The following is a 56,062-nucleotide window of genomic DNA, read 5'->3' as shown; positions in this document are numbered from 1 at the left end:
CGTCGACGGCGCGATCAGAAACAGCGTGTCGAAGCCGCAGGCCAACACCATCTTCGACCTTCTGGCGAAATTCGCCAATTACGGCTTCAACAAGAGCCACGCCGCCGCTTACGCCATCGTGTCCTATCAGACCGCCTATATGAAGGCGCATTATCCGGTGGAGTTCCTTGCGGCCTCCATGACGCTGGATATGGCCAACACGGAAAAACTCAATGATTTCCGCCAGGATGCCAGCCGTCTCGGTATAGAGGTCGTGGCACCTTCGGTGCAGACGTCCTTCCGGCAGTTCGAGACGGGTGAGAACCGCATCTATTATTCGCTGGCCGCCATCAAGGGCGTGGGCGAGGGCGCGGTGGAACACATCGTTACCGTGCGCGACGGCAAGCCATTTGCGAGCCTGGAGGATTTCTGCCTGCGCATCGATCCGAAGCAGATCAACCGGCGTGTGCTCGAAAGCCTCATCAACGCTGGCGGTTTCGATTGTTTTGGCCGCGACCGCGCCGAGATGATCGGCGGGCTGGACCGCATTATCGGTTATTCGCAACGCGCGCAGGAAAGCCGCGTTACCGGCCAGTCGGACATGTTCGGCTCCGGCGGCGCAAGCGGTCCGGAAAAGCTCATCCTGCCTGCCTTCCAGCCGTGGCTCGCCTCGGAAAAACTGCTGCGCGAATATCAGGTGCTCGGTTTTTACCTGACCGCACATCCGCTCGATACCTACCGCCCTGTATTGGAAAAGTTGCGGGTGCAGAATTTCGCCGATTTTTCCGCCGCAGTGAAACAGGGGGCGACCGCCGGGCGTCTGGCCGGCACCGTCACCGGCAAGCAGGAACGCAAGACCCGCACTGGCAACAAGATGGGTATCGTCACCTTCTCCGATGCCTCCGGCCAATATGAGGCGGTGTTGTTTTCCGAAGGGCTTGCCCAGTTTCGCGATCTGCTCGAGGTGGGCAAATCGCTTGTTATCACCGTGCAGGCGGAAGAGCGCCCGGAAGGCATCGGTCTTCGCATCCAGACGGCGCAATCGCTCGAGGAGAAATCCGTCCAAATGCAAAAGGCGTTGCGGGTTTATGTGCGCGATTCAGGCCCGCTGAAAACCGTCGCCCGCCACCTCAATACCAAAGGCGACGGATCGGTTTATTTCATCGTCATCAAGGACGAGGGGAGCCGTGAGATCGAGGTGGAGCTGACGGAGAAATACCGTATTTCCCCTGAGATCGCCGCCGCACTTCGCTCTGCCCCCGGCGTTGTTGATGTGGAGCTGGTGTGAGGCCTCAAGCCCTCAAACCGGCCCTTCCTTTGTCACGGTAATGAAGTCCGTTCCCATCCCTGTCTCCATCTGGTGACTGAGGTCGGAAACGGTAATCGAACTGCCGGTTGAAAGCTCTTTCTCGATTCGGGAGCGAATTTCAGCCGGTATTTCGAGGCGATCGAGCACGGCGCTTAGCTGGTCAAAGCCACCGGGCGCTTCGGTAACGGTGATGCCGAGCCGCTTGCGGGCTGCGGCCGGCAGATGGTTTTCCAGTGTTACGCCATTCCATTCGGCGGTTCCGGCTGCGCGGCTGACGGCAATGGCTTCGAAGAAATGCGTTCCGAGTGCCACCTCGGGATCCTTGATGTCGATCGCAGCCTCGAATAGCGGCTTGAAATCCTGTCGCACCATGATCTGGCCATTCGGTGGATGATCTTCGCCGGCGGATGCGTAAAGCGCAGCGACGAAATCGTCGGTCAGTAGCGGCCCGGCGGTTTTCAGCCCCTTCCAGCGCTTGAAACCGTTGACGGCGCTGATCGTCATTTCTCCGGTATAGCCGTCCGGTGCGCCGGCATCGAAGCCAAGGCGGGTCAGCACGGCCTGAATATCCATCACCTTTTCGCGCTCGCCGCGCCGGGTGATGAGGATGCGCAAGGGCGAGGGCTCCTTGCCTTCGGCCATCGGTTTGATGGCTTGCGTTTTTTCATTCACGGCCACCTCAACGGTGCCCAATGCGGCGTCGAAGGTCGCGGGGCGCAGCTCGACGTCGGATAAAAGCAGCTTGCCGTCATCGGCATCGTCCCGCGGCTCAAACAGGGCTGAATGTTGTACGGAGCGCAGAGAAACCGGCCGGTCGGTGATGATGACATGCACGCCGTAGCGGGTCTCGCCGAACAGCGACTGCGCGAATTTCGAAGGCAGGCGCACGCAGCCATGCGAGGCCGGGTAATTTGGCACCTTGCCTTCGTGCAACGCGATGCCCGACCATGTCAGTCGCTGCATGAAAGGCATGGGCGCGGCCGAGTAGATGTTCGATTCGTGGTATTTGCGTTTTTCCAGAATCGAAAAAATGCCGCTCGGCGTCTCATGCCCGGCCTTGCCGGTTGAGACCTTGGATGTAGCAACGATCTCGCCGTTCTCGTAAAGCGCCAGCGATTGATCGCTTTTCGAAACGACGATCTGCAGGGACTTGTTGTCGGCGGCAAGCGCCGGAAAGGCAAGAATGCTGGCCGACAGCATGCCGGTCAGAAGACGGAAGCGAAGGGACATGACGCAATACACCACATGCACAAAACTTCGTTTACTCAACCACGCGAAGTTTAATGAAGTTTAAGGATACAGCGTCTGCCACATCACTAATTTGTGTAATATCTAAAATATGGGCGGGGTGTTGCAGGCCGCAGGGTTTCACGGCGTTTGCAAGCGGCATGACCGCTATTTGCGTGTGCCGAAAGTGTAGCCGGTCTCGACGCTGCCCTTGCCGAACTTGTCGCGCAGCTTGTCCATTGCCGCTTCCGCCGCCGCCCGCCGTTCCGCCTGCCTGTCGACGAGATCGGGAGGATCGGCAAGGTCCGCATCGCGCAGATCACTGACGCCTATGCCGATCAGGCGAAACTTGGTGCCGTCGGTTTCTTTCGCAAGCAGCGAAAGGCCGGTGCGGAATATGCGGTCGGCAAGCTGGGTAGGGTCATCAAGCTTGCGGTTGCGGGTGCGGAGTTTGAAATCGGCCGTCTTCATTTTCAGTACAACCGTCTGGCCGGAAATGCCGCTCTTCTTCAGGCGCCAGGCAACTTTTTCGGAAAGCGACCGCAGGATCGGTACGAGGTCCTCGTGGCGGGAAATATCGTTGAAGAAGGTGGTCTCGGAAGACACGCTTTTCACGGGGTCGTTATTGTGCACGTGCCGTTCATCGATACCGCGCGAAAGCCGGAACAGCCGTTGTCCCATCACGCCATAGCGGCGCATCAGGTCGCCTTCCTCCATCTCCTGCAACTGCGCGATCATGCGGATGCCGTCCGCCTCCAGCGTCGCCGCAAACGCCTTTCCAACGCCCCATATCGTCGTGACGGGCCGTGCTGCCAGAAAGGAAAGCGCTTCCGCTTCGCCGATCACCGAAAAGCCGCGCGGTTTTTTAAGGTCGGACGCGACCTTGGCCAGAAATTTGCAGTAGGACAGCCCGGCCGAGACGGTCACGCCCACTTCTTTTTCCACCCGTTTCACAAATTTCGCCAGAACCCGGGCAGGTGGATCGTGATGCAGCCTCTCCGTTCCGGAAAGATCGAGAAACGCCTCGTCTATGGATAGCGGCTGCACGAGCGGCGTCAAATCCTGCATCATGGTTCGGATCTGACGGCCGACGCGGCTATATTTTTCCATGTCGGGCTTGATGACCACGGCGTCCGGACAAGCTTCCAGCGCCTTGAACATCGGCATGGCGGAGCGCACGCCCTGGATGCGGGCAATGTAGCAGGCAGTGGAAACCACGCCGCGTTTTCCGCCGCCGATGATCAACGGCTTGTCGGCAAGCTCGGGATTGTCCCGTTTTTCAACGGAGGCGTAAAAGGCGTCGCAATCGATATGGGCGATGCTGAGGTCGTAGAGTTCGTCATGGTAGACGAGGCGGGGACTGCCACAGGCGCGACAACGCCTCAGGTCCGCTGGCTGGCCGGCCAGACAGTCGCGGCAAAAACCGGGATCATAAAGATGCGACGTGGACATGGGCCGAAAACAAAACCAGAACGTCGCCAACCATACTCCGGCCGTGACGGTGGCTCAAGGGGTGGTCTGTCAATACTCACCCGAATCCAGTCCCGGGCCGGAAAAATGGTGCCAGGCAGCGGCAACCGTTTCGGGGGATGTGTCGGTCGCCGCGCAGAAGGCCATGAGGTCTGGTTCGTGGCTCATCAGAAAATCGGTGAGCCCCGCCAGAAAGCCGGGATCGTGGGCGGCATGGCGCAGCATATTGGCCTGCAATCCGCTCAGCGCCAGAAAACGCCCGAGCATTTCCGGCTCGTTTGCCAGCCAGCCAAGTATGGCGGCTGCCGTTTCTTGCGGATCTTTTCCGCCATTGTCTTTGTTTTTTGTATCTCTCAGCATTTCTCTACCGAAGTTACCTATTTTGAAACCAAATCGTTCTAGCCTTGCGCAACAAATGGACGATGGAATCGGTTCTCTGGCACCCTATATGTCTGGGAGAAGGTTTCAAAGCGAAACGGGGACTGCCCACCATGCCCAAGCAGGTCATGATAGTCGAAGACAACGAGCTGAACATGAAGCTCTTTCGTGACCTGATCGAGGCGTCTGGCTATACGACGATCCAGACGCGCAATGGCATGGAAGCGCTGGATCTTGCCCGCAAGCATCGCCCCGACCTCATTCTCATGGATATTCAGCTGCCGGAGGTTTCCGGGCTGGAGGTGACGAAATGGCTGAAGGAGGATGATGAGCTGCACGTCATTCCGGTCATCGCGGTAACCGCCTTCGCCATGAAGGGGGATGAGGAGCGCATTCGTCAGGGCGGATGCGAGGCCTATGTGTCCAAGCCGATTTCCGTTCCGAAATTCATCGAAATCATCAAGACCTATCTAGGCGATGCGTAAGGCGGTTGGGGAACTGTTATGACGGCGAGAGTTCTGGTTGTTGACGACATACCCGCAAACGTAAAGCTTCTCGAAGCCCGGCTTGTCGCGGAATATTTTGACGTCGTAACCGCCGAGGATGGTTTCAAGGCGCTTGATATCTGCGACCAAGAACAGGTCGATATCATCCTGCTGGACATCATGATGCCTGGCATGGACGGTTTCGAGGTCTGCGAACGGCTGAAGGCCAATCCGAAAACGGCGCATATTCCTGTTGTCATGGTCACCGCACTCGATCAGCCCTCGGACCGCGTGCGCGGTCTGAAAGCCGGCGCCGATGATTTTCTGACCAAGCCCGTTAACGACCTTCAATTGATCGCCCGTGTCAAAAGCCTCGTGCGCCTCAAGGCCGTCAGTGACGAATTGCGGCTGCGGGCCGAGACCGCGCGCGAGATCGGCATCGAGGAGATGCTGCGCAGCGATGGCCTCATGCAGACGCCTGGCCGCGTTCTGGTGGCGGATGGCCGCGCCAGCTCGCAGGAACGCATCGTCAGGGCGCTGAAGCCGGTTGCCGAGGTCGATGCCGTCACGGAGCCTCAGGCGGCCCTGTTGAAGGCCGCGAGCAACCCCTTCGAGCTTGTCATCGTCAATTCCAATTTTGAGGATTACGATCCGCTGAGACTGTGTTCGCAGCTTCGTTCGCTGGAGCGTACCCGGTTCCTGCCGTTGCTTCTGGTAGCGGAACAGGGGGCGGACGACATGGTGGCGCGGGCGCTCGATCTTGGCGTGAACGATTATATTCTCCGCCCGATCGATCCCAACGAACTTGTCGCCCGGTCTCTGACGCAGATCCGGCGCAAGCGCTATAACGAGCATCTGCGGCTCAATCTCCAGCACACGATGGAGCTTGCTATCGTCGATGGGCTGACTGGTCTTAACAATCGCCGTTATCTCGACAATCATCTGAAGATACTTTTCGACCGCGCCGCCGTGCGTGGCCGCCCGATTTCCATTTGCATGACCGATATCGACCGCTTCAAGCTGGTCAACGATACCTATGGCCACGATGTCGGCGATGAGGTTCTGCGCGAGTTTGCAGCCCGCATCCGCAGCACGGTGCGCGGCGCCGATCTTGCCTGCCGTTATGGCGGGGAGGAATTCGTGGTTGTGATGCCCGACACGTCGATGGAGCTTGCCACAAGCGTTGCCGAGCGCCTGCGGGCAATCATCGAGGACAAGCCGTTTCACGTTCGTTCCATCGACCGCGAGTTGAGTATCACGGCTTCGCTCGGCATCGCCACCAGCAGCGGAGCATTCGGCGCGCCGGACGAGCTTCTGAAGCAGGCCGACAGGGCGCTCTATGAGGCGAAACACACAGGACGCAACCGCGTCGTGGCGGCCGCCGCCTAGAGGCGCAGACCCATGACGCTGAAAATCCGTGCCGCCTTTTGAGACTTTCGACGTTTACCGTTATCGATAGCCGCCCAAAGACCTGGCGGCAAACTGTGGCAAGCGCCAAGTCCCTGACCTTGCCAGTATTTTATCTTCTTGCAATGAGGGGGTGAAGTCTAACAGGATTAATAGAGTTCAAGTTGAAAAATACGTTGAATTCAATCGCTCACGGAACTATAGTGTGCCAGCGTTGTATATTTAACCATGTTTTCCAGGTGATGTATCTCTGGCTTAAGAATTTGTTGATTTTTATTTTACTTCTGCGCACACTCCCAATCGAGAATAACAGTTCTTCCGGCGGTTTTTCCGTCTAGTGATGAAGAAACGATGGCGGTTTACACCGCTGATGTTTCGGTCGTCAGGGGCTGGTATTGCGTAGTTTGAATGCCCCATGATGCTCAGGTCCGCCGCATCTCCTGGATCGTGGGGTCGGTCGGCTGACGATGTCCGAATCGGTTCCTCGTGCCGTGATCACATCGTTGGCCGACCGCCTTATCTCCCAAAATATTCTGTGCTTGTGCTGCCGCTTATAGCGCAGCACATCCGGCTGCGCGCGCAGGCAGCGCGCTGTCGCAGCGGTTGGCGCATTTGGCCGATGAGACGCTGATTGGAGAGGCGCTGGTTAGGCGAGACGGTGATAAAGAGTTTTCCCGCCGTGCCAATAGCGCCGACTGGGTTCCAAACTCAAGAACCGCAACTAGGAAGGTTGCGATTCGTTGGCCCGTGGCGGGCCTTGCGAGGGCGCTGGGGCAAAGAATGCCGTTGGCGGCAATCCTTTCCGTACAAACAAAAAACGCGCCCGTTGGGCGCGCTTTTGCCGGAGAACCCGATCAAGAATTACTTGATCTTGGTTTCCTTGAATTCAACGTGCTTGCGTACAACCGGGTCATACTTCGTCTTCGTCATCTTGTCCGTGAACGTACGGCTGTTCTTGGTGGTGACGTAGAAGGTACCGGTGTCGGCTGTCGACAGCAGCTTGATCTTGATTGTTGTAGCTTTCGCCATGGTCGTCCTGCCTTTAAACAAAAGAGAAGCCGCAGGCGCTTCTCACCTCGGCTAAATCTGGCGCGAAACTACGTATCGCGCCTGAAAAGTCAAGTCTGTTTTGCCCTGAAAACAAAACGGAAGGCATAAAGCACCACGTAAAGCCCGAAAAACACGGCAAGCGCCCAGGCGAAACCATCGGTACCCGCAACATCCATGGAAATGCCGACGGCCTGTGGTCCGGCTATAGTGCCCATGGCATAGCAGAAGATGAAGGCGGCGTTGGCGGCCACCAGATCGGCCCCTTTGAGACGCGATCCCAGATGGGTGAGGCCGACAGTATACATGCCGGATACGAGGCCGCCCCAGAACAGCAGCAGGGCCGCGACGAGAATCCATCTATCCACCAGCAAGGGCAGCGCCAGCGTGCCGCAAACGCCCGCAAAGGCCATCAGCGCCAGCATTGTGCGCCGGTCCTTCATTCGGTCCGAAAGCAGGCCGATCGGTATCTGGAAGACCATGTTGCCGATGCCCATCACGGTCAGCAGAAGTGCCGCCTGCGATTCGTTGAAGCCTTCGCGGGTCGCATAGATGGGAAAGAGCGACAGACCGCCCGCTTGCACGGCGCCGAACACGAAGGCCGCAGCCGAAGCCATCGGCACCAGCCATATATAACGGGCGAAATGGTGGTTCGGCCTTTCGCTCAGCTCCGGGCTTTCGCCGCGCGCAAGGAAGATCGGGATCGCGGCAAGCAGTATGATTGCCGCCCCGACCAGAAATGGCAGGATGCCATCGCTGCCGACCACGGAAAACAATAACGGGCCAACCGCAAAGCCAACCGCAAGTCCGGTGGCGTAGATGCCGAGAACCATGCCGCGTTTTTTCGGCGGCGCGGTCATGTTGATCCAGTATTCGGAGAGGATGAACAGCGTGGTGGTTGCGCCATGGAAGACGATTCGCAGCGGAAACCACATCCAGAAGGCGTCGGCGAAATAGAAACAGAGCGCACTCAGGGCCGACACGACAACGGCAAATAGCATCGTTCGCGCCACGCCGAAATCATGGGCGATCTTGGTGGTCACCGGCGCTGCCATCATCGCCGCAACGCCGGCCATTGCCGAATTTACCCCGATCATGGTGGAGGAGATGCCGCGCTTCTCAAGGATGATCGACAGGAGCGGCAGGCCCAGGCCGATGGCGACACCGACCGCACTGATGGCGGAGATGGCGGCGATCAGTGAGGGCCAGTGAATGGCGTCCGCTTCGCATTTCATTTGTGACATGACGGCCTTTATACAAAGTCTCGAATGAATCGGCCGTGGCGCGTGACATAGAGCCGCGCGGGGCTTTCAAAGGGCAGTGACGGATCACCTATCATGAGTTTTGTGACATCTTCGAGAACCGTGCGTGTGATTTTCGGCATGTTCAGACTGGAAAGCGCTGTCATGTCAAGCCATTGCACATTGTGCAGCTCATCTGAATCCCTGATTAGCCGGGTATCCAGCCGCAACTCGTCGGCGTAACAGCAAAAGAATCGCGTGTCGTAACGCCTGATATTGCCGGGCGGGGTGATTGCGCGCGCCACATATCGAAAACGCGAAAGATCCGGACCATCAGCGTCCATGCCCATATCGACGCCGGTTTCCTCCACGAGCTCGCGCGCGGCGGCAAGCGCCAGCGCTCGTGCCCCGGCAGCGCTCAGGCGGCGCGCGGCAGACGTGGTGAGGCTGCGCAGCACGGCGGGGTGCAGATCGCCGGAGAAGGGCAGGGCGTGGTCGCGTGGATCGCGTTTGCCACCGGGAAACACGTAAGCGCCGGGCATGAATATGTGGGCATTACTGCGCCGGCCCATCAGCACGCGAATAGCAGGGCCGGAACGATCAAACAGGATGATTGAGGCGGCATCGCGCGGCCGCAACGGGCCGCTCGCCGCCTGGGTGCTCGAGGGAAGCTCGGACACGTTCAAATTCCCGTCCGCCGTCAGTGGGAGGAGCCGTCTATCTGCACTTTTGGCTGTTTTCCGTCGAAGCCGTGCATTCTAAGTGCCCATTGCAGGCCGATGACGCCACCCTTGATCGGTTGCAGCGTCAGAAGCGCGGCCAGAATGGTGATAGGCACCCAGATGGCGAAGTGTACCCACATGGGAACGGAAAGCACGAGATCGGTCATCATGAAGCCGCCAACGGCGATATGGCCGATGATGACGATGGAAATATAGGGCGGCAGGTCGTCGGAGCGGTGATGATGCATTTCCTCGCCGCAGGCCGCGCAATTGTCCACCGGCTTCAGGAAGGCCCGAAACAGGCGACCGCTGCCACAGGCCGGGCAGCGATTGGCCATGCCCCGCATGATCGAGCGGCCAAGCGGACGCTCCGCGCTTCCATCTCCGAAGGTAACCGTTTCCGAGCCCTGATTTGCACTCATCCTGAAGTCCTTCTCCCGTTTGTCTTAACCGCTTGACGCGGTCTTGTTACCGACGTCCTCTCGGCGGCCTTGTTCCCGGCTTGGCGGAAGGACGTGATGTCCGCCGGCCTGCCTTGTGGAACGACCGCGAGCCGACCGGCATCTTGCGCCCCGGGCTCAGCATTTCAAACCGCAGCGCACCAGCCAAGGGTACCGCTTCTGCAAGCCGCACCTGAACCGTATCGCCGAGTTGATAACCGAGACCCGTCTTTTCCCCCGTCAGAGCCTGATGGGCTTCGTCGTAGAGGAAATAGTCGGTTCCAAGTGTAGATATAGGAACAAACCCGTCGGCGCCAAACTGCGGCAGCGCGACAAATAGTCCCGCCTTGGTGACACCCGCGACGCGGCCATCGAACTCCTCACCGACGCGCTCGGAAAGATGGTGCGCGATCAGCCGGTTGATGGTGTCGCGCTCTGCGGCCATGGCGCGGCGCTCGAAGGTCGAGATTTCGGCGGCGATATCGTCCAGCGTCGCCTCTTCCTGCGGGGTGATGCCGCCTTCGCCGAGGCCTAGCGATCCGACCAGCGCCCGATGCACGATCAGGTCGGCATAACGGCGGATCGGTGAGGTGAAATGCGCGTACTTCATCAGGTTGAGGCCGAAATGGCCGATATTTTCCGGGCTGTAGATCGCCTGGCTCTGGCTGCGCAGCACCATCTCGTTGACCATGATCTGGTGCGGCGTGTCGAGTGCGCGCGCCAGAATGCCGTTGAAGGAATTGGCGCGCATCGCGACACCCTTGGCCATGGAAATGCCGATGGTGCCGAGGAATTCGCGCAGCACTTCCTGCTTGGTAAGTGTGGGGGCGTCATGCACGCGGTAGACCAGCCGCTGCTTTTTCTTTTCCAGGGTCTCTGCGGCGGCGACGTTCGCCTGGATCATCATTTCCTCGATCAGCTTGTGCGCGTCGAGGCGTTCGGGAATGACTACCTTGTCCACAGTGCCGTCGGGCCTGAGCTGGATCTTGCGCTCCGGCATGTCGAGTTCCAGCGGCTGGCGGCGATCGCGGCCGCGCTTCATCACGGCATAGGCGTGCCACAGCGGCTTCAGGATCGGCTCCAGCAGCGTGCCGGTCTTGTCGTCCGGGCGGCCGTCGATGGCGGCCTGCGCCTGCTGGTAGGAGAGCTTGGCGGCACTCTTCATCATGATGCGATGGAAAGTGTGGCTCGCCTTGCGGCCTTCCTTCGAGAAGGTCATCCGCACAGCAAGGGCAGGACGGTCGACGCCTTCCTTCAGCGAGCAGAGATCGTTGGAGATGCGTTCCGGCAGCATCGGCACGACACGATCAGGGAAATACACGGAGTTACCACGCTTCAGCGCCTCGCGGTCGAGCGGTGCGCCTGATCGCACATACCAGGACACGTCGGCGATAGCGACGGTGACGATCACTCCATCAGGATTGTCGGGCGAGGGGTCGAGTTCGGCATAGACCGCGTCGTCATGGTCCTTGGCATCGGCCGGATCGATCGTGATCAGCGGCAGGTCGCGCCAGTCTTCGCGGTGAGACATGGTCGCGGGTTTTGCGGCATCCGCCTCGGCCAGAACATTCGGCGGGAAGATGTGCGGAATACCGTGGGCATGGATCGCGATCATCGAGATCGCCTTTTCCGAGGCGACTGAGCCGACGACCGAAAGAACCTTTGCGCGCGTCAGGCCGTAACGACCGCTGTTGCGCGAGGTTTCCACCTCGATCAGGTCGCCGTCCTTGGCATCGCCCACACCCTCGGGGTCGATGACCATTTCCTCGCCGCGCCGGTCGATCGGCATCAGGCGTCCGCCGCCGCCTTCCGTTTCCTTGAACACGCCAAGCAGTGCGTTCTGACGACGGTCGATCAGCTTGACGACGCGGGCCGTGTAGGCCGGGCCGACGCTGTCCTTGGACGGGAATATTTTTGCCAGAATGCGATCGCCGAGACCGGCGGCAGGGGCTTTCTTACTGCGATCCTGCGAAGACTGGCGGATGAGCACGGCGGGGGCCGCGCCCTGATCTTCAGGCCATTCGGCAGGCCGGCCGATCAATTCGCCGTCCTTGTCGCGGGTGGTGATGTCGAGAACCGTCACCGGCGGCAGGCCACCCGGTCGCGTCAGCGTCTTGCGGCTCTTCTGCACCATGCCACCGGTTTCAAGCTCCTTTAGCAGTGCCTTGAGCACAACGCGGTCGTCGCCTTTCAGCCCAAAAGCCTTGGCGATTTCGCGCTTGGAGGCCTGCTGCGGATGCTCGGCGATGAATTTCAGCAGCACTTCGCGGGAAGGCACCTCGCCATGGATGATGCCTTCACCTTCATTTGCCCGCTTGCCGCGCCCGGTACGTCCGAAGCCGTCGCTGGCGGAACCCTGTCTCTGACGCGGCGCCTTGCTCACGATTCTGCCTTCTTGGGTTTGGCTGCGGCCTTCGGCTTGGCAGCCGTCTTGCTTTTCGTTGCGGCCTTGGCTTTTGTCGCCTTCGGCTTTGCGGCTGTGTCGCCATCGGCCTTCTTGGCAGCAGTTTTCTTGGCCTTGGCGGGCTTGCCGCCGGTTCCTGTCTTGGCGATACGCTCGGCAATCAGCACCAGCGATTCGTCCAGCGTCACGGAGGTCGGATCCTGCCCCTTTGGAATGGTGGCGTTAACTTTGCCCCAGTTGACGTAAGCGCCGTAACGCCCGTCGCGGACGGTGATCGGGCCGCCATCGGGGTGATCACCCAGTTCCTTCAGCGCCGCAGGCGTGCCGTTGCGGCCGCGCCCCGGTCCCTTGCTCTGCTTCTCGGCAATGACGGTAACGGCACGGTTGAGGCCGATCGAGAACACGTCTTCGATGCTTTCGAGGTTCGCATAGGAACCGTCATGCAACAGAAAGGGTCCGTAGCGGCCAAGCCCGGCGGAAATCATCTTGCCGGTTTCGGGGTGCTTGCCGATATCGCGCGGCAGGTTGATGAGCGCCAGCGCCTTTTCGTAGTCGATGTCCTCAGGCTTCCAGCCCTTGGGCAGCGAGGAGCGCTTGGCTTCCTTGCCATCGCCGCGCTGGATGTACGGGCCGAAACGGCCAGACCGAAGCGTCAACTCCTCGCCGGTCATCGGATCGGCACCCAGCGCTTTCGGCTCGTTGGATACGGAAGCTTCGGCTTCCGAGCCATCGGACGTGAGCTGGCGGGTGAAGTTGCACTCCGGATAATTGGAGCAACCGACGAAAGCGCCATATTTGCCGAGCTTCAGCGAAAGGTTGCCGGTGCCGCAAACCTGACAGATGCGCGGATCGGAACCGTCCTCACGCTTGGGGAAGACCAGCGGGGCCAGAACTTCATTGAGCGCATCCAGCACGTTGGTAACGCGCAATTCCTTGGTATCTTCGATCTGCGCGAAGAAATCCTTCCAGAAATCGCGCAGCACCTGCTTCCAGTCCAGTTCGCCCGCGGAAATGCGGTCGAGCTTTTCTTCCAGATCGGCGGTGAAGTCGTATTCGACATATTTGGCAAAGAAGCTTTCGAGGAAAGCCGTCACCAGCCGTCCGCGCGAATGGGGAATGAGCTTGCGCTTGTCGATGATGATATATTCGCGGTCGCTTAGCGTCTTCAGTGTCGCCGCATAGGTGGAAGGACGGCCGATGCCGAGTTCTTCCATCTTCTTGATGAGCGATGCTTCCGAATAACGCGGCGGCGGCTCGGTGAAGTGCTGGCTGGCGTTGATCTTCTGCTTGGCGAGGTTCTCGCGCGCATTGATCTGCGGCAGGCGGCCTTCATCGTCACCGTCGTCGCTCTGCTCGCCATCTTCTTTCTGGTCGGTATAGGCGGCAATGAAGCCGTCGAAGCGGATGACGGAACCGACGGCACGAAGCCCGGCCTTTTCACCGTCCTTGTCGGCAAGGATTTCCACCGTGGTACGTTCGATTTCGGCAGATGCCATCTGGCTCGCAATGCCGCGCTTCCAGATCAGGTCGTAAAGACGCAACTGGTCGGCATCGAGGTAACGCTTCACCTGATCCGGTGTGCGGTTAAAATCGGTCGGACGGATAGCTTCGTGCGCTTCCTGCGCGTTCTTTGCCTTGGTCGAGTAGAAGCGTGCTTTTTCCGGCACATAGCGGTCGCCGAACTGCTCGCCGATGGCGCGGCGTGCGGCATCGATCGCTTCCGGCGCCATCTGCACGCCGTCGGTACGCATATAGGTGATCAAACCAACGGTTTCGCCGCCGATGTCGATACCTTCATAAAGCTTCTGGGCCACCTGCATGGTGCGCGAGGCCGAAAAGCCCATGCGCGAGGAGGCAGCCTGCTGCAGCGTCGAGGTGGTGAAGGGCGGCCCGGGATTGCGCTTGACGGGTTTCGCCTCGACCGTATCGACAATATAGGTCGCGCCTTCCAGGAGCGCCTTCAGGCGGTTGGCGTCATCTCCTGTCTTGATCGAACGGCCTTGCAGCTTCTTGCCATCGGCGGAAACCAGCTTCGCCTCGAACTCGTCACCGCGCGGTGTCTTCAACAGCGCGCTGATGTTCCAGTATTCCTCGGAGACGAAACGCTCGATCTCGGCTTCGCGGTCGCAGACGAGACGCAGCGAAACGGACTGCACGCGGCCGGCGGAACGGGCGCCCGGCAGCTTGCGCCACAAAACCGGCGACAGGTTGAAACCGACGAGATAATCCAGCGCACGGCGGGCAAGATAGGCATCGACCAGCGGCACGTCGATGTCGCGCGGGTTCGCCATCGCGTCCAGTACCGCCTTTTTGGTGATGGCGTTGAAGACCACGCGCTTCACCGGCTTGTCGCCGAGAACGCGCTTCTTCTTCAAGAGATCAAGCACATGCCAGGAAATCGCTTCACCCTCGCGATCCGGGTCGGTTGCGAGAAACAGGCCGTCGGAGGATTTCACCGCGTCGGCAATGTCCTTCATGCGCTTGGCGGATGCGCTATCGACCTCCCAGGACATTTCGAAGTCCTGGTCGGGCAGCACAGATCCGTCCTTGGCAGGAAGGTCCCGGACGTGGCCAAAGGATGCAAGAACCTTGTAGCCCGGACCAAGATACTTGTTGATCGTCTTGGCTTTGGCAGGAGATTCTACGACGACGACATTCATATTGTTTTTTCTCTGGAACTGGTCCGTTAACATAGCCGGATCACGGCATAATGCCGCAATTCGCCTTCTTTATAATTCGACATGGACAGGTAATGCGCGCGGGTCAAGAGGCAAGCCCGATTTTATCGCTCCAAGGCAATTGCAACCTATGGATAATCTGTCGTTGTATTGCAATCTTTGGTAAATTTGTTATAGTGACCAACATGATTTGAATTGACGTAATGATCTTTGTTTCAGGTTGAAATTCCAGGATAGATATATGGTCCCGAACGCAACAAACAATAATGCCGATAATGAAGGGACCAGAGAGAACTTGGCTTACATTCGCCAGATGCTCGCGGAACTGAGGCTCGTCGCCAATCGCGAGGGCGCCGACATGCTGTGCTATCTGATTGAAATGGCCTATGTGGAAGTCGGCGATATCCAGAGCGGGCGGCGCAAGCTATCAATCCGCGAGGAGCGAAACCCGCCCCCCGGCGTGCCGGTTTAACCGCCCGGCAATATCGAGTTCCAGCAGCACCATGTGAACCGTGGCCGCGGAAAAACCCGTGTGGCGAATGATGTCGTCCGTTTCGACGGGCGAGTGCCCGAGAGCGGCGGCAACGATGCTGCGCTCGTCATCTCCGGGCGGTGACATTTCCTCATCGGGTCGTGGTTCCTCGACCTTGCGGTCATAGGGCAATTGCGGTTCCATCAGCGGTCGTAGCGCATCGAGAATATCGGCCGCCCCCGTGGTCAGCATCGCGCCTTCCTTGATCAGCCGGTTGGTGCCTTCGCAGCGCGCATCGAGTGGGGAGCCTGGCACGGCGAAAACCAGCCGGCCCGCTTCGCCGGCAAGCCGCGCCGTGATCAGCGAACCGGATCGTTCCGCCGCTTCCACTATGACGACGCCGAGTGAGACGCCTGATATCAGCCGGTTGCGGCGGGGGAAATCCCGCGCGCGTGGCTCCCAGCCGAAGGGCATTTCGCTGATCGTCGCGCCGCCCTGTTCGTAGATGTCCTGCAAGAGCCCGAAATTTTCCTGAGGGTAGGGACGGTCGAGACCGCCCGCCAGCATGGCCACCGTGCCGGTTGCAAGGCTGGCCCGGTGCGCTGCCGCATCGATGCCGCGCGCCAGCCCGGATGCGATCGTATAGCCCGCACGACCGCAATCGCGCGCCAGCATCGCGGCGAATTTCGCGCCGTTGATGGAGGCGTTGCGTGATCCGACGATGCCGACGCAAGGTCTTGTTGCGGTGGATGCTGATCCCTTCATGGCGATCAGTGGCGGCGCGCCGTCGAGCTGTCGCAGGGCAGGCGGATAGTCCGGCTCACCGATGCCGACGAAGCGAGCGCCGAATCTTTCAGCCGTTTCGATTTCGCCTTCCGCTTCCGCCTGTGTGGCAATGCGCGGGCTGCGCAATGAACCGCCGCGCCTTGAAAGCTCGGGCAGGGCAGAAAGCGCTTTTTCAGCGCTGCCAAAATGATTGATGAGTTCGCGGAAGGTGACGGGGCCGATATTGTCGCTGCGGATCAGCCGAAGCCATGCGACCCGCTGCCGCGCGGAAAGCTCTATGCCCTGCCGTGTCGTTTCCTCATGCGGCATGACGTATCCCTAAAGCTGGCCTTAGCCCTTTTGCCCGATCCTGCTTTCCGTGCCGGCCAGAAGCCGTGCGATGTTTTCCCGGTGTTTCCACCAGGAAATCACGCTCAGCAACGTTACCAGAAGCGCCGTCTTTTCAGGCCCGACTATCCATAGGGCGACCGGGATCACAAGCATGGCAACCAGCGCCGACAGCGAGGAATACCGGGTGATGAACGCGGTTGCGAGCCAGATCAGCGCAAAAGCCAGCATCATCAGGGGGGCAGCGCCTAAAAGCACGCCGATATAGGTCGCCACGCCCTTGCCGCCCTTGAAACCGAGCCACACCGGAAACAGATGGCCGAGAAAGGCAAAGAAACCGGCAACCAGCGACGCCTCGTAACCCCAGAGCGCATTGGCGACGAGCACTGCGGCGGTGCCCTTCAGCGCATCGAGCAGCAATGTCGCTGCGGCGAGCTTCTTGTTGCCGGTGCGCAGCACATTGGTGGCGCCAATATTGCCGGAACCAATCTTGCGCACATCGCCCAGCCCCGCCATGCGGGTAAGAAGCAGGCCGAAGGGTATCGAGCCGAATAGGTAGCCAATCAGCGCCGCAAGCGCGAGAAGGGCAGGCGCCGTCTGCCAGTCAGTCAAAGCACTCATTCAACGTTCCCTCTCGTCGCGCGCCTGCGTGATCCCATGCCCGTGATCTTATGCCAAGGAATGAACCGCTTTGCCAGCCACATAAGTGGCGACAGCGCGGCCGCTGAAACGGGCATCCTCAAACGGCGTATTCTTGGATTTCGACACCAGTTGATCTCTCGCAACCAGCCAAGGCTCGTCCAGGTCGATCAGCGTGATATCAGCCTTCGCGCCGGCATTAAGCGTTCCCGCATCCAGTCCGAAGATTTTCGCCGGGCGGGTGGAAAGCGCATCGATCAGCCGCATCAGCGGAACCTCGCCGCTATGGTGAAGGCGAAGCGCCGCCGCCAGCATGGTTTCCAGCCCCACCGCACCGCTTGCCGCATCCGAAAAGGGCAGGCGCTTGGTGTCCACGTCCTGCGGGTCGTGCGAGGAAACGATGATGTCGATCGTGCCATCCTTCAGCGCCTCGACCATGGCCTTGCGGTCGTCTTCGGCGCGCAAGGGAGGTGAGAGCTTGAAGAAGGTACGGTATTCGCCGATATCGTTCTCGTTCAGCGTCAGATGGTTGATCGAGATGCCGCAGGTCGCCTTGACGCCCCGCTGCCGGGCAAGACGGATCGCTTCTGCCGACTCCGGCACGGAAATCTTGGCGGCGTGATAGATCGCTTGCGTCAGACCGGCAATGCGCAGGTCGCGCTCCAGCGGAATGATCTCGGCTTCCTTGGGGATTCCGGACAGACCGAGCCAGCTTGCGAAAAGCCCCTCGTTCATGTCGCCGCCGCCGATATATTTGTCGCGGGTCTCAAGTGCAATCACCGCACCCAATTCGCGCGCATAGGTCATGGCGCGGCGCAGCACCAGCGTGTCGGAAAGCGCCCTGCGGCCATTGGTGAAGGCAACCGCACCGGCTTCCTTCAGCATGCCGATCTCGGTCATTTCCTCGCCGTTGAGGCCCTTGGTCAGGGCTGCGGCGGGATGCACATTGACGAGCGCCTTGTCGCGTGCCGCCTTTTTTACATATTCGACCAGCGCAATGTCGTCGATAACGGGGTCGGTGTCCGGCATGACGATGATGCTGGTGACGCCGCCGGCCGCTGCCGCGCGCGAAGCGGATTCGATCGTTTCACGGTGTTCGCCACCCGGCTCACCGACAAAGACGCGGGCATCCACCAGACCGGGAACGGCCAGCAGCCCCTTGCAGTCGCGAACCGTCGCACCCTCGGGCACACCCTGGTTGTGTGCCTGCCCGCCGGAGGCGAGGATCGTGCCATCGGCACCGATGACGATGCTGCCCACCTCGTCCAGATTGCGGGAGGGATCAACGATGCGAAGGTTTTTGAGAACGGTCACGGCACTCATACGCGCTCACCCTGATTTTGCGAGACAAGCAGGGTTTCCATGACAGCCATGCGCACGGCAACCCCCATTTCCACCTGGCTTTCGATGACGCTCTGCGGACCATCAGCCACTTCGGATGAGATTTCCACGCCACGGTTCATCGGGCCGGGATGCATGACCAGCGCATCTTCTTTCGCTGCCTTCAACTTTTCGGCATCGAGACCGTAATAGTGGAAATATTCGCGCACCGAAGGCACGAAGGAGCCGGACATGCGCTCGCGCTGCAGGCGCAGCATCATCACCACATCGGCGTTCTTCAGGCCTTCCTTCATGTCATGGAAGACCTCGACGCTCATGTCGCGGATACCGGAGGGAAGAAGCGTCGCGGGAGCCACGACGCGCACGCGCGCGCCCATCTGGTTGAGCAGGATGATGTTGGAGCGGGCAACGCGCGAATGCAGTACGTCGCCGCAGATCGCCACCGTTATTCCCGAAAGATCACCCTTGGCGCGGCGAATGGTCAGCGCGTCGAGAAGGGCCTGCGTCGGGTGTTCATGCTGGCCGTCGCCGGCATTGACCACGGAGCAGGCAACCTTCTGCGCGAGAAGGGCTGCGGCACCGGCCGAGGAGTGACGCACGATCAGCACATCGGGGCGCATGGCGTTCAGCGTCATCGCCGTGTCGATCAGCGTTTCGCCCTTCTTCACCGAGGAATTGCTGACCGACATGTTCATCACATCGGCGCCAAGACGTTTTCCGGCAAGTTCGAAGGAGGATTGTGTCCGGGTCGAAGCTTCGAAGAACAGGTTGATCTGCGTGAGGCCCCGAAGCGTCGAGGTTTTTTTCTCGCGCTGACGGCTGATTTTCACCGCTTCGTCGGCCTTGTCGAGAAGCAGGGTTATATCCTGATGGGAAAGCCCCTTTATGCCGAGGAGATGGCGGTGGGGAAAATAGACCATGGAAATTGTCCTCCGGGTCGCAATAGTCAACGGGTCTATAAAGACAGGTGGCTTTGCGGGCAAGCATGCGATAAGCCGGGTTTTGGCATATACACGCAATAAAGCACGAATCCCGATAGAAGGATGCGAATGACAGGCATGAACCGGACAGAAGAATCGCTCGCCGAACTAAACCAGCCTAGCCTATGGTCCGGTATCAATGCCTATCGTTCCGATCCGCTGATCGTCGACCTCACATCCGGCCTGTCACGCAATCTGAGGGACGAGTTCGACCAGCTCGGCCGTTACGTCACCTCGCACGAAGCGCAGGAACTGGCGCGCATGGCCAATCAGGGCGTGCCGCAGCTGCACACGCATGGCCCGCGCGGGGAACGTCTCGATCAGGTTGAGTTCCATCCCGCATGGCACGCACTGATGCGCCGTTCCATGTCATCGGGTCTTCATTCCAGCGTCTGGGAAAATGCGGCTGAGACGCGCGGCAATGAACACAAGGCGCGCGCCACCAAATTTTATCTGACCTCGCAGCTCGAGGCCGGGCATCTGTGCCCCTTGACCATGACCAGCGCCTCCGTTGCCGCCATCATGACCTCGTCGCGTGTGCAGAAGGAATGGGTGCCGAAGATACTGTCGCGGAAATATGATTCCTCGCAGAAGCCGGCCTTGCAGAAAACCGCCGTCACCGTCGGCATGGGCATGACGGAAAAACAGGGCGGCACGGATGTGCGCGCCAACCGCAGCACGGCGGAGCGGGTGGGCGAGGGCATCTATCGCCTGTCCGGCCACAAATGGTTCTTGTCCGCGCCGATGAGCGACGGTTTCGTCATGCTGGCGCAGATGGGCGACGGCATGGGCTGTTTCCTGGTGCCGCGTTATCTGGAAGACGGTTCCGCGAACGGCCTGCACTTCCAGCGCCTGAAGGACAAGCTCGGCAACCGCTCCAACGCCTCCGCCGAAGTCGAGTTCACCGATGCTTTCGGTTATCTTTTGGGTGAACCGGGCAGCGGTGTGCGCACCATTCTCGACATGGTGACGCTGACGCGGCTCGACTGCGCGCTGGCATCATCAGGCATGATGCGCGCTTCGCTCGCCGAAGCCGTGCATTTCGCACGCGGCCGTTCCGTCTTCGGCAAGACGCTGGTCAGCCAGCCGATCATGACGCGCGTTCTCGCCGATATGGCGCTGGATGTCGCAGCCGCGACGGCACTTTCCTTCCGGCTGGCATCGGCATTCGATGCCGCCCGCAACAATGCCGCCGAGGCGGCCTATGCGCGGGTGATGACGCCGATTGTGAAATACTGGTGCTGCAAGATCGCGCCGGCGTTGATTTACGAGGCGATGGAGTGCCTTGGCGGCAACGGATATGTGGAAGAACGGCCGATTGCCCGCCACTACCGCGAAGCGCCGGTCAATGCCATCTGGGAAGGCTCCGGCAACGTCATGGCGCTGGATGTGCTGCGTGTTCTTCAGCGTGGCAAGGATCTGTTCGATCTCGTTTTCCAGACGCTGGAGCGCGATCTCGGACCCGCCGGCAAAAAGACCACTGATGTACTGCGCGCCGCAATCGCGCTTGCCGAACGCGATGAGGGTGCTGCCCGCCTGCTGGTGGAGCAATTCGCACTTGCTGCCGCTGCCGCCGAGCTTTGCCGGCTCGGTGCCGGCAAGATCGCAGACGCCTTCCTCGAAACCCGTCTGGCGGGTGGTTGGCGACATACTTACGGCATGCTCGATTCTCGCTTTGATCCGAATTATATAATCGATTTATTGTATCCGCCCGCGTCCTGACCGATAAAGGGTGGAAGGCTGTTGTTGCAGTCCCTGTGGGAGGGGTATCGGATTTGAGAAAAGGCGTTGGCGTGGGGCGTATTTCTGTCTTTCAGTCGTCGGGCGCGTGCGCGCGCATGGAGATGGAGGGCGATAGAAGATGCTGACCTTCCGCTCCGCCCGTCCTGAAGATGAAGAGGCGCTCTACGCCATCAGTCTTGCCACCGGCGATGCCGGGCGGGATGCCACCCCGCTTTATCGCGATGGCCGCATGGTGGGGCATATCTATTCCGTGCCTTATCTGCATCTGTGGCCCGATGCCGTTTTTGTGGCGGAAGACGAAGAGGGTGTCTGCGGTTACATCGCCGGCGCGCTCGATACCGCCTTGCATGATGAGCGGCTGGAGCGCGAGTGGTGGCCGCATCTGCGCGCCCTTTATCCCGACCCCGTTGGCGACCAGCAAACATGGGACGCCGATCAGCGCCGTGCACATTTCATCCACCACCCGCGCCACACGCCAACCTGGCTGACCGATCCGTTTCCGGCCCATATCCACCTGAACCTTCTGCCACGCACACAGGGCAAGGGCGGCGGCACGCGGCTTTTGTCGCGCTGGCTCGATATGGCGAGACAAAACAACGTCTATGGCATCCACCTCGGCGCCAGCGAGCGCAACCAGGCGGGTATTCGCTTTTGGGAAACCCGCGGCTTCAAACGTCTCGAAACCCACGACACACCAGGCACCGTGTGGTTTGGAATGGCGCTGGAGTGATTATTTGCGGGGTACGGGTCCTCGATCTTCATTCATCCACAGGAACCTTCTCCCCAGCCGCTGCGCTGCATTGTCCTCGTCTTCATGCTTTGTTAACCCGTTGGGTCAGGCCTTTTAAAAGACGGGTAGGGAAGTATGCTGGCGACCGCAGAGGTGATTTCAGCCGACAAGCCGGAAAAGCGCATCAAGGATCGCGCTGCGACCGAAAAGGCGATTTTTGAGGCGGCCCGGTCGCTTCTGGCCGAAGAGGGCTTTCAGGGTTTTGGCATCAATGCCGTTGCCCGCCGCGCCGGATGCGACAAGCAGCTGATCTACCGTTATTTCGGCGGTCTGGAAGGGTTGATCGAGGCGATCGGTGAGGATCTCGGATCCTGGGTAAAGGACCGTATTCCTGAAGATACCGGTGGCATGTTCCTGTTGACCTATGGCGATCTCATGGAAAAGCTGGCGCTTTATTTCATGGATGCGCTGCGCAGCGATCCTCTCGTCTGCAAGATCATTGCCTGGGAAGTGTCGGATGGCTCGCCGCAGGTCAGGCAGCTTGCCGAAGCCCGTGCCAAATCGCTCGGCAAATGGCTGGAGCGCATGCGCGGATCGCTGGCAGCACCCAAGGGCGTAGATACCGCAGCCGTCAATGCCGTGTTGTTCGCCGCCATCCAGCATCTCGTGATTTCCGCCGCCACCAGCGGCCAGTTCGCCGGCGTGCCGTTGAAGTCGGACAAGGACTGGGACAAGATTGCGACCGCCGTCAAAAGACTGGTGCGCGGCGTTTACGGCTGAGCGCGGCGTAACGAGCCGGGCGAGACGGTCGCCTTAACAAAATCGGCCGTTATTTGACGAAAAATCAACCATGTTTTCAACGGTCCGGCAACCTTGCGGCATCGCATGCCGTTGGCTTCGTGAGGGGTGTTTTCCACAGCCGGACCCGCCATCGTTAACCATACCGACAGCTTTCATTTGCTTAGCCATGGCTACCGGTCCAGTGTGAATTAACACAATGTTAACCATGCGCAATGACTGCGTATAAGGGAGCCGCAAGTGAGCCGCTGGACAGCTTTGGGCGTCATGATGACGTTTTTTGCTATGCTGCCGTTGGATATTGACGCGCCAGCGTTTAACCTTTGCCTGATGGCTCTGGTGCGCTGGGCGGTGCTTGCTGGCATTCCCGATACGATTTTCACGCGGGAGCAGACTGCATGAAGTGGTTTTTGATCCTCTGGGCCGGTCCCGTTGCATTGCTCGGCAGCTGGTACTGGCTATCCTATTACGACTTGAGCCTCGGCTTCTTCATGCTGACGCGCCAGACGCATGATCTGGTATTCCAGATTTACGGCAATATCCTCGGCCTGCCGCCGGAAAGCCTGCCGCCGCTGGTCGCGCGCGCCATAGCGGTCGACAGCCTGATCGTTTTTGCGATCCTTGCTTTCCGCAAGCGAAAACAGATTGCCAATTGGTGGCAGGGACGTCAGCCCGTTGCGCGGGCGAGTGCCGAAAGCCTGTCCAGCGCGCCCTGAAGAATGAAGCTTGCGGCTGCCGAATCGATGCGTTCGGCCCGTTTGGCGCGTGAGACATCCATTTCCAGAAGCACACGTTCGGCGGCGACCGTTGAAAGCCGTTCATCCCAGAAAATGAAGGGCAGGGCGGTTTTCTCCCCCATGGTACGAACGAACGCGCGTGTTGCCTGCGCGCGTGGTCCGGCCGATCCATCCATGTTTATGGGCAGGCCGATGATGAAAGCGGATACTTTTTCCTTTTCGGCAAAGGCCAGCAGCACCTCGGCATCCCGAGTGAATTTGACCCGTTTGATGACGGGGCGCGGCGTGGCGAAGCGCCGCGACAGGTCCGACATGGCAAGTCCGATGGTTTTCGTCCCAAGGTCGAGGCCCGCAATCGCCTGTGCCGGCTGAAGCGTTTCCGCGAGCTCCTCGATGGTAAGTATCGCCATGTCGTACGCTGTCCCTTATCTTTTGCGGACGAATTCGGTGCGCAGCACCAGACCCTTGACCGTCTCGTGCCTGCAATCGATTTCTTCCGGATTTCCGGTCAGGCGGATCGATTTGATGACAGTGCCCTGCTTGATGACCGTATTGGTGCCTTTGACCTTCAGATCCTTGATCAGCGTTACCTGGTCACCATCCGCAAGCACGTTGCCTGCCGCATCGCGCACTTCGTTCGCGCGCGAAGCTTCTGCGGCCAGCTCGGACGCAGGCCGCCATTCGCCGGTCGCCTCGTCATACACGTAATCGTCATTATCCGCGGCCATTGTCGCCTCTCTGAAATATCGGTAGTGCGGTTGTTCAAGCCGTCCTATGTCATAATATACGGGCAATACAAAGGAGAACTTCCCATGAAAATCACCTGGCTCGGCCATTCCGCCTTCCGCCTTGAAAACGGCAGCGCGAAGATCCTTATCGATCCGTTTTTCACCGGCAATCCCGGTTTTGCCGGACAGGATGCGAAAAGCGCGGCTGAAGGCATCACCCATATTCTCCTGACCCACGGCCACGGCGATCATGTGGGGGATACCGTCCAGCTTGCTCGCGAAACGGGCGCGACAGTGCTTGCCAATGCCGATCTCGCCGCCTGGCTTTCCACCAAGGGCGTGGCGAAGGTCGATATGGGTAATACCGGCGGCACGGTACATTTCGACGGTTTTTCCGTAACCTTCACCAATGCGCTGCATTCGTCCGCTCAGATCACCGAGGATGGCGTTTCCCATTCACTCGGCAACGCCAATGGACTGATGCTGCATTTCGAAGACGGTCCGGCCGTCTATCATATGGGCGATACGGATATTTTCTCCGACATGAAGCTCATCAACGAATTGCACCAGCCGGATATCGGTCTCGTGCCAATCGGCGACCGCTTCACCATGGGTGGTGCGGTGGCTGCACTCGCCTGCCAGCGCTTTTTCAAATTCGCCAACGTCATTCCCTGCCACTACGGTTCCTTCCCGATCGTTGACCAGACGCCGGAGAAGTTCGTGGCCGGCATGGAAGGCTCGGATGCGCGCGTCCACACGCCGAAGCCGGGTGAAATACTGTCCTTCTGACATTTTGCTGACGCATGTCGCTACAGCAAAACCGCTACACAGTTTTACGCGACATGCTTTCTACCGTTGCGAATGGCGGACATGGTGATTATAGCGGTTAGGAAAATTCTGACCGGAGTAGAACCATGTCCGTCGATCTAGCCACCGTAAAGCGCGTTGCGCGCCTTGCCCGTATCGCTGTTACTGAAGACGAAGCACAAAATATGCTTGGCCAGTTGAACGGCATACTCGGTTTCGTGGAGCAGCTTTCGGAAGTGAATGTTGACGGCGTCGAGCCGATGACCTCCGTTACCCCCGTGGATATGAAAAAGCGTGCCGACGTCGTCACCGACGGCAACAAGGCGGAAGACATCGTCGCCAATGCGCCTGCTACAGACCGGGACTTCTTCATGGTTCCGAAAGTGGTCGAGTAATCCGACCGCCGTTTGCCGCCCGATTTTTTCAAGATTTCGAAAGCCGTTGCCGACCATGACCGACCTGACGAGCCTGACCATTGCCGAAGCCCGCGAAAAGCTCAAGGCGAAAGAGTTTTCCGCCCTCGAGCTGACCGACGCCTATATTGCCGCCATCGACGCCGCCAACGGCGCGCTGAACGCCTATGTTGCCTTGACGCCTGAAAAAGCGCGCGACATGGCGAAAGCCTCCGATGGCCGCATCGCCGCAGGCGCGGCGGGCGAGCTGGAAGGCGTTCCGCTTGGCGTGAAAGACCTTTTCGCCACCCGTGACGTGCACACGCAGGCGTGTTCGCATGTTCTCGATGGCTTCAAGCCGAAATACGAATCGACCGTCACCCAGAACCTTTGGGACCAGGGCGCCGTCATGCTCGGCAAGCTCAACATGGACGAGTTCGCCATGGGCTCGTCCAACGAAAGCTCCTGGTACGGTCCGGCCATCAACCCCTGGCGCGCCAATGGCTCAGAGCAGAAGCTCGTGCCCGGTGGCTCCTCCGGCGGTTCGGCCGCAGCCGTTGCCGCGCATCTGTGCGCCGGCGCCACGGCAACCGACACCGGCGGCTCCATCCGCCAGCCAGCGGCCTTTACCGGCACCGTCGGCATCAAGCCTACTTATGGCCGTTGCTCGCGTTACGGCATCGTTGCTTATGCTTCCTCGCTCGATCAGGCCGGCCCGATCGCACGTGACGTGCGCGACGCCGCTATCCTGTTGAAGACGATGGCGAGCGTTGACGCAAAGGATACGACCTCCGTCGACCTGCCGGTGCCGGATTACGAAAAGGCCATCGGCCAGTCGCTCAAGGGCCTGAAGATCGGTATCCCCAGGGAATATCGCGTCGATGGCATGCCGGAAGAAATCGAAAAGCTCTGGGCAAAGGGCGTCGAATGGCTGCGCGATGCCGGTGCCGAAGTGGTCGATATCTCGCTGCCGCACACCAAATACGCGCTTCCTGCCTATTACATCGTCGCGCCCGCGGAAGCTTCGTCCAACCTCGCTCGTTATGACGGCGTACGTTACGGCCTGCGCGTCGACGGCAAGGACATTGCCGACATGTACGAGAAGAGCCGTGCAGCCGGTTTCGGCAAGGAAGTGCAGCGCCGTATCATGGTCGGCACCTACGTGCTTTCAGCCGGTTATTACGACGCCTATTACCTGAAGGCGCAAAAGGTCCGCACGCTGATCAAGCGCGATTTCGAAAACGTCTTCCATGAGGGCGTCGACGCCATTCTGGCGCCGATTACACCGTCTTCCGCCTTCGCTGTCGGCGATGAGGAACTCGCTTCCGATCCCGTCAAGATGTACCTCCAGGACGTCTTCACCATCACGGTCAACATGGCCGGTCTTCCCGGCCTCTCGGTGCCTGCCGGCCTGGACGGCAAGGGCCTGCCGCTCGGCTTGCAGCTCATCGGCAAGCCTTTCGAAGAAGAGACGCTCTTCAAGACGGCGCATGCCATCGAGCAGGCTGCCGGCAAGTTCACCCCCGCCAAGTGGTGGTAAGCGGCTGAACAAAAGCTCTATAATTGTCACGGGCGGCATCAAGTGCCGCCCGTTTGTTTTTATCGATTGTCCAGCTCACCCCGTACGAGTTCCAAGCCACGCGTCGTGATGCGGTAAGGCTTGCCGCCTGACGAGGCGATGGCTCTCTTCCGTTTCAGTTTGCGGAAGGTGAGGAGATCGAGGCCGCTGAAAATCCAGCCGTCGCGCGTATAGAGCGCGAGTTTTTCGATTTTGTGATGATCGTCTCGAACGAGTTCGATGCTGCCGCCCTGGGCGAGCAGGTGAAGAATGCGCTGTTCGGCGCGGGAAATGTCCATTGTCGGAAATCCGGTCGGCGTCTTCTAGACGCATGAAAACAAGTCCGGGTGCCGTTAAGGCATCCAGGTCGGTTTCATAATGGCCCGGCGCGCAAGAAACTTGCGGGCAGGGCCGTTAGCGGGACTCCGATTGAGCGAACATAAAAGCTCCTTGTTTGCTCTTTTTGGTTAGCGGGGGAGACCTGCGCGGTCAAGTCCCACGGGCATCACCCGACCGGGCGGGCAGGGCGGTGTGGAAACCGCACTGGCCGAATCGCACCGCCGGTGCTTTACTTCGTTGGGCCATGGAGGGCGCGGCTTGATCGTCATTCGCAATGCGCAGGAGCAGGAAGCGGAGGTTCTGGCAGCCATCGGCCTCAGGGCATGGCGGCAGGCCACAACCGCGCTCGGCATTACCGCGACGCTTTACGATAACGCAGCCAGTGCCTTTTCCAATTTCACCCGCTCGTCCTGGCTTGCCATCCGCGTGGCCGAGTTCGGCGGCGCGGTTGCCGGATGGGCGGCACGGGAACATTTCAACGAGGCGATTTCCGATTTCTGGATCGATCCGGATTTTCAGCGCAGGGGTATAGGCAGCCTCCTGCTTGCGGATATCGAACGGCAGATATTGCAACGTGATTTCGAAACCATCCGGCTTGAAACCCATGCGCAGAACGAACCGGCGGTCGCCTTTTTCCGTCATCACGGTTACAGCGTCCACTGGCTCTCCGTCTCCTATGCGCCGAAGCTTGATCGCGACGTGCAATCCGTCGGCCTGCAAAAGCAGCTGGTCGAGGTCGAGAGCGGCCTTTATGGGCCGGGGTTCTGAGAGAGCGTCTGCAGACCGGTTACAAGCCGTATCGGCCAGTCCGGCATGATGGCGAGGGACGCGACAAGGCCCACCTGTAAAATTACGATGGATATCAGGATGCTGCGGAAGGGTTCCTTGCGGGTTTTGTGGCGCAGCAGTTGTTGAGCCGAGACTGCGCCCAAGCTGCCGCCAATAAAAGCAAGCAATAACAGAGTACTTTCCCGAATGCGCCAGCCACCCTTTCTCGCCGCCTCCTTGTCCCACCAATAGACAAGAAAGACGAAAAGATTGAAGGCCATATAGGTCATGAAGCAGAGAGCGATCATGGTCATGACGTGAATTGAAACTGAGAACCGTAAAAAACGCGTATCCGGTTCCGGCGAAAATCCGGTGCCTGGCGCGACAGGGTGCAAGATGTCTTGCGCCCGCGCTCCATTTGTTCTACCCACCAAGGCCAAAGAACCCGTATATCGTGAGCTTCATATGACCCTTGTAGACGTGCGCACCCCCGACCCGAAACGCTTCATTCCCGGCGCCACCGGCGATTGGGAAATCGTGATCGGCCTGGAGGTGCATGCGCAGGTTCTCTCCAATTCCAAGCTGTTTTCCGGCGCTTCGACGACTTTCGGCAATGCGCCGAACTCCAACGTGTCGCTGGTGGACGCCGCCATGCCCGGCATGCTTCCCGTCATCAACGAGGAATGCGTCAAGCAGGCGGTGCGCACCGGTCTCGGCCTGAAGGCCAAGATCAACAACCGTTCGATCTTCGACCGCAAAAACTACTTCTATCCGGATTTGCCGCAGGGCTACCAGATTTCGCAGTTCAAGGACCCGATCGTCGGTGAGGGCATCATCACGATTTCGCTCGGTCCGGATCGTCAGGGCAATTTCGAGGACATCGAGATCGGCATCGAGCGCCTGCATCTGGAGCAGGACGCCGGCAAGTCCATGCACGACCAGCACCCGACCATGTCCTTCGTGGACCTGAACCGTTCGGGCGTGGCGCTGATGGAAATCGTCTCCAAGCCCGACATGCGCTCGTCAGATGAGGCAAAGGCCTATCTCACCAAGCTGCGGTCCATCGTGCGTTATCTCGGCACCTGCGACGGCAACATGGACGAAGGCTCGATGCGCGCCGACGTCAACGTCTCCGTGCGCCGTCCCGGCGAAGGTTTCGGCACGCGCTGCGAGATCAAGAACGTCAACTCCATCCGCTTCGTCGGCCAGGCCATCGAATATGAGGCGCGCCGCCAGATCGCCATTCTCGAAGACGGCGGTGTCATCGATCAGGAAACTCGCCTGTTCGATCCCGGCAAGGGTGAGACGCGTTCCATGCGCTCCAAGGAAGACGCGCATGACTATCGCTATTTCCCTGATCCAGACCTGCTGCCGCTTGAATTCGACGATGCTTTCGTCGAGGCGCTGAAGGTCGATCTGCCGGAACTGCCTGATGACAAGAAGGCCCGTTTCGTCGCCGATCTTGGCCTGTCGGTCTACGACGCCTCGATCCTCGTTTCGGAAAAGGCGATCGCCGATTATTACGAGTCGGTTGCTGCCGGCCGCGACCCGAAGGCCGCCGCCAACTGGGTCATCAACGATCTTCTCGGTGCGCTGAACAAATCAGGCAAGGACATCGAGACGACGCCGGTTTCTCCCGAACAGCTGGGCGGCATTATCGATCTCATCAAGTCCGAGACCATTTCCGGCAAGATCGCCAAGGATGTGTTCGAAATCGTCTGGAACGAGGGCGGCAACCCGGCCGAAATCGTCGAGACGCGCGGCATGAAGCAGGTGACGGATACCGGCGCCATCGAAAAGGCCGTGGACGAGATCATCGCCGCCAACCCAGATCAGGTCGAGAAGGTGAAGGCGAAGCCGGCGCTTGCCGGCTGGTTCGTCGGCCAGGTCATGAAGGCGACGGGCGGCAAGGCCAACCCGCAGGCCGTGCAGGCGCTGGTGAAGGCCAAGCTCGGCATCGAGGACGAGTAAGCGGACGCTGCTTCCCGTGCCTGTACAAAGGCATTGAAGTAGCAAGTTCTCATCCGTCATTCTCGGCATAAGCCCGAGGATGACGTCGAGCACTGGGACTGACATTGATTTATGCCGGGATCACGCCCGGCATTTCTGTTTCGAGACGGAGCAAACATCATGTTTTTCATACGCACGGCAAGCCAGCGCGATATCGAGCCGGTCCGGGCGCTTCTGGCTACCACCTGGCATGCGACCTACGACGCGATCTACGGCGCAGACAAGGTGAAGGAGCTGATTGCCGCATGGCATTCGCCACAGGCCATGAAGGACCGCATCGAGAAAAAGGGCGGCGAATTTCTGGTGGCCGACAATGGCCGGCAGATCGGCGGTATGGCTTATGCTTCCATGTCTGCGAAGATGAGCAAGACAGCCCTGTTGCACCAGCTTTATGTTGGACCTGAATTCCAGCGTCAGGGCGTCGGCCGCGATCTCTTCGCCGAGCTTGAAACCTGCTTTCCGGATGCGGAAATCATGCGTCTGGAAGTGGAGCCCAAAAATACTGTCGCAATAGCCTTTTATGAAGGCGTCGGATTTACCGAGGTTGACCGAATCGAGCGCATGGCGGGTATCGATGGTTTTCCCGGTATCGTCATGGAAAAGAGCCTGAAACGATGAATGCGACATTAGATACGCTGATAATCCGCGCGGCACGGCAAGAGGATGTTCCCGCACTCGCGGCCATCTATGCCGCTGACGAAATCGGAGGCCACGGCGATACGGCCGACGAATCGGCGCTGCCGGACTATCTCGCGGCCTTCCGGGATATCGAGGCGTCCCCCACCGAGACGCTTTACGTGGCGGAACTGGACGGCGAGATCGTCGGCACTTTCCAGACGGCCATCCTGACCAAGCTTATCGGGCGCGGCGCCAAATCCATGGTGATTGAAGCGGTGCAGACGCGGCCCGACATGCGCGGCCGTGGCATCGGCGCAGTCATGATCAACTATTGCCTTGATGAAGCGCGCGCCAAGGGCATGAAAGCCGTGCAGCTCACCTCCAACGTGGCGAGGCTCGATGCCCATCGCTTTTACGAGCGGTTGGGTTTCGAAAAGCGGCATCTCGGTTTCAGGATGAAGCTGAAATAGCGCGGATATATCGGGAAATACTGGACAATCGCCGTGAGGGGCGGCATAAGCTTGTCTTGTGCCGTGCACGGAAAATCGCTGCGGCGCATTCAAGCCCGAGGAACGCATAATGAAGACTCTCCTGACGCAAATCTTCACCTGGTGGAACGGCCAGACGATCGGAACGCGGTTTCACACCTGGCGTTTCGGCAAGAAGGTCGGACAGGACGAGTTGGGCAACACCTATTACGAAGGCGGCACCACCTCCTGGGGCATGCCGCGCCGTTGGGTGATCTATAACGGTTATGCCGAAGCTTCTGCCATTCCGCCCGGCTGGCATGGCTGGATGCACTACCGCACCGACGTGCCGCCGAGCCAGGAAACATACGTTCCGCGGGAATGGCAGAAGGCGCATCAGGCCAACCTCACCGGCACATCCAAGGCCTATCGCCCACAGGGATCGCTGGCGGTCGCAGGCGAGCGTCCACGCGTAACCGGCGACTACGACGCCTGGACCCCCGGCAACTGAGCAGGGTAAAATGAGCATTGCGATGCGCGGTGTTGTGCAAAACGCCGCGCTTGGCACCCGACCTCACCGGTTTTTGCCACATTCCGCCCTTACGCGTTGATCCGGTCGTCGTCCCGACACAGGCAATTTTTTTGGAGACATATCGTATGAGGATATTCACGCGGGATCGTTCTTTGCGTGCGCTGACAGTCTCGCTGTTTGCAGCGGTCTCTGCTGTCATCCTCGTATCGCCCGTCTCCGCCGCCCGTCTTGAAAACCGCGTTGCAGTGTTTTCCGGCATCGATAAGATCACCGGCCGCATTACGTCTTTCGATGTCTATATCGACGAAACGGTTCAGTTCGGCGCGCTCCAGGTGACTCCTAAGGTCTGTTACTCGCGCGACCAGACGGAAGCCCAGAAGATCGATGCTTTCATCGAGGTGGATGAAATCACTCTCGACCGCAAGATCAAGCGGATTTTCACCGGCTGGATGTTCGCCGACAGCCCCGGCCTCAATGCCGTCGAGCACCCGATCTACGACGTATGGCTGACGGGCTGCAAGCAGGACTCCGAAGTTCCGGCTCCCTCAACAGCAAGCAAATAACGTTACGTTATGATTTTTAGAATTGCAGGTCTGGCTGGTTGACGGCCTGATCGAGCATTTTCGCATATTGCTGCTTCGGCACGTCGATCGCGCCGAATGTCTTCAGATGCTCGGTGGTGAATTGAGTGTCGAGCAACACGAAACCGCTTGCTCTCAGCCGCTCCACCAGATGCACGAGGCAAATTTTCGAGGCGTTGGTGCGCCGGGAAAACATGCTCTCGCCGAAGAATGCGGCCCCAAGCGATACGCCGTAAAGTCCGCCGACAAGTTCCTTGCCATCCCACGCCTCGACACTATGGGCATGGCCGATCTGGTGCAGTTCGGTGTAGAGTTTGCGAATTGTGGCGTTTATCCAGGTGCTCGGCCTGTCCGGCGCTTCAGCCGCACATCCTGCCATCACCGCTTCGAAAGCGGTATTGAAGCGTATCTCGAACGGCTTCTTGCGCATCGCCTTGGCGAGGCTTTTGGAAATGTGGAAATCGTTGAGCGGAATGATTCCGCGTATTTCCGGCTCGACCCAGAAAAGCTCGGGATCGTCAGCCGAATCGGCCATCGGAAACAGGCCGGCGGAATAGGCGCGCAGCAATATATCGACGGTTATGCCGTCATTTTTGCTGCGCCGCCCAACCATATCTCTTAGTGAGACGCATCACCGGCCAGGTATTTTTCCAGCCAGTGAATGTCGTAATTGCCGCTGAGGATATCTTCGTTCTGAAGAAGATCCTGGAAAAGCGGGAGCGTGGTCTTGATACCGTCGACGACGAACTCGTCCAGTGCCCGGCGTAGACGGCGGATGCATTCGTCACGGTCGCGACCGTGAACGATAAGCTTGCCGATCATGCTGTCGTAATAAGGCGGGATCTTGTAGCCCTGATAGGCACCCGAATCGACGCGCACGCCAAGGCCGCCCGGCGTATGGAAATAGGTCAGCGTGCCGGGGGAGGGAACGAATGTGCGCGGGTCCTCGGCATTGATACGGCATTCGATGGCATGGCCATGGAATTCGATATCCGCCTGCGTCACCGACAGGCCCTGTCCCGAAGCAACCCTGATCTGTTCCTGCACGAGGTCCATGCCGGTGATCGCTTCCGTGACTGGATGTTCCACCTGAAGACGCGTGTTCATTTCAATGAAATAGAACTCGCCGTTTTCGTAAAGGAACTCGATGGTGCCGGCACCGCGATATTTCAGCTTGCGCATGGCGCTTGCACAAATTTCGCCGATCTCCATACGCTGTTCAACGGTGAGGGCCGGGGAGTTCGCCTCTTCCAGCACCTTCTGGTGACGGCGCTGCAGCGAGCAATCGCGTTCGCCAAGATGAATGGCGTTGCCTTCCCCGTCGCCGAAAACCTGCACTTCGATATGGCGCGGCTTGCCGAGGTATTTTTCCATGTAAACGGCGTCGTTGCCGAAGGCAGCTGCCGCTTCGGAGCGGGCCGTCGAGACCGCCTCGTCGAGATCCGCTTCCGTCTTCGCCACCTTCATGCCGCGACCGCCGCCGCCTGCCGTCGCCTTGATCAGGACCGGGAAGCCGATCGTCCGGGCGATTTCGAGCGCATTCTCGGGCTTCACTTCACCGTCGGAGCCGGGAACCACGGGAATACCGAGTTCCTGCGCCGTCTGCTTGGCGGTGATCTTGTCGCCCATGAGGCGGATATGCTCTGCGGTCGGTCCGATGAAGGTAATGCCGTGCGCGTCGAGGATATCGGCGAACTTGGCGTTTTCCGACAGGAAGCCGTAACCGGGGTGAACGGCGTCCGCACCGGTGATTTCGCAGGCCGCAACGATCTGGTGGATATTGAGGTAGCTGTCACGCGAAGGCGGCGGGCCGATGCACACGCTTTCGTCGGCAAGGCGCACATGCATGGCGTCCGCGTCTGCGGTGGAATGCACGGCGACTGTCGGAATGCCAAGCTCCTTGGCAGCGCGCAGGACGCGCAGCGCAATCTCGCCGCGGTTGGCTATGAGGATCTTCGAAACCATGCTGAACCGCCTTTATTCGATGACCACGAGAGCTTCACCATACTCCACGGGCTGTGAGTCGTTGACGACGATTTCCACGACCTTGCCGGACTTCGGAGCCGGGATCTGGTTCATGGTCTTCATGGCTTCGACGATGAGGATGGTCTGGCCTTCCTTGACGGTCGCGCCCACTTCGACGAACGGACGTGCGCCCGGAGCAGGCGACAGGTAAACCGTGCCGACCATTGGCGAGGTAACGGTATTGGCCGGGTTGCGAGCAGGTGCTGCGGCGACCGCAGGTGCTGCCGGAGCGGCAACTGCCGCCGCTGCAGGGGCTGGCGCCGGTGCTGCGTAACCGGTGGGCGCTGCGGCATATACCGTGGTGGGCGGAGCGGCGCGGGAAACGCGGATGCGCAGGTCTTCCTGCTCCACTTCGATTTCCGAAAGGTCGGTATCGTTGAGGATATTCGCGAGCTCGCGGATCAGTTCCTTGTCGATACCCTGTTTCTTTTCAGACATGACAAACCCTATTCTTTGTTTCTTTTTATGCCGTGATGTTCTTCAGCGCGTGAAGCGCCATGATGTAGCCATATGGTCCGAAACCGCAGACCATGCCCTTCGCGGCGGGCGATACCATCGATTTGTGACGGAACTCTTCCCGCGCGTGGATGTTGGAAATATGCACTTCCACGACGGGCGTGGAAATCGCACGAATGGCGTCATGCAGCGCGATCGAGGTGTGGCTGTAGGCGCCGGGATTGATGACGACACCTGCCGCTCTCTCTCCCGCCTCATGCAACCAGTCCACGAGCACGCCTTCGTGGTTGGACTGGCGGAATTCCACAGCGAACCCGAGATCTGCACCAGCAGCAAGACAATCATTCTCGATGTCTTTCAGCGTCTTGCCACCATAGATACCCGGTTCCCTTTTTCCCAGCATGTTGAGATTGGGGCCGTTGATGACGATGATGATGTTGCCCATTCGTGTTTCCATAAGAAAATCAGCGACACCTATAGACTGCGCAGCCTTCAAGGAAAAGCCCCCGAAAGCCGTAAACAGCCGGCAGGCCCGGCATCCACAGGGAATGCAGCGGCTTTTTGCGGAATCAGGAGCAGGTGGCTTTTCCGCAGCTGCGCATATTGGCGATTTTTTCCTTCAACGGGTCCGCACCAACAGCGCCGAAAACAGCCTCGTTGCCGACGATATAGGACGGTGTTCCTGTTATGCCGAGGCTGTTGGCGAGCTTGTAGGTTTCCTGCACCTGCGCGTCGTTGGGATTTTCTGCCATCGATTTGCGGATGTCGGCTTCCTTGAGACCGAGCGACGTCGCGACTTCCATGGCGCTGTCTTCATTCGCCCGTCCGCGGCCGCCCAGCAAGGCGCGCTGGAATTCGGGATATTTGGCAGGCGCAAGCAGCTTGACGGCATTGGAGACACGATGTGCTGCGACCGATTCCGGCCCGAGGATCGGGAATTCCTTGAGCACGACGCGCACTTTCTTGTCCGTCTTCAGAATATTGTCCATGTCGCCCATGGCGCGTTTGCAATAACCACAATTGTAATCGAAGAACTCGACCAGTGTGACGTCGCCGTCCGGATTGCCGAGCGCCAGATCGTATTTCGATTCGAAGATGGTCTTCTGGTTGTCGGCCACAGCTTCAGCCGCCTTGGCGTTGCGGGTCGCATATTGCTTGCGTTCAAGCGCGTCCTGAACCTCGAGCATGATCTCGGGGTTCTCGATCAGATATTGCTTGATGAACTCGCCCATTTCCTTCTTCTGCTTGTCATCGAGGGCATGGGCGGGCAGAGAAGCGAAAGCCATGGAAAGGGCCGTTACGCTGGCGAGAAGGGTTGAACGGAGAAGATGCGCCATATCGGTCCTCATACTGTGCGGCCAATGCCTCATGAATGTTATGATGCAATTACCTTACTTTAAGCCAAATGCCATACGCCAAAAATAGTTGTCCGCATTATGGTCGCACGATTGTGAAGCGTGTGATTCTGGGGCAAGTCTCTGAAATACGGTTCAGGAAAGAGCATGCCCTTGATAACGATGTCGAAGCGGAGCGCAGTCGAACCCTTTCACGCCATGGATATTCTGGCGGAGGCGAACCGGCGACGGCAGGCGGGACGCCCCGTCATTTCCATGGCGGTCGGCCAGCCTTCCCATCCCGCACCGAAAGCCTCTCTGGCGGCCGCGCAGGAGGCGCTGAAGCATGGACGGATCGGCTATACCGATGCGCTGGGCCTGCGTGAATTGCGCGAAGCGATTGCCGGCCACTACCGGCTGCGCCACCAGGTTATCGTCGATCCGGCGCGCATTGCCGTCACCACCGGGTCTTCTGCCGCTTTCAATCTCGCCTTCCTCAGCCTTTTCGATGCCGGTGATCATGTCGCGATCGCAAGGCCCGGTTATCCCGCCTATCGCAATATCTTGAAAGCGCTTGGCCTCAATGTCGTGGAAGTGCCGGTAACGGCGGAAACCGGCTATACGCTGACGCCTGCCAGCCTCGAGCGGGCGGAAACCAGGGCGGGTTGCAAGTTGAAGGGCGTGCTCCTGGCAAGCCCGGCCAACCCAACTGGCACGGTCACCGGCCGCGAAGCGCTGAAACGGCTGGCAAACTATTGTGAAAGCCGGGATATCGCCTTCATTTCCGACGAGATCTACCACGGCCTGACTTTCGTCGGCGAGGAAACGAGCGCGCTCGAACTCACCGACAATGCCGTCGTCATCAATTCCTTCTCGAAATATTATTGCATGACCGGCTGGCGCATCGGCTGGATGGTCCTGCCGGAAAAACTCGTCCGTCCGGTCGAATGTCTTGCTCAGAGCCTGTATATTTCACCGCCGGAACTATCCCAGCTGGCGGCAACCGCAGCCTTTTCGGCGGCGGAGGAACTGGACGTCTACCGGGAAAGCTACCGCACCAACCGCGATTTCCTGATGACTCGCCTTCCGGAAATCGGCCTGCCGCTGGCGTCTCCCATGGATGGCGCATTTTACGCCTATGTCGATACCAGCCGCTTTTCCAATGACAGCATGGATTTCGCCAAACGCATGCTGGCGGAAATCGACGTGGCGGCGACGCCCGGCATGGATTTCGATCCAGAGGAGGGCCACAGGGCGCTGCGCATTTCCTATGCGGGTTCGGTGTCGGATATTGCCGAGGCCGTTGGGCGCATTGCTGGTTGGCTGAAATAAGCCCTCGGTTCTTCTCCCCTTTGGCGGGGATCAGGCGGGCGAACAACCGAAGGTGCTGGCAAAGGCCTTTTCACCCTTTGTGGTGAAGGTCAGCACGCGCCCGTTTCCTTGCCGCAGCCAGTCGCGCTGCTGCATGGCTTTAAGAAGCGATGCGCCGAGCCCGCCGCCGAGGTGGTGACGACGTTCGCTCCAGTCCAGGCAATGCAGGCAAACCGGGCGCCTTGCCTTTTCCAGCGGCGAAAGATCAATGCCGAAGCTCGAGAAGAAATCCCGCCCGCTATCCGTAAGTGCGGGATCGTCGCCTGACGTTACGAGACCTTTTGCGGTGATAGTCGAAAGCAGTGCCACGCCGCTTTCTCCGGCCAGATGATCGTAACAGATGCGCGCCTCGCGAAGCGCGGTGTCCTTTGGTCCGGTACGCACGCGCACGGCCCCGGTGCGCTGCGCAAGTCCCATCAGCGCTTCAAGAACCTGCGCCACATCCGCGTCGGAAAGCCGGAAATAGCGATGCCGCCCCTGTTTTTCCGCTTTGAGCAATTGGGCGTCGGAGAGTTTTGACAGATGCCCGCTGGCGGTCTGCAGGGTCACGCCGGCGGCTTCGGCAAGCTCGCTTGCCGTCAGCGCGCGTCCGTCCATCAGCGCCGTCAATATGTTGGCGCGGGCGGGGTCGCCGATCAGGGCGGCGACATTTGCGATCAAGGGTCCGTCTTTCATAGTTCGATGATAGCCGAAGCATTGATGTGAGGCAATGGCGTAGACAGGGAAGGCAGAACACGAGGAGACTGCCGATGCTGACCTGTTTCATCCGTTACGAGATCGACCCCTTCAAGGTCGATTCTTTCGATCAATATGCCCGCAACTGGGGTGAGGCGATACCGCGCTGCGGCGCCGATCTGATCGGCTATTACGCGCCGAAAGAGGGATCGAGCACTATTGCCTACGGCGTCTATAACATCGAAAACCTTGCCGCGTACGAAGCCTACCGGGCGCGACTTGCCGCCGACCCGGCAGGGCGGGAAAATTATGAATTCGCCCGGCGCGAGCAATTCATCCGCCGTGAGGACAGGCTGTTCCTGAGGCTGGCATCTGCGCCGCACGGCGGAGCCGGACGATGATCGCCGTCATATTCGAGGTCTGGCCGGCTGAGGGCGAAAAACAGCATTATCTCGATATTGCCACCAGCCTGCGCGCCGAGCTCGAAACCATCGACGGCTTCCTGTCCGTCGAACGCTTTCAGAGCATCAGCAATCCCGACAAGATGCTTTCGCTGTCATTCTTCAGGGATGAGGAGGCGGTGAAGGCATGGCGCAACACCACGTCGCATCGCGCAGCGCAGTCGCTGGGACGGTCCGGCGTCTTTTGCAATTACCGCCTGCGTATCGCCACCGTGATGCGGGACTATGGTTTGAAGGAGAGGGAGGAGGCCCCGACGGACAGCAGACAGGTCCATGCGGCGGATGATCAAGTGCGGCGTTGACGGGCGTTCAGATCAGTTTTTCTTCAAGCCGGTCCAAGGCTTTCTGGTTCGAACTCGCTGCCAAAACCCGCTATAGATGGAGCGGGTTATGGATGGAGAAGGGCTGCCACGCGGCGGTCCGCCCGATTGGACATGGAGAGAAGAACGATGTCGGCAGAAAAAGTGGCGATTGTGACGGCAGGCGGCAGCGGCATGGGGGCGGCCGTGGCGAAACGTCTAAGCGCTGATGGTTACAAGCTCGCGATCCTGTCGTCCTCCGGCAAGGGAGAGGCGCTGGCGAAGGAACTGGGCGGCATCGGCGTCACCGGCTCCAACCAGTCCAACGACGATCTCAATCGACTGGTGGAGCTGACGCTCGAAAAATTCGGCCGTATCGACGTTCTCGTGAACAGTGCAGGCCATGGCCCGCGCGCCTCCATTCTCGATATCACCGATGAGCAATGGCACACGGGTCTCGATGTCTACCTGATGAACGTCATCCGCCCGACACGGATTGTGGCTCCATTCATGGTGAAACAGAAAGCCGGGTCGATCATCAACATTTCGACTGCCTGGGCTTTCGAGCCGAGCAGCATGTTCCCGACTTCTGCAGTATTCCGCGCCGGCCTTGCTTCCTACAGCAAGATTTTTTCCGATACCTATGCGGCCGACAATGTGCGCATGAACAATGTTCTGCCCGGTTGGATCGATAGCCTGCCAGCCACGGAAGAGCGCCGCCAGGGTGTGCCGATGCAGCGTTATGGAACGAGCGAGGAGATAGCCGCAACCGTTGCCTTTCTCGCCTCGGAAGGTGCGGGTTACATCACCGGCCAGAACATCCGCGTCGATGGTGGTCTGACACGGTCTGTTTGACGATTGGCATATCGGGCTTCCGTCACCCCGGACTTGGTCCTTTGCCAACGCGGTCAAGTCCTTGATCGGGAGAGATTTCTTTCACGGCGCAGACGCGCCGTGGCTGGATGCCGGATCGATTACGGCATGAGATAAACCTAACATCCGCCAACAAAGCAAAACGCCCGCAACATGGTTGCGGGCGTTTTTCGTTTCAGTGTCTTCTATCAAAAGAAGCCTTTGCGCTGCCACCAGCCGCCCTTGCGCGGCTTCGGCTCGTCGCCGTCAGGGTTGGCGGGCGTGCCCGACGAGGTCACGACCGGCTCCGAATTCGAGACATTGCTGCCCCGGTTCGCGCGAACCTTTTCTTCCGTCGCGGGTGCTACGGCTTCCGAACCCAGATCGGCCGAGGCTTCACCCACTTCGTCGAGGGCGACATCGACGACGGTTTCCACAACGACTGCGGGTTCGACGATCACCGGCTCGACCGTTTCAACGGTTTTGGCCGCGACTTCAGCCTGCGGTGCCGCCTCAGCCGGCGGTACGTCTTCGGTCTTGGCCTTCGCCTTGCGGGTGCGGCGCGGTTTCTTCGGGGCTTCCGCTTCCACGACGTCGGCAACCACACCTTCCACCACTTCGGCAGCGGTAGGCTCTTCGGTTACGGATGCTGCGGCGGAAACCTCTTCGCTTTCGCCTTCCGTTTCGCCTTCTTCGCCGGACTCAGTGCCTGCGGCATCGAGAGCCTCGTCTTCAGCACGGTTGCGACGGCCGCCACGCTTGCCACGACGGCGACGCTTGCGCTTGCTTTCTTCATCAGAGCTTGCAGCTTCGTTCACACCGTTTTCATCGGCGTCGTCTGCGGCTTCATCGGTTTCGACGCCATCTTCGTCGTCCGCATCATCAGCGCCGGTGTCATCGCCAGCCTGCGCATCAACTGCACCGTTCTGGTCGTTCTGTCCGCCCTTGCCACGACGGCGACGACGACGCTTGCGTTTGCGCTTGCCGTCTTCACCATTGTCGCCCTGCTGCTGTTGCTGGCGCGGCTCGCTGGCCTGCGCCTTGACGATTTCTTCCTCTTCCTCGTCCTCTTCCACCTCAACAACGAAATCGTCTTCCTCTTCCACGAAGCTCGGGAGCATCTGGATAAGGCTTTCGATCTTCACCGGATTTTCAACCGCTTCACCACGATCGATGGCGAAATGCTGCGCGCCGACGCCGGCATCGGCCGCAATGATGATCGCCACACCGAAGCGGCCTTCATAATCGACAATCGTGCCGCGCTTGTGGTTGAGCAGATAGAGAGCCGTTTCCGGCGTGCAGCGCACGGTGATATTGTGGGTCGTGTTGCGCAGCAGATATTCCTCAACGCCGCGCAGCACGTGCAGCGCGATGGAGGATTCGGAGCGAACGTGACCCGTGCCGCCGCAATGCTGGCAGACCTGCGTGGTCGATTCCAGCACCGAAGCGCGGATGCGCTGGCGCGACATTTCCAGAAGACCGAAATGCGAGATGCGGCCGACCTGGATGCGCGCCCGGTCGTTTTTCAGGCAGTCCTTGAGCTTCTTCTCGACGGAGCGGTTGTTGCGCTTTTCTTCCATGTCGATGAAGTCGATGACAACAAGACCGGCAAGGTCGCGAAGACGCAGCTGGCGAGCCACTTCTTCCGCCGCTTCCAGATTGGTCGTCAGCGCCGTTTCTTCGATGGAATGCTCGCGGGTCGAACGACCGGAGTTCACGTCGATGGCAACCAGAGCTTCCGTCTGGTTGATGATGAGGTAACCGCCCGATTTCAGCGTAACCTGCGGCTGCAGCATGCGGTCGAGCTGGGCTTCGATGCCTGAGCGCGAGAAGATCGGGTGGATGTCGCGGTAAGGCTGAACCACCTTGGCGTGGCTCGGCATCAGCATCTTCATGAAGTCTTTTGCTTCACGGTAGCCCTCTTCGCCCGAAACGATGATCTCGCTGATATCCTTGTTGTAGAGATCGCGGATCGAACGCTTGATGAGCGAGCCTTCCTCGTAAACGAGGCAGGGGGCCGTGGAGTTCAATGTCAGCGTGCGGACGTTTTCCCACAGGCGCATCAGATATTCGAAGTCGCGCTTGATCTCGACGCGGGTGCGGTTGGCGCCTGCGGTACGCAGAATGACGCCCATGCCCTGCGGAACTTCCAGATCGCGCGCGATTTCCTTCAGGCGCTTGCGGTCGGTCGGCTGGGTGATCTTGCGGGAAATGCCACCGCCGCGTGCGGTATTCGGCATCAGCACGGAATAACGGCCGGCAAGCGACAGATAGGTGGTGAGTGCGGCACCCTTGTTGCCGCGTTCTTCCTTGGCAACCTGCACGAGAAGGATCTGGCGGCGCTTGATGACTTCCTGAATGCGGTACTGCTTGCGCGGCTTGCGGGCAACGCGATCGGGAACCTCTTCCATGGCGTCTTCGGCGCCGACGGATTCAATCACTTCCTTCTCGTGATGATCGTCATCATCGTCGTCGTCATCATCGTCATTCCCACGGCGAAGACCCTCGACTTCCTCGGAAATCGTATCTGTATCGACCATGGCAGCCATTTCGCCGCCCGTGCTGCCGTCTTCTTCGGAAGAGGCCTCAGCAGTGGTGTCGGAAACGGCTTCTTCTTCCGCTACCTTCTTCTTGGCGCGGGGGCGGCGGGTACGCTTCTTCGGTGCTTCTTCCGCAACGGCCTCGACGGCCACAGCAGTCACATCTTCGGATACCTCTTCGGCAGCGGCAGCGGCAACGGTTTCGTCCACGACCACGGCGTCAGTCGTCTCGCTGACGGCAACGATGCCTACATCCGGCTGGTCCGCCTGCGATAGATCGACAGCCGGTGCGCCGGGCTCGGGGGCGTCAGCCGATTCGAAGTCGTCGCTGCGGCGATGATCCTCGGCTTCCGCCTTGAGGAGCGCCTGACGGTCGGCGAGCGGGATCTGGTAATAGTCAGGGTGGATTTCCGCAAAAGCGAGAAACCCGTGGCGATTTCCACCGTAATCGACGAAGGCCGCCTGAAGGGAGGGCTCAACCCTCGTGACCTTGGCAAGGTAGATATTGCCGCGGATCTGTTTCTTGTGTTCCGATTCGAAGTCGAATTCCTCGATCCGGTTCCCACGGACAACGACTACGCGTGTCTCCTCTTCGTGGGAGGCGTCGATAAGCATTTTGTCTGCCATGTAAGCTGTGCTCCTCGGCGCAGCCTTGTTTTATACGAGAACAGGCCCGCCACACGGACGAGCCTTTCATATGAGTGCAAGGATGTGCCGGAAATGAAGTCTCCAGCCGGGCCTCTGTAAACTGGCAGCATCCGGACCGACGGCGAGGCGCTTGGCCTGCTCCTGGTATCCGGTTCATATGAAAACTGCTGCGACATCATTGGCCAGGCGGAACGACAATAATATATAGACCCCTTGGGGTCCGATGAATTTGCTCTCCTCAGAGCAGCGGTGGCATTGCCACCGGGTAGGTCTCCGGCCACGGCCGGAATTGATCCAGTTTCAGGATAAATGTAACGACGGCAGATGATTGCCCGTTTTGCAGCGCCAGCGTCTTTTTCGATTGGCAGCCGGCGGGCATCTATCCCGTCAACACTTTTAACCCTCATCCTTGTTGTATGTTTTCTCTGTCATAATAGCAATAGGCTGGCTAAATATGCCATATTGTTGGTGGAATTTCCGGGTTAACAATTGGTTCACCAACGCCTGCGATTGTGGGGCGCAAACGCACAAACACGTGTCCGGCGTGGCCGAAATTACGACGTTCCCGGCACTTTGCCGCACCATTTATGAAAAATGACTGAAATACGGAATTTCTTGAAGACCATGAATTTCACGCGCAGCGTAGCGATATTCGATGGGGCAGGGCCGCTTGGCGCGCGAATCGCGCGGCTTGCGGGTGCCCTTGTTTTGCCGGTTGTCTTTTCGGTCGCCGCATTCGTCTCCTGCGTTCCACAGGCCTTGGCCGTGGAGCCGCTCATCGCCAATCAGGCGCGCATCATCGGCGACGAGGCGCGCACGCGCATCGTTCTCGATTTTGCCGAGGAGCCGGAATTCGACATTCACTATCTCGATTCGCCCGCCCGCATCGTCGTGGACTTTCCGGCGGTGAATTTTGCGTTCCCCGCATCGGCTCTGGCGCCAACCGGCCTTTTCTCGGACATTCGCTTCGGTAGCATGGGGCAAGACAGCGCCCGCATCGTGCTGACGGCAAAAAAACCGGTTCAGGTGGCGGTTGCCGAAACCAAGAAGGGCGAGGACGGCACATCGTTCCGTTTCGTCCTGGATGCGGAGATCACCACCAAGGCCAAATTCGCCGAACTGGTGAAAGAGCAGCAATGGCGCGCGCCGGCGCCGGTCTCGACAGCGGCGATCACGCCTGACGACAAGACATCGCGGCAAACGGATTTCGTCATCGCTGTTGATGCCGGTCATGGCGGCATCGATGCCGGCGCTTCCGGTGGCGTAACCGGCACGGAGGAAAAGGTCATCACGCTGACCTTTGCCAAGGAACTTGTGGAGCGGATGAACCGGGAGCCCGGCATCAAGGCGTTCCTGACGCGTGATTCCGACACGTTTCTCGCTCTGTCGGAACGGGTGACGATCGCCCGGCAGAACAATGCAAACCTATTTATTTCATTGCACGCCGATACACTGAAGCAGAAGGGCATCCGGGGCGCGACCGTCTATACATTGTCAGACCGCGCCTCAGATCGCAGGGCGCAGGAGCTGGCCGAGCGCGAAAACAAGTCCGACCAGATTGCCGGTGTGGCAGCCTCCAGCGAGCCGCCTGAGGTGGCCGATATCCTTCTCGATTTCACCCGGCGCGAAACGCAGGCCTTTTCGGTGACGCTGGCAGAAAATATCGTATCGTCCTTCGAGGGACAGGTCGGCCTCATCAACAATCCGCATCGTTATGCCGGTTTCATGGTGCTGCGCGCCCATGACGTGCCATCGGTGTTGCTGGAACTCGGCTTTCTCTCCAATCCGGAAGATGAAAAACTGCTTCTTGATGCGGAATGGCGCAAGAAGGTCGCCGATACGCTTGCAACTGCGGTCGGACGATACCGCACCAAGGCTATGGCGAACGGCGGCTGAAGGGCCGGGCGGGCGAGCGGCGCCCCGTTGTCGCCGTGCCCCTTGCTGCCGAAAAGCTGTTCAATTCTTGGGCCTTGCGGACGATTAGGTTGGTGAAGCCCTATTTTACTCACATTCGCCGCGTTATTGCGGAAGCGGATTCTGTGGTGATCCGCCATTGCGGCTGGAACCGCAATTGCGGCAGTCGGCCCGGTAACATATCAGCGAATGCTGTCGTTCCGGCTTGTCATCGAAGGTATGGTGTGCAAAACGGCACGCGATATGCAAGGATGCGCCCGTATCATCGGGCGTTGATGGTTACGATTCGAATTATCGGTAGCTTGGTATGATCAGACTGATTGGATATTTTTTCGGCTTGGCCAGCGTGCTCTTCCTGTGCGCCGCCGCCGCCGGTGCGATTTATTTGCACGGCGTGACGAAGGACCTGCCGGATTACGCAGTTCTGAGCACTTATGAGCCGCCGGTGACGACCCGCGTGCACGCCGGCAACGGCGCGCTCATGGCGGAATACGCCCATGAAAAGCGCCTGTTCCTGCCGATCCAGGCTATCCCGGACCGTGTGAAGGCAGCCTTCCTTTCGGCGGAAGACAAGAATTTCTACAACCATCCGGGTGTGGACATCTGGGGTCTCGGCCGTGCCGTTCTCGTCAACCTACAGAATATCGGCTCCGGCCGTCGTCCGGTCGGCGCGTCCACAATCACCCAGCAGGTGGCAAAGAACTTCCTGCTGACCAACGACCAGACCTTCGACCGCAAGCTCAAGGAAGCGCTTCTGTCCTTCCGCATCGAGCAGACCTATTCCAAGGACAAGATCCTCGAGCTTTATCTCAACGAGATCTTTTTCGGCCTGAATTCCTACGGTATCGCCGGTGCGGCACTCACCTATTTCAACAAATCGGTCACGGAACTGACGATCGCGGAAACCGCCTATCTCGCATCGCTGCCAAAAGGCCCGGCCAACTACCATCCGATCCGCCGCGAGAAGGCGGCTCTGGAGCGCCGCAACTGGGTGATCGACCGCATGGCCGAGAACGGCTACATCACGGTCGGCGATGCCGAGGATGCAAAGAAGCAGCCGCTTGGCGTCAATCTGCGCCGTGGCGGCGCGCATATCTTCGCGTCTGACTATTTCGCCGAGGAAGTCCGCCGCCAGATCGTCGAGAAATACGGCGAGGAGGCGCTTCTTGAAGGCGGCCTTTCGGTTCGCACCTCTTTCGATCCGCAGATCCAGATGGAGGCGCGCAAGGCGCTTCAGGACGGTCTGGTGCAATATGACGAGCGTCGCGGTTTCCGCGGACCCGTCGAAAAGATCGAGACAACCGGTGACTGGACTGCAGCGCTCGCCAAGGTAAAGGGCCTTCGCGACGTTCCCGAATGGAAGATCGCAGTTGTCCTCGCCGTTGCTGCCGATGGTATCGATATTGGCGTGCAGGTCGACCCCGATGCCGAGGATGGCGACAAGCGCACACGCGGCCATATCTCCGCTGAAAACATGCGTTGGGCCTATCGCGATGCCACAGGCAAAAAGCCGACGGCTAAGTCGCCGGTTGGCGTTCTGGCTGTTGGTGACGTCGTTTACGCACAGCCGCTGTCCGGTTCCGGCAACGAATATCGTCTGCGCCAGCCCCCGAAGGTGCAGGGCGGCATGATGGTGATGGATCCGCACACTGGCCGCGTTCTGGCCATGGTCGGCGGCTTCTCCTACGCGCAGTCTGAATTCAACCGCGCCACGCAGGCGATGCGCCAGCCCGGCTCCTCCTTCAAGCCGTTCATCTATGCGGCTGCACTCGACAACGGCTATACCCCGGCCTCGGTCATTCTCGACGCGCCAATCGAGGTTGTTTCGGGCGGCCAGGTCTGGAAGCCGCAGAATTACGGCGGGGGTTCCGCTGGTCCTTCGACCCTGCGTCTAGGCATCGAAAAATCCCGTAACCTCATGACAGTGCGTCTGGCGCAGGACATGGGCATGAATCTGGTGGCTGAATATGCCGAACGCTTCGGCATCTACGACAAGATGCCGCCGCTTCTGGCAATGTCGCTCGGTTCGGGTGAAACAACCATCATGCGCATGGTCTCGGCCTATTCTGTGATCGCCAATGGCGGCAAGCAGATCAAGCCGACGCTGATCGACCGCATCCAGGACCGTTACGGCAAGACGATCTTCCGGCATGAGGAGCGTGCCTGTGAAGGCTGCAACGCCACCAGCTGGCAAAATCAGGATGAGCCGGTCATCGTTGATAACCGCGAGCAGGTTCTCGACCCGATGACCGCTTACCAGACGACCTCCATGCTTGAAGGTGTCGTGCAGCGCGGCACGGCGGCGGGCAAGATCAAGGTCGATCTGCCGGTTGCTGGCAAGACGGGCACCACCAACGATGAAAAGGACGCCTGGTTCGTCGGTTACACGCCGGACATGGTTGCCGGTCTTTATATCGGCTTCGATTCGCCCGCACCGCTTGGGCGCGGCGGCACCGGTGGTTCGCTGTCGGCACCGATCTTCGGCGAGTTCATCGCCGATGCGGCCAAGCATCTGGAACCGAGCAAGTTCATCGTGCCTGAAGGCATGAAGTTCATCGCCGTCAACCGCAAGACCGGCATGGCCGCTTCGGAAGGCGAACCTGATACGATCATGGAAGCCTTCAAGCCGGGCACCGGCCCGGCCGATACCTTCTCGGTGATCGGCGCGGAAGGCATGTCGCAGGAGGATATTCTGAAGACCTCGCCACAGGCCCAGCAGGCCATCACCGGCGGTGGCGGCGGTCTTTATTGATACCAGTCTTATGTTTGGCGGGGGGCGCGGGTCTTTACATCCTCGCCCCCCGCATCTATTTGAGCTACCAGTTTAAATGAAGGCGAAGAACCAGCGAAATGCGCAATGAAATTGTGAACGTAGTCGACGAAATCAAGCAGGCCATAAGCCTGCTGAGGAGGCATCTTTGACTGGGACCAGGCGATAAGACGACTGGACTGGTTGAATAACAAGGCAGAGGACCCGACCCTCTGGAACGATGCCACCGAAGCGCAGAAACTGATGCGCGAGCGCCAGCAGCTAGATGACAGCATCAATGGCGTGAAGGCGCTTGAGCAGCAGCTCAAGGACAATGTCGAGCTGATCGAACTCGGCGAGATGGAAGGCGACGACGAGATCGTCAAGGACGCCGAAGATGCGCTGAAGGCGCTGAGGAGCGAGGCGAACCGCCGTCAGGTGGAAGCCATGCTTTCCGGTGAAGCTGATAGCAACGATACCTATCTCGAAGTTCATTCCGGCGCCGGCGGCACGGAAAGCCAGGACTGGGCCAACATGCTGCTGCGCATGTATACCCGCTGGGCCGACCGCGAAGGCTTCAAGGTTGAAGTGCTGGAAGTTCACGACGGCGAAGAGGCCGGCATCAAGTCCGCGACGATCCTCGTCAAGGGCCACAATGCTTTCGGCTGGCTGAAGACGGAATCGGGCGTACACCGCCTCGTCCGCATCTCGCCCTATGACAGCAATGCGCGTCGCCACACATCGTTCTCCTCCGTCTGGGTTTACCCAGTGGTCGATGATTCGATCCAGATCGACATCAATGAGAGCGATTGCCGCATCGATACCTATCGTTCGTCCGGTGCAGGCGGCCAGCACGTCAACACCACCGATTCGGCCGTGCGTATTACCCACATACCGACCGGTATTGCCGTGGCCTGCCAGCAGGAGCGTTCCCAGCACAAGAACCGCGCCAAGGCGTGGGACATGCTGCGCGCCCGTCTCTACGAGGTGGAACTGCAAAAGCGGGAAGATGCGGCAAACGCCCAGGCCGCATCCAAGACGGATATCGGCTGGGGCCATCAGATCCGTTCCTACGTTCTGCAGCCCTACCAGTTGATCAAGGACCTGCGCACCGGCGTGGAAAGCACCGCACCCGGCAACGTGCTGGATGGCGATCTGAACCAGTTCATGGAAGCGGCCCTCGCGCACCGCATCAGCGGTGGCGCAGACGTGGAAGTGGCTGATATCGACTGACGCGCCACAGCGTCGCTTGAAAAAATCACCCCTCGCAAACCCATTGCGAGGGGTTTTTCGTTGGAGGAGATGCATGAAACAGGCGCTTTACATCGTCGACGTTCAGCCGAGCTTCAATCCGCCGGCTGCGCTTGTGGCGGAAATATCCGCCCTGGCCGTCACCATGCCAAGCGTTGCCAGCGTCGAGCGCCATGATGAAAGCGTCACGCCTTTCGAGCGGCAACTCGGCTGGAAGCCGGGCAGGGACGACTGCTCGCTGGTTGCGGCGGACTGGATTTTCATAAAGCACGGCTACGCTCCGCCAAGGGCGGCTATCGACCACCTCCTGTCTTTAAAGCTCGACAGGGTGCTGGTCTGCGGCATTCAGGCCGATACCTGCGTGCTGGCTGCGGGTTTTGCCCTGTTTGATGCGGGGCTTCATCCCACGCTTCTGCCATGGCTGACGGTGGGCTCCAGCCTCGATCGCAGCGGCGAACTCGGCGCCAGACTATGGAAACATCATTTCGGTGCGGTTCTGGCCGGGCCGCATGAGCTTAACGCGTAGACAGTTTCCAGTAGAACGGCGTGTAATCAAAGGGGTAGAGAACCTCCAACGATTCCGTTCAAACCGACGTTCTCTCGCCCTCAGTTCGAGGCCTTTTCGATCTTCATCTCGCCGAGTTCGTCGATCAGGATCGACCAGCTTTCCGCTTCCCTGATCTGCGGATCGGTTTTCAGATAGACGGTCACAAACAGGCCGGGCGAGGCCGATGCACCGTTTGAGCTTTCGGGGCGAATATCCGTGACGTAGGACTTCATCTGGCTGAACTCTTCCAGCTCGATGTTTTCGAGAAGGTTCGGTCCGTTTGCGGTAGTGGCGATGCGCTGCAGATAGACTTTAGCGGTGCCATCGCCCTGGCGGATTGCAACCACCTTGTAATAACCGCGTGTGGGCGTCGCTGGCGGCGGCCGCAACTGGCCGTCAGGACCTTTCACCGGCTCAAGATTATGCTCTTCCCACATGCCGCTGCTGACAACGAAGATCGCCGATACCGGCAAGTTTTCGATGGCCTCCGTTTGCGCCCGCACGGGTAGCGCTGTGGCGGCGAAAATGAGGGCGGCGAGAAGAGGTTTTTTCAGGGGCATGGCATCATCAGTGGTTGGCGTCAATTATTGAATTGTTCGGCGAGTACGCGGTCTGACCATGAACGGTCCGGGTCCGAGAGAATTCTGGCCGTCCTGTCCTGCGATTGCGCAATCCGCACATGCCGTACGGATTTCACCTCCGTATGGTCGGCGACCGCGTTCACCGGACGCTTGTCGCGCTCCAGAACGTGAATATCGACCGTCACCTTGTTGGGTAAAAGTGCGCCGCGCCAACGCCTTGGCCGGAAGGCGCTGACGGGTGTGAGCGCCAGAAGCGGTGATTCCAGCGGCAGGATCGGTCCATGGGCTGAGAAGTTATAAGCTGTCGATCCTGCCGGTGTCGCAACCATCATGCCGTCGCAAATCAACTCTTCAAGCCGCGTCTTGCCGTCCACCTCGACACGAAGCTTGGCGGCCTGATGCGATTGCCGGAACAGGCTGACCTCGTTCATGGCAAGTGCCGTAAATTCATCGCCGTCGGAATCCGTCGTCGTCATGCGCAGCGGATGAAAATCATTGCCGGTCGCAACCGCAATACGCTCGACCAGGCCGTCTACCCGGTAGTCGTTCATCAGAAAGCCAACCGATCCCCGGTTCATGCCATAGACCCGCTTGCCGGAATTCATCGTTTCGTTGAGAATTTGCAGCATGAAGCCATCGCCGCCGAGCGCCACGATCACTTCCGCCTCGTCGAAGGGCGTGTTGCCGTAAGCGCCTTTCAGCTCCTCCAGCGCCCTCTGCGCCTCCTCGGTTGCGGAGGCCACGAAGGATAGTGAACAGTTAGAATGCGACATTCGCTTCCCTCGGCAACGACGCATACCGGAATCGATATGCGGACGATGCTGTAACCTGTTGAAGCAGCTCACAATCTCCAAACGTCGATAAAACGGTCGATCGCAAGCCACAAGACGCATCCTTGGTACATGAAGACGGCAGCAGGCGACAAGGCCTTTCCGGCGGACAGGCGTTCGCAGCAGGCGGGTTTGCCCGCGTGCGGTCCACAGCTTCTTGGTTTCCGGCCTTCGACAAGGGTTGCGATGCGGCGCGACGTGAGGCAACTTGCGCGAAACAAGCGGAACGGCGAGTGGCAGGAGACGGGCGTGGTGCTGAATTACAATATCTACGATGTCTTTACCGAGACCAAAATGGCGGGAAATCCGCTGGCGGTCATGTATGACGCGGATGGCCTCGACCAAGTGACGATGCAGGCGATAGCCAGAGAAATGAACCTCTCCGAGACCGTTTTCGTCAACCGCTCGGGCAATCCGGCCCACGCGGCTTCGCTGCGTATCTTCACGCCTTCGGGCGAGTTGCCTTTCGCGGGCCACCCGACTGTTGGCGCGGCGATCGCGATAGCCGAGCGCAATCGCAATGAAGGTGACGACGATATCGATATGGTCTGTGTGCTGGAGGAAAAGGTGGGGCCGGTCCGCTGTGCGGTGAAAATGCGCGCCGGTGCGGTCAGCTTCGCCGAATTCGACCTCCCGCGCAAATCGTCCCGCGTCACCCTGCCGCTCGATCATACCGCACTTGCCGATGCGCTGGGCGTGAGCGAAGGCCATCTAGGCTTTGAGAACCACGTACCGTCGATCTGGACGGCCGGTGTGCCGTTCCTGCTCGTGCCGCTGCACAATATTGCCGCTATCAGCGAAATGGATTTCGACGCCAATCTCTGGCTGCGCACCGCACCGCTGGTGGAGGGGCGCCTGACGGCGGCCTATATCTACTGTCGCGGCGGCGTCAATCACGCAGCAAAGTTCCATGCCCGCATGTTTTCCCCGGAAATGGGGATTTCGGAAGACCCCGCCACCGGTTCCGCCGCCGCCGCCCTTTCTGGCGCAATCCATCATTTCGACGGCCTGACAGACGGTCACTATCCGCTCTTGATAGAGCAGGGCGTGGAGATGGAACGTCCTTCCCACATCCATCTGCGCATGGACATCAAGGACAACGAAATCGCCCGCGCCCGCATCGGTGGCCACGCGGTCCGTGTAGCATCGGGTACGTTCGAGATCTGATTTCAACGTGAGCGACTGAACTACAGTCGAAAAGCTACCTGCCGACCAAAACGAAAAACCCCGGCCATGACCGGGGTTTTATTGTTTCTGGTCTTAACCAGAGATCAGTTGAACCGACCCGCCGCATGGGCAAGCATCGTGTAGACCTTGCCGGTATCGGAGGTGAGGTAGGACTGGGTGACTGTCCGGTCACGGTCCGTGCGGGCGACATCAGCGAGCAGCTTTTCGAAATCGGTGATGTAGCGGTCCACGGCGGTGCGGAATTCGGCCTCCCGCTCGTATTTGCGCTTGATCTCGTCAAACGTCGTCTGGCCCTTAAGCGTATAGAGGCGACGGGTGAAGACGTCACGTTCGCCGCGCTGGTACCGGCGCCACAGTTCCACCGACGCATCGTGGTCGATCGCGCGGGCGATGTCGACGGACAGCGAGTTCAGCGATTCCACCATGTGACGCGGATTGCGGGTATCGGCAGCACGGGTCGGCTGCTGATCGCCGCTTGCGCGGGGTGCGGAAGCGGCGGCCGATTCCTGCGAGGCACCGCGCAGAAGATCGCTGATCCAGCCACCGCCTTCTTCGCGGCGTGCGGCAGGCGCCGCAGCCGCCTGGGACGGGGCAGGCGCCTGACGGTTTTCGACCTGGCGGTTCTCAAGCGGCAGGGTGCCACGCAAGGCGGGTGCGGCTGCCGGCTGCGGCTGAGCCGGGCGTGGTGGCTGTGCCGGCGTGGCTGCTGCCGGCTGCGGACGCGCTTCGACACGGCGTTCAGCGGCAGGCTGGGTCGCTGCAATGGCGCGGGCGACGGGTTCGGAAACTTCCATCTGTTGGGTCGAGCGACCGACAAGCTGGGAAATATCCTGCAGGGCCTTGATCTGCTCGGAAACGGCGCGGCGCATCGCTGCGGCGCTTTCCTTGGCCTCTTCCGGCAGGTCGAACGCGCCGCGCTTCAGTTCGGCACGGGTAGCATCCAGCTCGCGGCGGATATCGTGGCTGGAGCGGCGGATTTCGTCCGTCGCGCCGGCAAAACGGCTGACAGCTTCCTCAACTGCCTGACGCAGCGTTTCCTTGAGGTTGGCGGCGGCGGCATTGGATTTTTCCGAGGCACTGCCGAGCAGGTTGTCGACTTCCGAAAGCGAGGATTCGACACCGCCACGCAGGCGGTTGACCAGCTCGTCGGAATATTTCTGCGCGTCGGAAAGCGTGCTCTCGATCGAACGGCTGGCATCCTGACCAGCGGCGAGCAGGGCGCCCCGCATGGTCTGTGCTGCCGAGCGGGCGCGCTGTTCCGTCTCGTCGAGCGAACGGCCGATATCGGAGAAGGATGCCTGCAGATTGTCACGCAGGTTGCCGGCGACGTTCTGCGAACGCTCCTCGGCCTCGTTGAGCGTGGTTTCCACCACGCTGACGACGCCGCGCATGGCGGTTTCGATTTCCTCGGAACGCTTGACTAGTCCGACAGACAGGCTGCGAAGTGCATCCTGACGCTCTTCCAGCGTACCGACAAGGCTCGACTGCGCGGCATTGAGCAGTTCGGACGCCTGGCTCAGAACCTTCGAATGTTCCTCGAAACGTCCGACGATGCCGGCAACCTGCGCCAGTGTCTGGCCGGAAATATTCGACAGACGATCGATCTTTCCTTCGAGCAGACGGCTGGAGCTGGACACCATGTCGGCGGCCTGCGAGGCGGATTCGGAGAAGCGGGTGGCCGATGCGTTCAACGCTTCGTCGGCCGTGCCGAATTCCTGCGCGGCGCGCTCAACCGCAGAGTTGAAGTTGTTTGCCGACTTTTCGACGATTTCGGCCATGCTGTTATGGGTCTGCGTCAGCATATCCGTGCTCTGGCGCGTGGCGGCGACAAGCTTGTTTGCCACATCGCTTCCCGTGCGGGTGTATTTGTCGATACCTTCTTCGACGGCGTCGGCCATGGCCGTATGCGTCTGCGACAGCATGTCCGTGCTCTGGCGGGTTGCCGCGACAAGCTTGCTTGCTGCCTCGCTTCCGGCATTGGCATAATCGCTGATCGCCTGTTCAACCATGCCGACCATGCCGCTGTTGCTCTGCGACAGAAGTTCGGCGCTCTGCTGGGCGGCGGAGACGATCTTTTCTGCGGCTTCGCGACCGATGGTGGCGTATTCGTCGACGACAGGCTTTGCCTTCTCTTCGATCAGGCGCGACAGTTCAGCAGAACGGCTGGCCAGCATCGAGTTGAGTTCGCGAGTGCGGTTGTCCAGCGCCGAGCGGATGGATTCGCCGCGCGCATCGAGAGCGGATTCGACACCGGTCAGGGTCTCGGAAATGACGCCCACCTGCGAGCGCACGACCGCTTCGGCCTCGGCAACCTTGTTGACGATGATGTTGCCCGCCTCGGAGAAGGTCTGGGCGACGGCTGCCGCCTGGCCGGACAGGCGCGTCTGTGCATCCGAGATGCGGTTGACGATCTCGCCGGAGCGTTCTTCGATCGCCTTGGTGAAGGCGTCATTCTGCGCCTGCACCTGTTCGGCGAATTCCGAGCCGGTTTTCGCAAGCAGGGCAGTGGAACGAACGGCTTCTTCGTCGATGCTCTGGGTGGCGGAAATGACCGCCCCACGCAGGCCGACCGCGAGTTCGCTCGCCTTGCCTTCGATGGTGCGGTTGACGTTTTCGAGGCCGATCGTCAGCGCGCGGTCCATGGTGCCGAGGCGTTCATCGATGCGGGCCGAACCGGCATCGAAGGTTTCTGCCAGACGGCTGGTGCGGCTTTCGAAGGTGTCGGCAACCCGTATCGTCTGCTCGTCCAGAATGCCGGTGATACGTTGAGCAGCATCGTCGCTGGTGCGGGCGAAGGCGGCTGTCTTGTCTTCCAGCGCGTCGGCAAAGCGACGTCCGGCATCCTCGATCGACGTGTTGACGTTGCCGAGATCGCTCGACACACGCTCCTGCAGCGCTCCGAGCGAAGTCTCGATGCGGGTGCCGGTCTCGTCGAGCCTGCCCGTGACGCTTCCGATCGAGGTTTCGATCCGCGAGGAGAGAGCATCGGTCGCACCGCCAATTTCGCGGGCGGCCTCACCGATCTTGACGGCAATATCGCCGGCGCTGTTGCGAAGACGCTGTTCCAGCGTGGCTGCACTGCCGTCTATGGCCTTCTGCAACGTCTCCTGCTGGGTTTCGAGCGAGAGTTCGAGCATGCTGGCGCTGGATGCAACGGTGGTGCCGATCATCATCGCCTGGTCGGAGAGCATGTCGCCCATCTGGGTCGTGGCTGAGCTCAACGTCGCGGCGATATCCGCCTGGCGCTGCTCGAGCGCGGTACGGATGTCTTCATGCGATTGCGAGAGGTTGTTTTCGAGGCGGGAGACGCCTTCTTCCACCGTCTGCGCAAAACGGCTGCTGCCGTCTTCCACGACGCTTTCGATGCGGCTGGCCGCGCCGGAGACGCTCTGCTCGATCAGGCCGCTATTGCGCTCAAGCGAGCCGGCAATGCGTTCGGCCTGCGAACCGAGCATGGTCTCCAGCCGCTCGTGGCCGCTGGCGAGTGCGTTTTCAAGCGTGAAAGCCGTCGATTCCAGTCGCTGGCCGACGCCTGCGGCCGCGAGCGACAGTGATGCGGTTCTGGCATCCATCGCCTCGGAGATACGCTCCTCAACGCCGGAAATCGTCATGTCGAGCGCCATGGTGCGGCTGTCGATCGCGTCCGCGATGCGTTCTTCCGCACTGGAGACAATGCCGGAAAGGGCGGCAGTGCGGCTGTCCAGGGCATCGGCAATACGATCTTCGACCCCGGAAACCGCCGAGTGAAGCGCAGCAGTGCGTCCGTCGAGGATGTCGGCGATCTTTTCCTCGACACCGGAGAAGCTCAGGTCGAGCGCCATGGTGCGGCTGTCGAGCACGTCCGTGATCCGCTCTTCCGCGCCGGATACGACATTTTTGAGCGAAGCCGTGCGGCTGTCGAGTGCGCTGGCAATGCGGGTCTCGGCACCGGCCACCAATTCGCCAAGAACGGCGGTGCGGGTATCGAGCGCTTCGGTAATTTTTTCCTCGGCGCCGGAAAACGCCATGTCAAATGCCATGGTGCGGCTGTCGAGTGCATCCGCAATGCGTTCTTCAACGCCGGAGACGACGGCGTTAAGCGCTGCCGTGCGGCCATCGAGCGTTTCCGCGATACGGGTCTCGGCACCGGCCACCAATTCGCCAAGGACGGCGGTGCGGGTATCGAGCGCTTCGGTAATTTTTTCCTCGGCGCCGGAAAACG

The 56,062-nt window shown here is 59.7% G+C and carries 54 protein-coding genes (1 of these 54 cut by a window edge); 27 read left to right on the top strand and 27 right to left on the bottom strand.

All coding sequences use genetic code 11. The features are described from left to right. Positions 1 to 1,267, top strand: partial view of a DNA polymerase III subunit alpha gene (gene dnaE, locus AC5SEO_RS13650; RefSeq protein WP_019565483.1) — the end only. It extends 2,234 nt beyond the left edge of the window; only the last 1,267 of its 3,501 coding nucleotides appear in the window; its start codon lies beyond the left edge, outside the window; its stop codon occupies positions 1,265 to 1,267. 12 nt (positions 1,268 to 1,279) lie between these two features. Here dnaE and AC5SEO_RS13645 read toward each other — a convergent pair whose 3' ends face one another. The 3 genes from AC5SEO_RS13645 to AC5SEO_RS13635 form a co-directional block, all read right to left on the bottom strand. Next, positions 1,280 to 2,518, bottom strand: a complete 1,239-nt coding sequence (locus tag AC5SEO_RS13645) for a L,D-transpeptidase family protein (RefSeq protein ID WP_174068300.1) — start codon at positions 2,516 to 2,518, stop codon at positions 1,280 to 1,282. A gap of 165 nt (positions 2,519 to 2,683) precedes the next feature. Then, positions 2,684 to 3,967 carry a DNA polymerase IV gene (locus AC5SEO_RS13640; RefSeq protein ID WP_025593266.1) on the bottom strand — a complete coding sequence of 428 codons (1,284 nt, stop codon included), beginning with the start codon at positions 3,965 to 3,967 and terminating at the stop codon, positions 2,684 to 2,686. 69 nt (positions 3,968 to 4,036) lie between these two features. Beyond that, the gene (locus AC5SEO_RS13635) at positions 4,037 to 4,345 is read right to left on the bottom strand and encodes a DUF3572 domain-containing protein (protein WP_003512709.1); all 309 of its coding nucleotides are present in this window, start codon (positions 4,343 to 4,345) and stop codon (positions 4,037 to 4,039) included. A 131-nt stretch (positions 4,346 to 4,476) separates the two neighbouring features. Here AC5SEO_RS13635 and AC5SEO_RS13630 point away from each other — a divergent pair, with 131 nt between their 5' ends. After that, the gene (locus AC5SEO_RS13630; RefSeq protein WP_003496409.1) at positions 4,477 to 4,848 is read left to right on the top strand and encodes a response regulator; all 372 of its coding nucleotides are present in this window, start codon (positions 4,477 to 4,479) and stop codon (positions 4,846 to 4,848) included. A gap of 18 nt (positions 4,849 to 4,866) precedes the next feature. After that, a complete protein-coding gene (locus AC5SEO_RS13625; RefSeq protein ID WP_003512711.1) occupies positions 4,867 to 6,237 on the top strand; it encodes a PleD family two-component system response regulator in 1,371 nt (456 codons plus the stop codon). An 879-nt stretch (positions 6,238 to 7,116) separates the two neighbouring features. Here the strand turns inward: AC5SEO_RS13625 and rpmG are convergent. The 6 genes from rpmG to topA form a co-directional block, all read right to left on the bottom strand. Continuing rightward, complete coding sequence (rpmG, locus tag AC5SEO_RS13620) at positions 7,117 to 7,284, bottom strand: 50S ribosomal protein L33 (protein ID WP_003496403.1); 168 nt, start codon at positions 7,282 to 7,284, stop codon at positions 7,117 to 7,119. 89 nt (positions 7,285 to 7,373) lie between these two features. Further along, a complete protein-coding gene (locus AC5SEO_RS13615) occupies positions 7,374 to 8,537 on the bottom strand; it encodes an MFS transporter (protein WP_019565488.1) in 1,164 nt (387 codons plus the stop codon). A 17-nt stretch (positions 8,538 to 8,554) separates the two neighbouring features. Continuing rightward, positions 8,555 to 9,223, bottom strand: a complete 669-nt coding sequence (locus AC5SEO_RS13610; protein WP_112152896.1) for an NUDIX domain-containing protein — start codon at positions 9,221 to 9,223, stop codon at positions 8,555 to 8,557. Between the two features lie 20 nt (positions 9,224 to 9,243). Beyond that, entirely contained in the window at positions 9,244 to 9,687 is a 444-nt protein-coding gene (locus AC5SEO_RS13605) for a DUF983 domain-containing protein (RefSeq protein ID WP_003512717.1), read from the bottom strand. A gap of 46 nt (positions 9,688 to 9,733) precedes the next feature. Next, the gene (gene rnr / locus AC5SEO_RS13600; protein ID WP_174068301.1) at positions 9,734 to 12,088 is read right to left on the bottom strand and encodes a ribonuclease R; all 2,355 of its coding nucleotides are present in this window, start codon (positions 12,086 to 12,088) and stop codon (positions 9,734 to 9,736) included. Then, a complete protein-coding gene (gene topA / locus AC5SEO_RS13595) occupies positions 12,085 to 14,769 on the bottom strand; it encodes a type I DNA topoisomerase (protein ID WP_174068302.1) in 2,685 nt (894 codons plus the stop codon). Before topA ends, rnr begins: the two co-directional genes overlap by 4 nt. A 259-nt stretch (positions 14,770 to 15,028) precedes the next feature. Between topA and AC5SEO_RS13590 the strand changes: the two genes are divergently transcribed. Further along, positions 15,029 to 15,259, top strand: a complete 231-nt coding sequence (locus AC5SEO_RS13590; RefSeq protein ID WP_019565491.1) for a hypothetical protein — start codon at positions 15,029 to 15,031, stop codon at positions 15,257 to 15,259. On the opposite strand, the gene dprA is transcribed toward AC5SEO_RS13590, so the two are convergent. The 4 genes from dprA to AC5SEO_RS13570 are packed head-to-tail and all read right to left on the bottom strand — an operon-like array spanning position 15,215 to position 19,272. Continuing rightward, the gene (gene dprA / locus AC5SEO_RS13585; protein ID WP_025593273.1) at positions 15,215 to 16,354 is read right to left on the bottom strand and encodes a DNA-processing protein DprA; all 1,140 of its coding nucleotides are present in this window, start codon (positions 16,352 to 16,354) and stop codon (positions 15,215 to 15,217) included. The two genes, AC5SEO_RS13590 and dprA, sit on opposite strands and share 45 nt — an antisense overlap. Positions 16,355 to 16,375: 21 nt before the next feature. After that, complete coding sequence (gene plsY / locus AC5SEO_RS13580) at positions 16,376 to 16,993, bottom strand: glycerol-3-phosphate 1-O-acyltransferase PlsY (protein WP_003512722.1); 618 nt, start codon at positions 16,991 to 16,993, stop codon at positions 16,376 to 16,378. Between the two features lie 48 nt (positions 16,994 to 17,041). Next, positions 17,042 to 18,334 (bottom strand): dihydroorotase, encoded by a 1,293-nt coding sequence (locus AC5SEO_RS13575; protein ID WP_003512723.1) that lies wholly within the window; start codon positions 18,332 to 18,334, stop codon positions 17,042 to 17,044. Beyond that, a complete protein-coding gene (locus AC5SEO_RS13570) occupies positions 18,331 to 19,272 on the bottom strand; it encodes an aspartate carbamoyltransferase catalytic subunit (RefSeq protein WP_003512724.1) in 942 nt (313 codons plus the stop codon). The genes AC5SEO_RS13575 and AC5SEO_RS13570 overlap by 4 nt, the downstream gene beginning before the upstream one ends. 129 nt (positions 19,273 to 19,401) lie before the next feature. Here AC5SEO_RS13570 and AC5SEO_RS13565 point away from each other — a divergent pair, with 129 nt between their 5' ends. The 5 genes from AC5SEO_RS13565 (at position 19,402) to AC5SEO_RS13545 (ending at position 23,319) form a co-directional block, all read left to right on the top strand. Continuing rightward, positions 19,402 to 21,054, top strand: coding sequence for an acyl-CoA dehydrogenase family protein (locus AC5SEO_RS13565; protein WP_025593276.1), 1,653 nt, complete (start codon positions 19,402 to 19,404; stop codon positions 21,052 to 21,054). Between the two features lie 139 nt (positions 21,055 to 21,193). Further along, the gene (locus AC5SEO_RS13560; protein ID WP_111799020.1) at positions 21,194 to 21,805 is read left to right on the top strand and encodes a GNAT family N-acetyltransferase; all 612 of its coding nucleotides are present in this window, start codon (positions 21,194 to 21,196) and stop codon (positions 21,803 to 21,805) included. A 135-nt stretch (positions 21,806 to 21,940) separates the two neighbouring features. After that, positions 21,941 to 22,585 (top strand): TetR/AcrR family transcriptional regulator, encoded by a 645-nt coding sequence (locus AC5SEO_RS13555; protein ID WP_003512728.1) that lies wholly within the window; start codon positions 21,941 to 21,943, stop codon positions 22,583 to 22,585. A 258-nt stretch (positions 22,586 to 22,843) separates the two neighbouring features. Beyond that, positions 22,844 to 23,005 carry a hypothetical protein gene (locus AC5SEO_RS13550; RefSeq protein ID WP_013635969.1) on the top strand — a complete coding sequence of 54 codons (162 nt, stop codon included), beginning with the start codon at positions 22,844 to 22,846 and terminating at the stop codon, positions 23,003 to 23,005. Further along, complete coding sequence (locus AC5SEO_RS13545) at positions 23,002 to 23,319, top strand: DUF6105 family protein (RefSeq protein WP_174068303.1); 318 nt, start codon at positions 23,002 to 23,004, stop codon at positions 23,317 to 23,319. The genes AC5SEO_RS13550 and AC5SEO_RS13545 overlap by 4 nt, the downstream gene beginning before the upstream one ends. Here the strand turns inward: AC5SEO_RS13545 and ruvX are convergent. Then, the gene (gene ruvX / locus AC5SEO_RS13540; protein ID WP_003512731.1) at positions 23,271 to 23,750 is read right to left on the bottom strand and encodes a Holliday junction resolvase RuvX; all 480 of its coding nucleotides are present in this window, start codon (positions 23,748 to 23,750) and stop codon (positions 23,271 to 23,273) included. The genes AC5SEO_RS13545 and ruvX overlap by 49 nt on opposite strands. Before the next feature lie 15 nt (positions 23,751 to 23,765). Further along, positions 23,766 to 24,068 carry an alkylphosphonate utilization protein gene (locus AC5SEO_RS13535; RefSeq protein WP_025593281.1) on the bottom strand — a complete coding sequence of 101 codons (303 nt, stop codon included), beginning with the start codon at positions 24,066 to 24,068 and terminating at the stop codon, positions 23,766 to 23,768. Positions 24,069 to 24,152: 84 nt separating this feature from the next. Here AC5SEO_RS13535 and AC5SEO_RS13530 point away from each other — a divergent pair, with 84 nt between their 5' ends. The 3 genes from AC5SEO_RS13530 to gatA all read left to right on the top strand — a co-directional run bounded on the left by AC5SEO_RS13530 (position 24,153) and on the right by gatA (position 26,807). Further along, entirely contained in the window at positions 24,153 to 24,857 is a 705-nt protein-coding gene (locus AC5SEO_RS13530; protein WP_003512733.1) for a metal-dependent hydrolase, read from the top strand. 125 nt (positions 24,858 to 24,982) lie between these two features. Continuing rightward, entirely contained in the window at positions 24,983 to 25,270 is a 288-nt protein-coding gene (gene gatC, locus AC5SEO_RS13525) for an Asp-tRNA(Asn)/Glu-tRNA(Gln) amidotransferase subunit GatC (protein ID WP_003512734.1), read from the top strand. 55 nt (positions 25,271 to 25,325) lie between these two features. Beyond that, entirely contained in the window at positions 25,326 to 26,807 is a 1,482-nt protein-coding gene (gene gatA / locus AC5SEO_RS13520; RefSeq protein ID WP_003512742.1) for an Asp-tRNA(Asn)/Glu-tRNA(Gln) amidotransferase subunit GatA, read from the top strand. Between the two features lie 59 nt (positions 26,808 to 26,866). On the opposite strand, the gene AC5SEO_RS13515 is transcribed toward gatA, so the two are convergent. After that, positions 26,867 to 27,124, bottom strand: coding sequence for a YjhX family toxin (locus AC5SEO_RS13515; RefSeq protein WP_003512746.1), 258 nt, complete (start codon positions 27,122 to 27,124; stop codon positions 26,867 to 26,869). A gap of 298 nt (positions 27,125 to 27,422) precedes the next feature. Here AC5SEO_RS13515 and AC5SEO_RS13510 point away from each other — a divergent pair, with 298 nt between their 5' ends. Next, positions 27,423 to 27,932 carry a GNAT family N-acetyltransferase gene (locus AC5SEO_RS13510; protein ID WP_003512748.1) on the top strand — a complete coding sequence of 170 codons (510 nt, stop codon included), beginning with the start codon at positions 27,423 to 27,425 and terminating at the stop codon, positions 27,930 to 27,932. Here the strand turns inward: AC5SEO_RS13510 and AC5SEO_RS13505 are convergent. Further along, positions 27,914 to 28,246 (bottom strand): DUF1294 domain-containing protein, encoded by a 333-nt coding sequence (locus AC5SEO_RS13505; protein ID WP_025593287.1) that lies wholly within the window; start codon positions 28,244 to 28,246, stop codon positions 27,914 to 27,916. The two genes, AC5SEO_RS13510 and AC5SEO_RS13505, sit on opposite strands and share 19 nt — an antisense overlap. A gap of 151 nt (positions 28,247 to 28,397) precedes the next feature. Here AC5SEO_RS13505 and gatB point away from each other — a divergent pair, with 151 nt between their 5' ends. The 5 genes from gatB (at position 28,398) to AC5SEO_RS13480 (ending at position 32,122) form a co-directional block, all read left to right on the top strand. Continuing rightward, on the top strand, positions 28,398 to 29,903 hold the full coding sequence (gene gatB / locus AC5SEO_RS13500; RefSeq protein ID WP_065688244.1) for an Asp-tRNA(Asn)/Glu-tRNA(Gln) amidotransferase subunit GatB: 1,506 nt from the start codon (positions 28,398 to 28,400) through the stop codon (positions 29,901 to 29,903). Between the two features lie 159 nt (positions 29,904 to 30,062). Next, positions 30,063 to 30,560, top strand: a complete 498-nt coding sequence (locus tag AC5SEO_RS13495) for a GNAT family N-acetyltransferase (protein ID WP_003512751.1) — start codon at positions 30,063 to 30,065, stop codon at positions 30,558 to 30,560. After that, positions 30,557 to 31,030, top strand: coding sequence for a GNAT family N-acetyltransferase (locus AC5SEO_RS13490; protein ID WP_174068304.1), 474 nt, complete (start codon positions 30,557 to 30,559; stop codon positions 31,028 to 31,030). The genes AC5SEO_RS13495 and AC5SEO_RS13490 overlap by 4 nt, the downstream gene beginning before the upstream one ends. Positions 31,031 to 31,139: 109 nt before the next feature. Next, complete coding sequence (locus tag AC5SEO_RS13485; protein WP_013635978.1) at positions 31,140 to 31,538, top strand: NADH:ubiquinone oxidoreductase subunit NDUFA12; 399 nt, start codon at positions 31,140 to 31,142, stop codon at positions 31,536 to 31,538. A 146-nt stretch (positions 31,539 to 31,684) separates the two neighbouring features. Further along, positions 31,685 to 32,122, top strand: a complete 438-nt coding sequence (locus tag AC5SEO_RS13480; RefSeq protein ID WP_013635979.1) for a DUF2155 domain-containing protein — start codon at positions 31,685 to 31,687, stop codon at positions 32,120 to 32,122. Positions 32,123 to 32,138: 16 nt separating this feature from the next. Here AC5SEO_RS13480 and aat read toward each other — a convergent pair whose 3' ends face one another. From aat to AC5SEO_RS13455, 5 genes are all read right to left on the bottom strand, one after another. Beyond that, positions 32,139 to 32,753, bottom strand: a complete 615-nt coding sequence (gene aat, locus AC5SEO_RS13475; RefSeq protein WP_174068305.1) for a leucyl/phenylalanyl-tRNA--protein transferase — start codon at positions 32,751 to 32,753, stop codon at positions 32,139 to 32,141. A gap of 5 nt (positions 32,754 to 32,758) precedes the next feature. Continuing rightward, positions 32,759 to 34,105, bottom strand: coding sequence for an acetyl-CoA carboxylase biotin carboxylase subunit (gene accC, locus AC5SEO_RS13470; RefSeq protein ID WP_097171841.1), 1,347 nt, complete (start codon positions 34,103 to 34,105; stop codon positions 32,759 to 32,761). 12 nt (positions 34,106 to 34,117) lie between these two features. Further along, complete coding sequence (gene accB, locus AC5SEO_RS13465; protein WP_003512759.1) at positions 34,118 to 34,603, bottom strand: acetyl-CoA carboxylase biotin carboxyl carrier protein; 486 nt, start codon at positions 34,601 to 34,603, stop codon at positions 34,118 to 34,120. A gap of 25 nt (positions 34,604 to 34,628) precedes the next feature. Further along, entirely contained in the window at positions 34,629 to 35,066 is a 438-nt protein-coding gene (gene aroQ / locus AC5SEO_RS13460; protein WP_019565501.1) for a type II 3-dehydroquinate dehydratase, read from the bottom strand. Positions 35,067 to 35,190: 124 nt separating this feature from the next. Beyond that, positions 35,191 to 35,958 (bottom strand): DsbA family protein, encoded by a 768-nt coding sequence (locus AC5SEO_RS13455; RefSeq protein ID WP_003512760.1) that lies wholly within the window; start codon positions 35,956 to 35,958, stop codon positions 35,191 to 35,193. Positions 35,959 to 36,129: 171 nt separating this feature from the next. Here AC5SEO_RS13455 and AC5SEO_RS13450 point away from each other — a divergent pair, with 171 nt between their 5' ends. Next, positions 36,130 to 37,287 (top strand): pyridoxal phosphate-dependent aminotransferase, encoded by a 1,158-nt coding sequence (locus AC5SEO_RS13450; protein WP_041694532.1) that lies wholly within the window; start codon positions 36,130 to 36,132, stop codon positions 37,285 to 37,287. A gap of 30 nt (positions 37,288 to 37,317) precedes the next feature. Here AC5SEO_RS13450 and AC5SEO_RS13445 read toward each other — a convergent pair whose 3' ends face one another. Then, positions 37,318 to 38,001, bottom strand: a complete 684-nt coding sequence (locus AC5SEO_RS13445) for an ArsR/SmtB family transcription factor (protein WP_038490782.1) — start codon at positions 37,999 to 38,001, stop codon at positions 37,318 to 37,320. A gap of 74 nt (positions 38,002 to 38,075) precedes the next feature. On the opposite strand from AC5SEO_RS13445, the gene AC5SEO_RS13440 reads away from it, so the two are divergent. The 3 genes from AC5SEO_RS13440 to AC5SEO_RS13430 all read left to right on the top strand — a co-directional run bounded on the left by AC5SEO_RS13440 (position 38,076) and on the right by AC5SEO_RS13430 (position 39,616). Beyond that, complete coding sequence (locus AC5SEO_RS13440; RefSeq protein ID WP_111799027.1) at positions 38,076 to 38,402, top strand: NIPSNAP family protein; 327 nt, start codon at positions 38,076 to 38,078, stop codon at positions 38,400 to 38,402. Beyond that, the gene (locus tag AC5SEO_RS13435; RefSeq protein ID WP_111799028.1) at positions 38,399 to 38,764 is read left to right on the top strand and encodes an antibiotic biosynthesis monooxygenase family protein; all 366 of its coding nucleotides are present in this window, start codon (positions 38,399 to 38,401) and stop codon (positions 38,762 to 38,764) included. The genes AC5SEO_RS13440 and AC5SEO_RS13435 overlap by 4 nt, the downstream gene beginning before the upstream one ends. Positions 38,765 to 38,911: 147 nt before the next feature. Further along, positions 38,912 to 39,616 carry an SDR family oxidoreductase gene (locus AC5SEO_RS13430; RefSeq protein ID WP_065657968.1) on the top strand — a complete coding sequence of 235 codons (705 nt, stop codon included), beginning with the start codon at positions 38,912 to 38,914 and terminating at the stop codon, positions 39,614 to 39,616. Positions 39,617 to 39,822: 206 nt separating this feature from the next. Here AC5SEO_RS13430 and AC5SEO_RS13425 read toward each other — a convergent pair whose 3' ends face one another. Further along, positions 39,823 to 42,780, bottom strand: a complete 2,958-nt coding sequence (locus tag AC5SEO_RS13425) for an Rne/Rng family ribonuclease (protein ID WP_174068306.1) — start codon at positions 42,778 to 42,780, stop codon at positions 39,823 to 39,825. Positions 42,781 to 43,425: 645 nt separating this feature from the next. On the opposite strand from AC5SEO_RS13425, the gene AC5SEO_RS13420 reads away from it, so the two are divergent. The 4 genes from AC5SEO_RS13420 to AC5SEO_RS13405 all read left to right on the top strand — a co-directional run bounded on the left by AC5SEO_RS13420 (position 43,426) and on the right by AC5SEO_RS13405 (position 49,241). Next, complete coding sequence (locus tag AC5SEO_RS13420) at positions 43,426 to 44,697, top strand: N-acetylmuramoyl-L-alanine amidase (RefSeq protein WP_313595612.1); 1,272 nt, start codon at positions 43,426 to 43,428, stop codon at positions 44,695 to 44,697. Positions 44,698 to 45,022: 325 nt separating this feature from the next. After that, entirely contained in the window at positions 45,023 to 47,467 is a 2,445-nt protein-coding gene (locus AC5SEO_RS13415; protein WP_174068307.1) for a penicillin-binding protein 1A, read from the top strand. Between the two features lie 98 nt (positions 47,468 to 47,565). Continuing rightward, positions 47,566 to 48,697 (top strand): peptide chain release factor 2 gene (gene prfB, locus AC5SEO_RS13410; protein WP_097102382.1). Its coding sequence is split into 2 segments (ribosomal slippage): positions 47,566 to 47,634 and positions 47,636 to 48,697, totalling 1,131 coding nucleotides; the frame shifts between segments, so codons are not numbered across the junction. 73 nt (positions 48,698 to 48,770) lie between these two features. Next, the gene (locus AC5SEO_RS13405) at positions 48,771 to 49,241 is read left to right on the top strand and encodes a cysteine hydrolase family protein (protein WP_174068308.1); all 471 of its coding nucleotides are present in this window, start codon (positions 48,771 to 48,773) and stop codon (positions 49,239 to 49,241) included. 80 nt (positions 49,242 to 49,321) lie between these two features. Here the strand turns inward: AC5SEO_RS13405 and AC5SEO_RS13400 are convergent, their stop codons facing one another. Beyond that, positions 49,322 to 49,822, bottom strand: a complete 501-nt coding sequence (locus AC5SEO_RS13400; protein ID WP_174068309.1) for a hypothetical protein — start codon at positions 49,820 to 49,822, stop codon at positions 49,322 to 49,324. A 20-nt stretch (positions 49,823 to 49,842) separates the two neighbouring features. Next, entirely contained in the window at positions 49,843 to 50,616 is a 774-nt protein-coding gene (locus AC5SEO_RS13395) for an NAD kinase (protein WP_003512774.1), read from the bottom strand. 306 nt (positions 50,617 to 50,922) lie between these two features. Between AC5SEO_RS13395 and AC5SEO_RS13390 the strand changes: the two genes are divergently transcribed. Continuing rightward, entirely contained in the window at positions 50,923 to 51,840 is a 918-nt protein-coding gene (locus tag AC5SEO_RS13390) for a PhzF family phenazine biosynthesis protein (protein ID WP_035251764.1), read from the top strand. A gap of 104 nt (positions 51,841 to 51,944) precedes the next feature. On the opposite strand, the gene AC5SEO_RS13385 is transcribed toward AC5SEO_RS13390, so the two are convergent. Then, on the bottom strand, positions 51,945 to 56,062 hold a 4,118-nt coding region (locus AC5SEO_RS13385), incomplete at its 5' end, for an apolipoprotein A-IV repeat region-like domain-containing protein (RefSeq protein WP_495363885.1).

Source organism: Agrobacterium sp. K11 (assembly GCF_059429395.1).
Note: the sequence above shows the minus strand (reverse complement) of the source record. Positions and strands in the feature narration are given on the sequence as shown.

Bases quoted from the DNA above. Each gene is read 5' to 3' on its own strand.
- AC5SEO_RS13395 (WP_003512774.1), bottom strand. From the start codon at position 50,616: ATGTCGCATTCTAACTGTTCACTATCCTTCGTGGCCTCCGCAACCGAG.
- AC5SEO_RS13415 (WP_174068307.1), top strand. From the start codon at position 45,023: ATGATCAGACTGATTGGATATTTTTTCGGCTTGGCCAGCGTGCTCTTC.
- AC5SEO_RS13425 (WP_174068306.1), bottom strand. From the start codon at position 42,780: ATGGCAGACAAAATGCTTATCGACGCCTCCCACGAAGAGGAGACACGC.
- AC5SEO_RS13405 (WP_174068308.1), top strand. From the start codon at position 48,771: ATGAAACAGGCGCTTTACATCGTCGACGTTCAGCCGAGCTTCAATCCG.
- AC5SEO_RS13615 (WP_019565488.1), bottom strand. From the start codon at position 8,537: ATGAAATGCGAAGCGGACGCCATTCACTGGCCCTCACTGATCGCCGCC.
- AC5SEO_RS13575 (WP_003512723.1), bottom strand. From the start codon at position 18,334: ATGAGTGCCGTGACCGTTCTCAAAAACCTTCGCATCGTTGATCCCTCC.
- accC (WP_097171841.1), bottom strand. From the start codon at position 34,105: ATGGTTTCGAAGATCCTCATAGCCAACCGCGGCGAGATTGCGCTGCGC.
- AC5SEO_RS13640 (WP_025593266.1), bottom strand. From the start codon at position 3,967: ATGTCCACGTCGCATCTTTATGATCCCGGTTTTTGCCGCGACTGTCTG.
- AC5SEO_RS13495 (WP_003512751.1), top strand. From the start codon at position 30,063: ATGTTTTTCATACGCACGGCAAGCCAGCGCGATATCGAGCCGGTCCGG.
- AC5SEO_RS13590 (WP_019565491.1), top strand. From the start codon at position 15,029: ATGGTCCCGAACGCAACAAACAATAATGCCGATAATGAAGGGACCAGA.
- AC5SEO_RS13560 (WP_111799020.1), top strand. From the start codon at position 21,194: ATGCTGACCTTCCGCTCCGCCCGTCCTGAAGATGAAGAGGCGCTCTAC.
- AC5SEO_RS13505 (WP_025593287.1), bottom strand. From the start codon at position 28,246: ATGACCATGATCGCTCTCTGCTTCATGACCTATATGGCCTTCAATCTT.
- AC5SEO_RS13480 (WP_013635979.1), top strand. From the start codon at position 31,685: ATGAGGATATTCACGCGGGATCGTTCTTTGCGTGCGCTGACAGTCTCG.
- accB (WP_003512759.1), bottom strand. From the start codon at position 34,603: ATGTCTGAAAAGAAACAGGGTATCGACAAGGAACTGATCCGCGAGCTC.
- rpmG (WP_003496403.1), bottom strand. From the start codon at position 7,284: ATGGCGAAAGCTACAACAATCAAGATCAAGCTGCTGTCGACAGCCGAC.
- AC5SEO_RS13565 (WP_025593276.1), top strand. From the start codon at position 19,402: ATGACAGGCATGAACCGGACAGAAGAATCGCTCGCCGAACTAAACCAG.
- ruvX (WP_003512731.1), bottom strand. From the start codon at position 23,750: ATGGCGATACTTACCATCGAGGAGCTCGCGGAAACGCTTCAGCCGGCA.
- AC5SEO_RS13430 (WP_065657968.1), top strand. From the start codon at position 38,912: ATGTCGGCAGAAAAAGTGGCGATTGTGACGGCAGGCGGCAGCGGCATG.
- AC5SEO_RS13445 (WP_038490782.1), bottom strand. From the start codon at position 38,001: ATGAAAGACGGACCCTTGATCGCAAATGTCGCCGCCCTGATCGGCGAC.
- AC5SEO_RS13635 (WP_003512709.1), bottom strand. From the start codon at position 4,345: ATGCTGAGAGATACAAAAAACAAAGACAATGGCGGAAAAGATCCGCAA.
- AC5SEO_RS13645 (WP_174068300.1), bottom strand. From the start codon at position 2,518: ATGTCCCTTCGCTTCCGTCTTCTGACCGGCATGCTGTCGGCCAGCATT.
- AC5SEO_RS13570 (WP_003512724.1), bottom strand. From the start codon at position 19,272: ATGGTCTATTTTCCCCACCGCCATCTCCTCGGCATAAAGGGGCTTTCC.
- topA (WP_174068302.1), bottom strand. From the start codon at position 14,769: ATGAATGTCGTCGTCGTAGAATCTCCTGCCAAAGCCAAGACGATCAAC.
- AC5SEO_RS13455 (WP_003512760.1), bottom strand. From the start codon at position 35,958: ATGGCGCATCTTCTCCGTTCAACCCTTCTCGCCAGCGTAACGGCCCTT.
- dprA (WP_025593273.1), bottom strand. From the start codon at position 16,354: ATGCCGCATGAGGAAACGACACGGCAGGGCATAGAGCTTTCCGCGCGG.
- AC5SEO_RS13420 (WP_313595612.1), top strand. From the start codon at position 43,426: ATGAATTTCACGCGCAGCGTAGCGATATTCGATGGGGCAGGGCCGCTT.
- gatA (WP_003512742.1), top strand. From the start codon at position 25,326: ATGACCGACCTGACGAGCCTGACCATTGCCGAAGCCCGCGAAAAGCTC.
- AC5SEO_RS13485 (WP_013635978.1), top strand. From the start codon at position 31,140: ATGAAGACTCTCCTGACGCAAATCTTCACCTGGTGGAACGGCCAGACG.
- AC5SEO_RS13605 (WP_003512717.1), bottom strand. From the start codon at position 9,687: ATGAGTGCAAATCAGGGCTCGGAAACGGTTACCTTCGGAGATGGAAGC.
- AC5SEO_RS13440 (WP_111799027.1), top strand. From the start codon at position 38,076: ATGCTGACCTGTTTCATCCGTTACGAGATCGACCCCTTCAAGGTCGAT.
- AC5SEO_RS13630 (WP_003496409.1), top strand. From the start codon at position 4,477: ATGCCCAAGCAGGTCATGATAGTCGAAGACAACGAGCTGAACATGAAG.
- AC5SEO_RS13530 (WP_003512733.1), top strand. From the start codon at position 24,153: ATGAAAATCACCTGGCTCGGCCATTCCGCCTTCCGCCTTGAAAACGGC.
- aroQ (WP_019565501.1), bottom strand. From the start codon at position 35,066: ATGGGCAACATCATCATCGTCATCAACGGCCCCAATCTCAACATGCTG.
- gatC (WP_003512734.1), top strand. From the start codon at position 24,983: ATGTCCGTCGATCTAGCCACCGTAAAGCGCGTTGCGCGCCTTGCCCGT.
- AC5SEO_RS13435 (WP_111799028.1), top strand. From the start codon at position 38,399: ATGATCGCCGTCATATTCGAGGTCTGGCCGGCTGAGGGCGAAAAACAG.
- AC5SEO_RS13535 (WP_025593281.1), bottom strand. From the start codon at position 24,068: ATGGCCGCGGATAATGACGATTACGTGTATGACGAGGCGACCGGCGAA.
- plsY (WP_003512722.1), bottom strand. From the start codon at position 16,993: ATGAGTGCTTTGACTGACTGGCAGACGGCGCCTGCCCTTCTCGCGCTT.
- AC5SEO_RS13555 (WP_003512728.1), top strand. From the start codon at position 21,941: ATGCTGGCGACCGCAGAGGTGATTTCAGCCGACAAGCCGGAAAAGCGC.
- AC5SEO_RS13625 (WP_003512711.1), top strand. From the start codon at position 4,867: ATGACGGCGAGAGTTCTGGTTGTTGACGACATACCCGCAAACGTAAAG.
- AC5SEO_RS13515 (WP_003512746.1), bottom strand. From the start codon at position 27,124: ATGGACATTTCCCGCGCCGAACAGCGCATTCTTCACCTGCTCGCCCAG.
- aat (WP_174068305.1), bottom strand. From the start codon at position 32,753: ATGGTTGGGCGGCGCAGCAAAAATGACGGCATAACCGTCGATATATTG.
- AC5SEO_RS13490 (WP_174068304.1), top strand. From the start codon at position 30,557: ATGAATGCGACATTAGATACGCTGATAATCCGCGCGGCACGGCAAGAG.
- gatB (WP_065688244.1), top strand. From the start codon at position 28,398: ATGACCCTTGTAGACGTGCGCACCCCCGACCCGAAACGCTTCATTCCC.
- AC5SEO_RS13400 (WP_174068309.1), bottom strand. From the start codon at position 49,822: ATGCCCCTGAAAAAACCTCTTCTCGCCGCCCTCATTTTCGCCGCCACA.
- AC5SEO_RS13545 (WP_174068303.1), top strand. From the start codon at position 23,002: ATGAAGTGGTTTTTGATCCTCTGGGCCGGTCCCGTTGCATTGCTCGGC.